This is a genomic window from Streptomyces sp. NPDC002742, from assembly GCF_042888885.1.
Classification (GTDB): domain Bacteria; phylum Actinomycetota; class Actinomycetes; order Streptomycetales; family Streptomycetaceae; genus Streptomyces.
In genome coordinates, this window is the sequence record NZ_JBIAQF010000042.1 from 1 (window position 1) to 54451 (window position 54451).

A 54451-nucleotide genomic window follows, 5' to 3' on the forward strand; every position below is an offset into this window, starting at 1 on the left:
CCGGACCTCAGCCATCTCCCCAGGTGTCACGCCACGTCAACGACGCTCACACACCAACAGACACTCCACTCACGGGTGAAGATGACCAAGCCCTACTAGGCGCCGGTGGTGCAGTCATAGCCGGACGCAGTCAGGCTAGTGCGGCCCGCTACCAAGCCGATGCCCCATGGATTAGAGAACTCCTGCCCTCCCTCTGCGCGGAGTTCCTCCTCCAGGCCGAGCAGGTCTACCAGGACTATCAGGCCATGTACGAGGACGCGTTCCACGAACGCTGGGACGAGATGGAGCGCCGGGCCCGGGAGTTGGATCCGCAACGGTTGAAGCGGGCCTTCGCTGCACTCGAACTTCGCGCTCCAATGGACGTAGTCGATAAGGCCACTGCGCTTCAGCAATCTCTCCTCTATGACCATGCCCCAGAACCAGTCTGGCTTGGCACGGTACGAAGAGACCGGGGCCAACAGATGACGGCTCGGACCAGGCTGTCCAGTGCCTACCACGGCCAGCACAACCTGTTCTTGAAGGTGGCCAGAACCGCTCTCAAGGCTGGCGCCTACGAGGCGCCGGCCCGGGGAGCGTGGCTGCCCTTGCGGCGCCGCCAGCTGTAAACGGGTTTGGTGCTCGGCGAGGGAACGCTGACCAGAACATGCCGCTCTTGCCTTGCTCAACGAACCCGGTGCATGCGCCTCCCTGAATCCAGTCCAGCACGGTCTGCGGCGCGAGGAAGACTAACTTCGATGAGACACGACAGCAGTTCGCCGGGGGCAGACAGGAAAGATCGCGGAAAGGCTGGCCAACGTGCGTGAGGGCATGTCAACGTAGACGACCTTGCAAGAAACCCCAGGTCAGAGAGGTGATTGCCTGTGGCCGTAGCGCCTGTTGGCCCCGGTTTCTCTACCACCGTCGAAGCCCTGCGGCTGCGCGAGTGGCAGCTCGGTCCCGGCCAGCCCACGCTGGTCATGGACCAGTTCTCCGCGGAGGACTTCCACCTGATCGTGGATGATCGTGCGGACGTGCACGTCAGCTCCAAGGACGGCCGGTTCTACCTCGGCTGGTTCCCGCTCGGCCGCCCCGGAACGGACGGCGAGGGATGGAAAATCGCCGTCACCGGCACGGCCAAGGTGCGCGGCTACCACCTGTCGTTCGACGTCGAGACGCCAGCGGACATCGTCGCCGCCGCAGTGGCGCGCGTGCTGGAGACCTCACGTCGCCTATGACAGTGCGGGTACCGACAGGTAGTCCTCGCCCCGTGGGCGGTCGGCTGTCTGCCGGGCCACCGGCCTGTTCCACTGCTCCCCGTTTCCCCGCACCCCAGGAGGCTGTTCGTGACGTCCACGGAGATGACCGTCGGCGATCTCATCGACCTGCTGTCCGGCTGCGACCGGAGTGCTCCAGTCCGCCAGGCCATGAATCCCTTCTTTCCGATGGCACACCGCTTGGCGCAGGTCGTGCAGTCCGTGGACGAGACCGGCCGGACCGTCGTTTACCTCGCCGAAGGGCGCGACGAGGACACGCAGCTCGGCCATCTGCCGCCCGAGGTCGCTGTCGCCCTGACGTGGCAGGGCCCCGTTCAGGCACCCCCGCGCCGCCCCCGCCGCCGTGCCGGCGGCAACTAGACCCGCACCGAGCCCTTGGAGGCGCCCCTGTACCCCGACTTCTCGCTCGATCCGTCCACTCCGCGCGGCGGCCAGCCCGCGTTCTGGGTCGGTCCCCGGTATCTGGCCGGTGATGATGGGCGCCTCTACGATGCCGTCGCCGATACGCTCGCCGGCCTGGGCTGGACGAGCCTGACGATCGTCCGCGGACGGCACGAGCCGGACGAGGCGCCGGAGGACCGCCAGGTACTGCGCAGCACCGTCTTGCACATCAGTCCCGACGCCCTGCGCTGGGCCCAGTGGAGCCTGGCGGACGAGCCGTTCCACCTGGGAGAGCTGCCGATCGCTTGGCAGATCTCCGTCCGCGCCGAGACGAGCAGCCCGCTCGCTCAGTGGTCGGCCTACTTCACCCCCGATGTCCCCGGGGAGGCCGTGTCCGACTTCCTCGTCGCGCTCGACGCCCGCGACCAGCCCGCCGCACCACTCGCCGGCCCTGAGCTGGTCCTCGACGCCGTTGCCGCCCACGGATGGTTCCGCGACATCGACCAGCCCCAGGCGGCAGCGACGGACCCGACGTTCACCTCGCACATCAGCCTTGGCGAAGTGCCGCCCCTCATCCAGGACGCCGACCCGCGCGCCCTGACCACCGAGGCCGACGAGACGGGACCGGCCGGATGGCAGGCATGGGCCGAGCCCGCGCTCGGGGCACCGTGCCTGTGGGCGGCCTCCTTCTCCGCCAGCGTCCCGCACGACCTCGTTGCCGGCTTCGCTGCCTCCCTCAGTTCGACCGCACCGGTCCTGCGCCGGGTGCTGCCGGAGGCCACCCGGGAGCGGCTCCTGCGTGCGCCGGCCATCTAGCACCTCGCGCTGTCACCCGACGCGCTCAGCCCGGCTCCTCCTTCATGGAGGGCCGGGCTTTCCGCTTCTCGGGCCCGCACCGTACGTGTGCCGGACGCACGCTGCCCCGACCATCCCGGTCATGGGCAGCGTGGGTCGGGGGCCGGAGACGATCAGCAGCAGACTGCCGTCGCGGATCGCGGTCTGCTTGGCCACGGTGCTCCGCCCTCCGGCGGAGAACGTCAGGAGCTGGCTCCACTGCTTGTCACCGAGCTCGCGGGGCATGGGCAGCTCTGCGAGGCCATGTCGATCGGGGTGCCGCCCGCGACGACCTGATAGGTCGGGCAGCCGGTCATCGCGTCGAAGATGCGGTCGGACAGCTTGTTCGCGCTGTCGCTGTACAGCTCCTCGGAGACCTCCGAGGAGCTGCCACCGTACGTGAAGGCCGTCTTCGCCTTGCGGGGGAAGGTGAGCGTGCCACCGGTGGCCGCGTCGCTGCCCAGCTCGCTCAGGGCCGGGCAGCCGACGACGGTGACGTCGTCGTGCTGGGCGGGGCGTTCCGGCTTTCGCAGGTAGCCGCTGCCGAGGTCGCTTTCGTCGAGCAGGCGCGTTTCCAGCGCGGCCGACGAGAGCGGAGCGGCGTTCAGGGCGTCGTCGGCTGGCTTCCCGGTACGGGCGGAGGGAGCGGTGTTGGGCTTGGTGCTGGTGGTGTTGGCGGTGCAGGCGGGCACGGCGAGGAGGGCGGCGGTGATGCCGAGGGCGGTGGTGGCGATGCGAACGCGCATGACGGAACTGACCCCTTGGTGCTAGGCGACGGGTGGTCAGTGCGGGCCTGCGGGCCCGGTGGGGTCGTAGGAGTGGGGTCAGTGCCCGAGGTGGCGCAGGCAGTCCTCGAACGTGGCGTGCGTCGCGTCCGCCGGCCCGGAGTTCCGGTTGAACCAGGCGGTGTCGAGGCGGGTCTCCTGCTGCTGGTGGCCGACCCGGCAGCGCAGCCAGATCTGATTGCGGGTGGAGAGGATGAGCCAGTCCCGGTACGCACCGCACTCGGAGCAGGCGACCATCTCGCCGTCGAGGATGAGGGGCTGCTTCCACGGCATCATCTTGCCGTCGAGCTGGTCGTGGCTGGGCACGCGCAGCTCCGGCGGAAGGAAGTCGTCCACCACGGCGGCTGGCTCGCTGCGTTCACGGTCCCGTTCGGCCCACGCCCGCTCAACCGCTGGCGGCACTTGCCCCTGCATTTTCGCCGCCATCTTGACGAATCGGCGCTGCTCCTCGCTGGGCTCCTTGGCCCGGCGCCGTATCCGGTGAAACACCCCGACGTCCTCCCTTGCCTCGTCCTGCTCGCTTCATGATCGTGTCCTACGCCCCCGGAGGCTTCAATTCACAAAGTCAACAGTGGCGTTCGGGGAGGTCAGAGAGCGTTTCCTCACATCCCCATGCCGGAGATGACGAGTTGGCCACGGCACGTGTCTCCGGGCTGCAGGGGACCTCGGTATGACCGAACTCGCCTCTTCCTCCTCGACCACCCAACTTCGCGACGCCTATTGACTCGACTTGCCACACCTGCGTCATTCCCTCCCGTCATGTGTGCGCTGGTGCCCGCGAACCACAGAGGAAGTTCCATCGTGATTCATGCAGGTCAACGGTCCTGGTGTGATGAGTCGTTGGGGTGCTCGCGCAGCTCATCACGGTGATCATCGGGGGGAGATCATCGGTCACCGAGCCACCTGATGGTGCGTCAGCACCAGAAGGGCCCGCACCAACGCGGTCGCGTGCCGCGGATGCATGCGCACCTTGGTCAGGATCCGGAAGGGCTTCAGGCTCGCGAAGCCGAGCTCGGCCGGCGCCCGCAGGCTGCTGATCAGCCGGTTCACAACCTTCTTCGGTGAAGACAGGTGCTTGCCGCCGCTCGCCTTGAACCCCGTGATGACCGCCGGCTGCTCTTCGGCCCCCTCGTCCAGACCGACGAACCCCAGGTCGGCTACCGCTGCAAGCTCCAGCTCGCGCAGTCGCGCGCACAGCTTCTCGTAGCGGGCCGCCGTGATTTCGCTGCAGGCGCCGCGGCGGGCCGAGGAGATCCACAAAAGCCGCCCCTTCGCATCGGTCAGGGCGAGAAACAGCAGGCCATGCGCCTTGTGCTTCCCCGAGCAGTTCTTTCGGTTCGCCCGCCCACTGCGCCGCCGGGTGCGGATCAGCGTCCCGTCCAACAAGTCCATGCAGCCGCTGTCCTTGGCCACCTTGGCCAGCGCGCGGTCCAGGCGGGGGGAACGTGCGGCCGGCAGGCCGAGCACCTCCAGTACCCAGCGCCGCACTGTGGAGGCCGAGACCGCGTCCCGCCAGCCAGGTCGGCCAGGCGCTCGTCGTTGCGCAGGTGGGCCAGCACGATCAGCGCTATCTGCCCGGCGTCTAGCTTGTGCCGCCGGGAGCGGATCTGTCTGCGGTGGGCGCGGATCAGGCCGGCCACGCGGTTGACGGTCGCGCTGGACAGAGGCAGGCGGACGGAGTAGACAGGGCCGGTGTCGCCCTCGGTGGGGCTGGTGTTCTTGTTCACGCATGGGCCAACACCCTCCGGGGGGCGTTTGCGTTGCGGCAGGAATCGGCCGTTGTGGCAGGTCGGCCGCAGGCTACCGGGGCAGGTAGCGTCCGGCGGGGGTGCGGGTGATCCAGCCGCGTTCGGTCGGCTTGCGCAGCTTCCCGCGCACCGGCTCCACCTTCGTCGGCGCCGCATCCAATCCCAGCTCGCGGGGCACGTCCTTGGCCTGCAGCGGGCTGTCGCCGCCCGCGACAATCTCCATGATCTTCTGGTAGTCGGCGGGCAGGTCGTCCGTGCCGGTGCCGGGGCCGTGGTGGGGAATCAGCAGCTGGCCGGCGGCTCCGGGCGTGCCGAAGGGACGCGGGGGCGCCGCGGGCGTGCCGCCGGTGGCTTCTTCCAGGGCCTGCTGCCAGGCCGCGGCGTCAGGGTGCCCGGCCTCGGCATCCTCCTCCTGGTACTGCTGGTAGACGACCTCGGCGGCCCCGAGCCGGGCCACTTCGGCCTCGGTGTCGGCCAACTGGTTGCGCAGCTGCGCGGCGCGTTCTTCCAGCACCACCCGGCGCTCTATCAGCCACACCATCAGGTTCTGGGCCATGTCCCCTCCCTCCGCGGGCTCGCCGTCGCGACCCTGCCCGCACGGTAGGGGCACCAGTGCGCAGCGTGCAGGAGATCCGAGGAAGACGACCCGAAGCGGGCCGACAGATAATCTCCCCGATGCGATCACGCTCGTGACATGCGCGAGCAGCCCAACCGCCCGTCACGCGAGGGCCGTTGACCTGTCGATCCACGATGAAACTTCCTCAGTGCCTTCCCCATGGCGCCGACCTGTCCGTCCACACCCGAGCGCACCGCATGCGGGTCGGGTCAGGGAGGCGACTCCAGTCAGGTGGGAAGCCTGTGCCGGTCGAGGCGCCTCAACTCCACAGGCCAGGCGATGTGCGCCGGGGCAGTGTCGCGAGCACCTCGGCTGCTTCGGGGGGCGTCGAGATGGACCCGCCGTCGAGAATTCCCGACCTCGCTCTCTTCTCTCATGCGCTCTCTTTGCTGAGGCGGTCGACTGCCCACGGCAGGAGCTCCTTGGCCACCGCAAGGCTGAACGGCCTCACCAGCGAACGAAGTTCGGCGCAGGCGGCAGGACCGAGCGTGATGTAAGGGAGGGCAGCCAGCCTGTCGGTGGTGTGCTCGATCTCCGCCCTGCGCCGCGTACCGTCCTCGGTCAAGGTCAGGTGGGGTCCGTCGTCGAGCCATCCACGCTCATGCAGGTTCTGCACGGCCTGTCCCCACTGCTCCGGCGTCCATGCCCGCGAGTCGCGCAGCACCCCTGCGTCGATGTCGCCTGTGGCGGCGTGCGTGACGAGAGCCTCGAGCCCGCTCAGTCCGGCAGTCAGTAGTGCCGCCACGTGACCGTCGCCACGGAACTCCCGCAGCAGAGTCTGCGCGTGCCAGAGCACGAGGTGGGGTGCGCTCGGCCACGGCAGTGCGGCGTGCGCGGCGAAGAGGGGGCGGCCTTGTGGATGGCGCACGGTCACTTCAGCCGCGGTACGGGCCAATTCCGCTGCGCGGGCCAGCGCCGGTGAGGAGACGTCCGCGCCGAGGATCCGGCGGAGCGTGGTATCGATCCCGGTGAGCCGGGCGGCGGCGAACCGCTGCGGCGTGGCGGCTTCCCATGCCGCGGGTATGGCTCGGCGCACCAGTTGGGGATTGAAGTTGTAGAACGTGGCGATGACCAGATCCGCCGGAGCGGCGCCGAGCGCGGCGGAGCGGGACGCGAAGTACCCCGTCCTGGCGTCCACGCCCAACTCGGCGTACTGGCCTGCGGCTTCGGGCGAGAAGTAGACAGCCCCATGGTAGGGCTCGAGAGTTCTCCAGGTCTGGCGCGCGAGGGTCAGACTGTCGCGGTCCGTGTTCTGCGTCATGAGGGGCTCTCCGTCCTGTGGCGGATGAAACGTTGCTGTTCATCGAGCACACGACGGCGCGTGGGGCACACTTAGCCGTACCGTCTGGTCGGTACGTTATAGGAGAGCGGCTCCGGCGACTACTGCCCTGCAACCAGTTCTCTCCTGACCAAGGTGCGCATGCATCCGCGGCACGCGACCGCGTTGGTGCGGGCCCTTCTGGTGCTGACGCACCATCAGGTGGCTCGGTGACCGATGATCCCCCCCAATGATCACCGTGATGAGCTGCGCGAGCACCCCAACGACTCATCACACCAGGACCGTTGACCTGGATGAATCACGATGGAACTTCCTCACAGAGCGGACCTGAACGCTGCCGGGGGAGCGTGTGGCGAACGGCCATGCTGTGGGTCGTGGGCGGGGCGGTCGTTGTGTCCCGGCTTTCGGCCGTGCGCTGAGACCGCGGCCCTGTACGCCGGAGGGCTCACCGGGTCTTGCCCGATGCCTCCTCACCGCCCCGGCGCCGACCAGGTGCAGAAGGCCCGGACGCCGCCCTGCGCTTTGTGGACGGGTTCCCCGTCGTGTAGTTATCGGGTAGCCCCGAGCCATCGGCAGGAAGGTCGGCCATCCGCCGCATCCGCCACACCAGCACATCGCTCACCGAGCCCGCGGTGTCGACTTCGCGACGCTCCACCGCGTCGGACAGGAGAGCGGCCGGGGCGTGGCCGGCGGCTTCGGCTTCCACGATTGTCGCGGCCAGGGCGTACCAGCCGGGCTCGGCGAGGATCTGCTCGGCCAACGTCGGCAGCGCCTCGCGCAGCACTACCGTCTGCCGCCTAAGCATCGGCCGGTTCAGGCGCCGGCCGCGCTGGTAGAGCATGCCGAGGGGTTGGGCGGCGGCCTCTTGGTAGGCGGCGCGCAGGTGCTCGGCGGCCTGGCGGGCGGCTGCGGCCTGCTGCGCGTGTCCCTTCTTCGCGTGCCAGTTCATGGCCGCGGTGATGAGGAAGAACAGCATGTCGATCGCCAGCGCGGTGCTCGCGCCGTCCTCGCCCCGGCCGAGCGCGGGACCGCCGTGGACGAGGTCGCGGGCGGCCTGCCGCAGGGCGCGGTCGTGCCCGCGCTCGGCACGTACGTGGGAGCGGGAGGCCCGCTCGAACGCGAAGGCGGCGTCACGTAGTTCGCGGCGGGTGTGCGCGGCGGACGTCTTCGCGAGGGCGTCCAGGACCTCGCCGGTCGCAGCGATGTGGGCGGCGGCGACTTCGTCGTCACCGTTCTCGACGACCGTGATCGCGGTCCAGGCGGCCGACGCTGTCCTCCGACGTGCGGCAGACGGGTTGGTCGTCATCGCACGGCCGGGAGAGTCTGTCGATGAGGTCTGGTCGGCGGACCAGCGCTCACGGATCCGTGGCAGGGACAGGTCCGGGGCGAGGCGCACCCCGGGATAGAACACGGGCTCGCCGTCCTTGTTGCGGTCGTCCGGCAGAGCCACTTTGTAGCCGAGCAGGTCACCGGAGGGGGCCTCGCGCGTGCGGATCAGGAGGCCGGCGGCGGCGAGGCGGTCGAAGAACTCCGCCTCGCCTCGAGCACCGGTCACCGCTCGGCGTACGGTCTCGCGCAGTTCTTCCCGCGCGGTGCGCTCGCGGCCCTGGCGCTGGGCCTTGTGGCGCTCGGCGCTGGTGGGGCGTTTCGCGGCGGTGCCGTCACCCTTGTTGAGGCGGCGCAGGCCCAGCTCTGCTTCCAGGGCGCGGGCCTGGGCCTGGACGCGATGGGCGTCGTTGTCGAGGTCGGGTTTGTACCCGTCTTCGCGGACGAGGGTGGCGACGATGTGGATGTGGTCGTCGGCGTGCCGCACGGCCGCCCACCGACAACCCGCTCCCGCCTCGGGGTCGTCGATCCCGGCGGCGGCGACCATACGGCGGGCCACGTCGCCCCATTCCTCGTCCGTCAGGATCCGGTCCTCGCCACCGTTGCGTACGGACAGATGCCACACGTGCTTCTTCGGCCGGTGGGCCTGGTCGATGTTCTCGACGGGCTGGTCCAGGAGCTGCTGGAGCTGCTTGAGGGTCGCGGTGGCGTCTCGTCCGGGGTCGGGAGCATTGTGGTCCCAGGAGGCGACGAGGTGCGGGTCGGTGTGCTCCTCGAACTTGCCCGGCCCGTACAGGTAATACAGGAGGCCGATGGTGCGCTGACCGCGCTTTTGGATCCGGGGAATCATGCTGCTGTCCTCGACCGGTTGATCAACGGGAATGGGCAGTGGGAAGCGGGCGTTCCACGCGCGCGGTGCGGGAAGTGCTCACGGATGAGCTGGATATCGCCGCTTTCCGCGCTGCTTGGAGTTCTGCTGGGGGTCGGCGCGACGGCGCTGGCGGACCGCCGGCGTTGGCGTCGGGAGGCGGTCACACGCCTGCTGGAGCTGCGTACGGAGCTGTACGCCGAGTACCTGGTCGCGATGGAGGACACGGGCAGGGACCTGCTGCGCGTGCTGCGGACCACGGCAGTAGAGGAACGCGAGACGGAGGCTGCTGATGCGTTCGCCGGCTTCAATCTCGGTGGCACGCGGCAGCGGATCCATGTCCTGGCTCCGCTCGACGTCGTTCGGGCAGCAGACGAGATCTTTCGAGGTCTGCGACGCGCGAGCGACTACGTGACCACTGCGGACGCACAGGACACCCCGGCGCTCCTCGCGCTGAAGGATGAGGTCGGAACGCTGCGCGACCGGTTCCAGGAAGCTGTCCGGCGCGACATCCGAAGCCTGCTGGCCGGCTGCGCCTCGTGGTCTGCCTGATCAGCTCGGTCAATCCTGTTCCAGCAGCCGGTCGGTGACTGCCTGCACGCGAGCGACCGCTCGCTGAACCGCCGAAACGACGGCGTCGAGTTGCGCGGGTTGTCCGCCGCTGTTGAGGACACGGGCGACCTGGTTCAAGTTGTTGCCGACCTGCCCGAGATGACGGCGTGCGGCGAACAGCTCGGCTATCAGGTCCCGGTGGCCCGCGATGACCGCAGCGGTGTTCTCGGCGTCCTCGGCGGCGGCGAGACCGGCGCGCACGAGGTAGGCGGGCAGGCTCTTGCGCGAGGTACGTGCTGCGGTGGTCAGACGACTCCACTCGTCGTCGTTGAGACGGATGTTGCAGACGCGTGCGCGCTTGTTCTTCTGGGGGGAGCGCTTACGTGCGGTGGATGCTGGAGCGGCGCTCGCGCCGCTTCGCGGCTGCTCCTCCACCCCTGGCTGTGATCCGCCCTCGGTCGCTGCCTGACGGTCCAGCGCCCCCTGGTGCTGGACCGCTCCCGCCACCCCTGGGGCGGGAGATGGCCAAGCTGCCTTCCCCGACGGGGAAGAGTAGCTTGGCCGATAACTTGCTCGCCCCGAGACCGAGTTGGAGTCGGGAACAGGTTGCGGGGTGGTGCCGTTCTGGGCGGGGTTCGTCATCAGGATCCGGGCCTCGTGGAGCGGGTGTGGTGTGTGATGGCCGCAGCTAGCGCGAGGATGTCGGCCGGGCCCAGAAGGAGGCGGACGGGTCCGTCGGGGTGGTCCTGGACGAGCCACTGGCCGGTCGGCATGCGGACGGTGGCGTGCAGGAGCCGCTGGCGGACCAGAACGTCAGCCCAGGCGCTGGCCTCGGCGGCTGTTGACTCGGATGAGCGAGGGGGACGCGGAATCACGGCGTGTCTCCTGAAGCGGGACGGTGGCCCGGCACAGAGCTGGGCCACCGGTTGCGATGATGGGTCTGAACTGGAGCTTTGCCGGTTCAGCCGCACTCTGGGCAGCGGCCGACGTGGCTGTTGAGCGCGCGGGCCATCCGTTGCTTCGTCGAGGCAGCCTGCTTCGCGCTGGACTTCGCCGCCGGCTTGCCCTCGTGCCGCTTGGAGTGGGCGATCATGAAGCCGATTTCCCGCTCGTACTCCGCGCGGACGGTGTCGAACTGGTGGCAGGTCTTCATCGGGCGGTGCTCCGTGTCGGCGTGGTGCCGTCGCTCCGCAGTTGCTGGAGGACGAGGCTCAGTCGGTCGTTTCGGCCGCCCTTCAGGCCCTCGCGGCGGAGGATTTCCCGCAGTTGGACCCGGGTGACGGATTCGTTGCCGTCCCGTTTGAGCAGGGCGGGGACGTGGGGACGGACCTCTTGGATGAGCTGGTCCACCGACTGCTCTGGCTCGCGTGGTGGGCGCTGTGTCTGCGGGGTGCGGGGCCGGGCGCGCGTCCCCTTGTCCCTTGTACGGGGCTTCGTGGTCGTCTTCCGGCGAAGGGGGACCTTGTCTCCCCGGTCCCCATTGGGTTCGGTCCCGGTATCGGTATCGGTTGGTCCCCGGTCCCCGGTGGTTTCGGTCCCCGTGCCGACGGCGGTCAGTACCCGGTCCCCGGTCGGCTCGGTCCCCAACTCGGGGGCGGTCGGTCCCCGATGCGAGTCAGGGCCCTGAGCAGGTACTTCTCGCGTAGGACGGTCGGTCCCCACGTCTCCGGCCTCCCACTCTTCGGCTTCCGGATTGGCGGGACCGGTCCCCGGGACCGCTCCTACTTCTTTGGCCTCGGTCCCCACACTGGTCCCCGCGTCGTCGCCTTCGGTCCCCGCGCCTGCCGACGCCTTGGAGTCCGCGATTTCGGGGACCGGTCCCCTCGGGTCGCCCGGTCCCCGGTCCCCGTCCAACTCGTCGGGACCGTGGGGACCAGCCACGGGGACCGGCGCTTCCGAGGTCTCCTGCGGGGGGACCGTGGTAGATGGGAAGGTGCTGCACTCCGGGGACCAGGGTGAGGGGAGCGGGACCGTGGCGAGCGCGAGTGCGTGCCGACGGGCGGCGAGCTGGTCGAGGAGCTGTGCCCGTTGGAGGGGATCGGTGCCGACCGCGGCCCTGCCAACCGCTTTCGACAGGCGCCGGGTGAGCCGCTGGCCGCGCCAGTTCCGCCGCTGCTCGGGCGTGCGCTCGGCGAGGCGGGCGGCGAGGGCGACCGCGCGGGTGGTGGCCCGGTCCCGGGTGATCTGCGCGGCGTCGCGGTCTCGCGCGGCGATGCCAAGGCGGGACAGGAGCCGTTCGCGTGCCTCCCGCCCCAGGACGGCGATCAGTCCGTGGGAGGCGGCGCCCGGGGTGTGCAGCCGCAGTTCGATTCCCATGGCGAGGTGCCACAGCATCGCCGCCATGACCGGCCCGACGAAGGCCCGGACCGTGCCGCCGATGGGACCGCTCTCGGCATAGGCGGGGATCACCTGTACCCCGGTGATCGCCCAGACCAGGGTCCCCGGCAGACCGGGGGCACCCTGAGCGGCCAGGTTCTGCCGCGCCATGAGCGCGGTCGCGAAGAGCGCCAGTTCGGCCGCGGCGAACATCCCGGCCCGTTCGGCGGTGCCGGCCATGTCGAGGTAGTCGGCCGCGAAGCGCCACGAGGTGTCGGCGCTGTATGCGGTGCAGCCGAGGGCGGCCAGAGCTGCGATCTTGACCGCCGGGCCACCGAGATGTCTCTGCGGGCGCGTGCCCCGGCGTCGGATCGTCCAGGCGGTCAGTGCGAGCGCGAGGGTGGCGGGCACGCTGGCGGCGAGGAGGAGAGGGAGGTCCGGAGCGATGCTGAGGGCCAGGACGGGGTGGGTCATGCGGCCTTTCCGAGAGGGGCGTGCACCGGGGTCGACGCTGCCGGGCGGGCTGTCGGCCGCTGGGTTCTGGGTGCGGTGGGCGCGGGGCTGCCCGTTGCCGGAGTGGTCTTCTTCAGCTTCCTCTTGGGACCTGGCACGCCGTAGGCGCGGTCGCGGTCGAACACCTTGTTGGCTGCCTGTCGGAGTAGATCGCGGGCGTGCTTGTGGCTGATCTGCAGGGCGGCGGCGAGCCGGTCGGGCCGCCAGCCGCGCACGTAGGCGTGGTCGATGACGACCTGCCGTTCGGCCTCGGTCAGGTGTACGTCGCGTCCCTGGAAGTAGGCGATCACGCGCCGGTAGTCGAGGCGCTGGGGCAGTCCGTTGTGCAAGGGACGTCGCTCGGCTTCGGTCAGGCCGCCCCAGATGCCTTCCTTGAGGACGTTCTCCAGGGCGAAGTCGAGGCAGTCGCGGCGTACCGGGCACCAGCCGCACAGCTCCTTCGCCTCGGCGATGGCTTCGTGGTCCCGGGGGAGTGGGAAGAACACGGCGTCGGCGTCCTCGACATCCATGCCGTGGCACGCACCGCGGGTGTGCCAGCTGGTGTCTCCGATGCCGCGCAGGCCGGTGGCCGGCGCGTCGTGGGTGGTGATGTGGCGCAAAGGGGTCTCCGATGTGCTGCCGCGTCCGCCGGCTGGGGTGGTGCTGGGCGGATGCGGCGTCGGGTGTCGGCTGCGGCGCGAGGGACTGCGCCGCAGCCGGGGCGGGACGGTGGTGTTGGGCGGCGGTGCACCCGGATGGAACGCACGGGCCGGATGCGTCGGTCAGGCCATGGCGGGCTGCTGGGCCTGCTCGTTCTGTCGGGCTTGCCGGGCCGCGGCGAGGTCGAGGCGGCCGGGATGGAGGGTGGCGCGCGGGGTGGTTCCGCGCGCTCTGCCGTCGGGGCCGATCCGGCGGCGACGACACGGCTCGCCGGGTTGGGCCAGGCACCACTCGCACCGGACGCTCAGAGCGTCGGGCAGCCCCTGTGCGATGGTGGCCTCGCGAGCTGCTCGCGCGGGCCGGTAGGGCGCGAGAGCGGCACGGGCGGCGGGCGGTATGCAGGAGCCGATCTCCCGCAGCCGCGCCTCCAGCCTCGGGTCGATCCCGTCGCGACCGCTGGTGATCGCCCTGGCCTGCGCAGGCTGCGTGGTGCCGGCGGCGACGGCGCGGCGGGTGCCGACCAGCTCGGCGGTCCAGGCTGCCTGGTCGTCCGGGTCGACGGACGGCGTGGGATCGGAGTGCCTCGCCAAGCGGTCGCGCCGGTAGCTCTCCCAAGGCCGGGCCACGTCCGCGGGCAGGATCTGGTACGGCGAGGTACGGATGTGCCGGCGGACGGTGACGCGGGCGTCCCAGCCGTGCGGGGTCGCCATCGGCACGTCGCCGAGCAGTTCGTGCCACTGGGCGAGCTGGTCTCGGGCCTCGCCCTGGTCGGTGCGGATGGTGCGGGGGTCGAGTCGGCCGATGTAGGCCAGCAGGGCGGCGATTTCGCGGCGGTCCACGGCTACTGCTCCGTTCCGGTCGGCTCGTCGAGGGCGGCGAGGAGGGCGGCAGTGTGGGCCTCGGCCCGGGTCATGCCGCCCGGAGCAGCCGGGCCCTTGCCGGGTACGGCGTAGAGGGTCGGGCGCCCAGGAGCGTGCTCTCGGGCGACCCAGGAGCGCCAGTCGGCAGCCCAGGCATCTGCTGGCCGCGGCTTGAAGTCGGCGCGGTGGGCACGCCACTTCGCGTCGGCGGCCTGCAGGCCCTGCTCGCCGAGGCGGTCGAGGTGTCCCTGCTGGCGGGCCCAGGCGTGGGTGGCGGGGTCGATCTGCCACTCGGCAGCCGAGGTGACGGCAGCACCACCACTGCTGTACCTACGGTTCAAATCCGGTTCACTACGGTTCTGTGTGCCGGTTTCCGGTACATCGCTATGCCGGTTTCCGGTACGTCGAGGTGCCGGTTTCCGTCGGGACCTGCCGGTTTCCGATACTGCCGGTTTCCGGGCCCTCGTGGGAGATTCCGGCACCTCACGCGGGCGGATTCCGTACCGCCGCAGTGCCGAGAATCGCAGGGGCAGCGGCCCGTAGGGCAGTTCCTCGCCGCTGTCGGCGTGGTCGCCCTCCTGCTGTTCTCGCAGGTCCTGTGCGATGGCTTCGGCGGCTAGGGGCAGACGGTAGACGGTGCTGCGCTGCGGGCCGGTGAGGTCGTCGAGCTGCTCCAACTCACCAGCGTGGACCAGGCGGTCGATGGCTTCGCGCACCGTGGAGACGGAGGCGCGCGTGCGCTTGGCCAGGCTGGAGAGTGACGCCCAGGAGACGCATTGCTCGTCGGCCACCCGGTCGGCGATCGACAACAGGACCAGGCGGGCGGTTCCTCTGCTGGAGCTGTGCTCCCATACCCACTCGCGGGCATCGCTGCTCACCGGCCGCTCCCGACCGGAAGGGCCGCAGCAGCCGTGCAGGCCGCCTCCTCGACGCTTTCGCGCATGGCAGAGCGCATGCAAGAATCCCTTCGGTGTTGCCACGCTGAGACGCCCCGTGCGAAGGGATCAGCGTGGTGATGGTGGCGAAGCCCGTCCTTCCCGGGACGGTTTGCCCATTCAGCGGTGGGCGTCCGGGAGTTCCCGCTCCCGGGCGCCGCCGCGTGTAGATCTTGCAGCGTGACTGCGGTGATGCTCTCCTACGGTCCGGTGTCCGGGGCGGTCTGCCCGCGGAGGGACGACGAACATATGCACCATCAGCTGTCAAGGTCCAGAGTTGGCTCTAGAACTCTCCAGCATTCGTCGCCGCAGGTCGGGGCTCTTTCGCCTGTCCTCGGCCGTGACGGGGTGCGACGGCGGGCTCGCTCTCGCGGGCGGCGGGCACAAGCGTGGCGGGCTCCTGAGTGAGGGAAGCGCGACAGGATTTCTGAGTGGTGGGTGCACACACTTGCGCACCCAGGTAGCCTGTACGCACCTGAATCGACGGAACGAAACTATCCTCGTTTCGGCATTCGATCAAGTGCTTCAATGAGACGGAGAGGTGCGGACGGAAGATGCCGACACGTCGGTTCGCCCCTGAGCGCCTGCTGCTTACCCGCCGCGAGGCACACCTCAAGCAGGTGGACGTGGCCGACGGCGTGGGAGTCACTGCTGCACGGGTCAGCGCGTGGGAGACGGGGCGCTCGGTCCCGGACCCGGAGAAGCTCCCCGGCTTGGCCCGCGTCCTGGACTGCGACCTCGATGAACTCTTCCCGCGCGAGGGGTATCCGGATCTCGCCGATCTGCGTGCCGACGCCGGATATTCGCAGACTGCCACGAAGGAACTGACGGGCACCCGTTCGGCAGGCCCCGTGGCAGCCGCGGAGACCGGGCAGCGGCGTCTCGCCGAGGAGTACCGTGCCCCGCTCGCGGCGGCCTACGGCGTGAGCGTGGAGCAGCTGCTGCGGGCCCAGGAGCGTTCCTTCGGCATCGACGTGCCAGAGCCAGGTGATGGCGAAAGGGCGGGCCTTGACGGTCCGTTGCCCGAGACGCTGGCGGAGAAGATTACCTATCTTCTGGGGCGACTGTCTGAGGACCTGTCCGACCAGCAGGTTGCGGCCCGGGGGAACGCCCGGGTGGGCGTGGAGGTACTCAATGCCGACGTGGTGCACGAGCTGAGGACGGGGCGTGTCACGCACGCGTCCCAGGACGTTCTGAGTGCTCTGGCCGAGGCGCTCGACACCACCCCGGTGATCTGGTCACAGGACGCCGACGTGCAGCGAATCCTGAGCGAGACGATGCTGCTCAGGGGGCAGATCGCCGCCATTGCCGCCCGCGGTGGCGAACAGAAGGGACTCTCGGCGGACCTGCTGGACTTCATCCTTCACGAGGTCGACAAGGCTCGCGTCGAAACGCAGGACGGCGAGGGGGCGACGGGCCGACGCTGATAAGCGTGGCCGGTGCGAAGCCTGGCCCGAGGAAGCTGCCCCGAGCCAGGCCCTTGCGCGCTTACAGGCGAACGATGAGCACTTGCGGGTGCTGCTCAGAGCGTGCGGCCAGGGCTGCCTGCCAGACTTCGGTCAGGTGCGGGGGGATCAGACCGTCTTCCATGTTGTCCGGCGGACAGAAGCGGTGTTCGCTCAATTCCGACCTCTGCAAGGTGATCGCCGCCTGCTCATCCGGGCTGAGGACACCGCCGTCGAAGATGTAGAGGACCTGTGCGCCTCGGCCCGGAACGGCGATCCAGGCGTGGACCAGCAGGCGGCCGATGGGCGGGTTGATGCCGAGTTCCTCGCGGACCTCGCGTGCGGCAGCGTCTTCGGGGGTTTCGCCTTGGTCGACGGCGCCGCCGGGGAGGTTCCAGAAGGGCTTGTAGGTCGGGTTGACGATGAGGATCTCGCCGGCGGCGTTGGACAGCAGGGCGGCTGCCGAGGCTGTCACGGTGATCGGGGAAGGCTTCATGGTCAGGTCCTGGTGGTGTGGGGGACAAGCGGGGTGTCGGAGGAATGGATGAGACGGGAGATGCTTGCAGGATCGGCCTCTCGGTACGCCGTGGCCACACGCAGCAGCCAGGCCACCTCGGTGGTGAAGTCGTCGCCGGCGGTCCGGAACACGACCGGTGCTCCGGCAGGCTGTCCGGCAGCCGTGAGGGCGGCCTTGATCCAGTACGCCTCCGCCATTGCGTCGGCGTCGGTGCCGCGGTGTCCGTTCGCTTCTGCGAGCTGGACGGCGCGGTCGTAGAGGTCTGCTGGGGCACGCCGGCGGAGCTCGTGCGTCGCGTCGCGGATCTCGGTTACGTAGCGGCCGAGGCGGATCTGGGGCGTGGCGTCGTGTGACAGCACGTCCCGGAATCTGTTGAGCGCGCTGACGGCCCGGTGTCCGTGGAACAGACTGCTCGGCTGGTAAAGAGCGACCCCGTCAACAGCGAGGACCAGATCCCGCCACAGGAGGTGGAGCCCGATGACCGCCCACGTGCTCTGGCCGCGTGTCCGCAGGGCGTGGACGGCGGGGGTGACCGAGCCGAACAGCCAGAGCAGGAAGCCCGCATACAGCACGGTGTCGGTGATGTGTTCCTGGTCGGCGACCGCTCGCTCGGACAGCGGATGCAGGGTCGTGGGGACGAGGAACGCGGTGCGTAGGACTGCGTAAACGACGATGAGTGCCATACCTGCAGCCATCATCCACAGCCCGACGCGCAGGCTCCACCGGCGGGCCTTCCGCGAGGCTCGACCCCACTGGTATCCGCACACGAGTGCGGCTGCCGCGGTGTACAGGTAAAGCAGGCCCATGTAGAGCGCGAGGCCCGGCTCACCGGCGTGCCGGGCCACGAAGTACGGGCTGTCGGCGCCGGTCTTGGTCCGGTTCAGGGAGAAGAAGAACACCGCGGCCAGGCACAGCACGGTGGCGAACGATGCGCGGGCGGCCGCACGATGGACCCCGGACGTGATCTTGATATGGCGCGTTGCGGCGTCCTCGTCGGCATAGACGTCCGTGACGTATGTCAGCAGCAGACAGGTGCCGGCTATGGCCAGCGCGTGCTTGAGGAGGGTGGGCAGGTCGTTGACGCCCAATGGGTCGATGGCGGCGCGGCCGAGGTCAGTGCGAAGCCACCAGGACAGCGCGAAGGCGGTGAAGGTGCCCCAGAGCCAGAGGGGGCGTCCTCCGTGACGGCTGCGTACGGCGCTGGGCAGACGGATGGCGGTTTGGAGCAGTAGCAGCATCACGATGGCAGTGACGATTACATCAGAGGCGGACATGGTTCTTCCGGAGAGTGCGGGAGCTGGGGGTGGACCGAGGGTGGGAAAGGTCTTCGTCGAGGTGGCGCAGGGTGGAGTCTTCGATGTAGTCGACGGCGTACGCCTCGTGGTGCAGCAGGTCGGCCAGCGTCTCGGCGCGCCGCTCGACGTGGGAGTCGTAGCGGTGGCGGGCCATGACACGGCCTCTGGTGGTAAGCCGCTGTAGGACGTCGGCTGGGAAGTCGGGCAAGAGCTGGGCGAGCCGCTCGTAGCTCTCCTCGCTCGTGTCGTCACACCACATATGGGCCAACTCGTGGAGAATGATGCGCGTCCGGTGGAAGGACGTGGTGCCCTCCACGTACAGGATCAAGTCGACAGGGATGTCGTGGAGCTGTAGCCACAGCCCGCACACGTCAGTGTTGGCGAGCAGGTGATCCGGAATAGGCACCAGTTTGATGCGCCGGCCCCGCACGGTTTCGATGCCCGCGATCAAACCATCCAGAGTGAATGGCCTTGGGATCGGCATGTCAACCAGCAAAGCCTCGCATTCCTCGCGGAGTTCACGTCGTGTGACTGGCTTCGTGGAGCGTTCCACCATGGAACGGAGAGTCTTCTGCCATGGCTGGAGACCGAGTCGGGTAATCCATCGAGCAGCAGGTTCTGGGCTGCTCGCGTCAAAGATCACAATCAGCTCCTCGGTGAGCCGCAAGCCGGCGCCAGTTGGCGTCAGAACGGTCGTCGTACTTCGCCGCAACGGCATGGTGGTCGTTTCTGTGGCGAATGTGAGCAGCTGTGGGTGGCATTCCGCCGTTGTCCCTGATGTGTAGAACGGAGCGCGACATGAAGATCCTCTACGAGCGCAAGCCGGGCCGGATTGTGCCAGGGAAAGGCTCCCAGGTTTCCGTGACCCTACGGCCGGTTCGGAAGAGCTACGAGAGTCAAGGGGACTGCTTACCCTGCTCGTTGAGAACTGACAGTTCCCATAACTCGATTGTCGGCGCTTCAACTATTGCCCGTGCTGCTGGGCTACCTGCTTCAACTCGCCGGAATTTACGTCGTGATGGAGGGAGGTGGTGATGGCAGGGCGCACTCCTGCCGATATGGGAACTGTGACGTGAGCCCCACGGGAGGGCGTTACTCGAACGTTACGGGAGGTGATTCGGAGGGGCAGCTTCTTCTCACGCACATTCTGCGGCAAGCCCGCGCACGTCGGAATACATCGGACGTACCAGGGTTTACAGCTGCGTTCGGCCCCAAGTCCACCCTGGGCATCACCCAAGCGCAGACCGCATACCTGGCGGGCGTCTCCCGCCGGTGGTACAACGCGCTCGAAGCTGGGCGCTCGGCGAACTACAGCGACACCTTTATGCAGTCGGTCCGCCGAATCCTTGCTCTGGACGCCGAGGAGTGGGACATCGTGCACCGCATCGTCCGCGGACGGGCCCCAGACGCGAACCCTGTGCCCCTTCATGAGAAGCGGTTGCCGTCGGCCCTCGTCACTCTCGTAGAACAGAGCCCGACTTGGTGCATCTACCTCAGGGACCGTAGATGGGATTTACTGGCCTACAACTCGACGATGAAGGAATACTTTCCGCAGGTCGCCAAGGGCCGCAATGTCGTGGAGTGGGTGCTGACTTGGCCAGAAGCCCGAGAGCAGCTCATCAACTGGCGAGACGACTGGGCGCTTCCCGCGATCACGGCCCTCCGTGTAGATGCAGAGCAATGGCCACAAGACGAGCGTCTTGCGGAAGTCATCGAGGCTGTACGTCTTGACCCGGTGGCCCGCAAACTCTGGAATTCTCCGGACCTGCCAGCGGTGAGCTATCCAGCCTCCAGCACGCCTCGCCGTCTCTACCTCCCCCGGCAGGGCGGTAAGGAGTTCGCCGTACGCATTGTCGCGCTGGCGCCCATGGAAGTGCCGTCCTGCCGCCTGGTAGCGATCACGCCTGCGGAACCGCTGTTGTAGACCTGATGGCCGAGCCTGAACCGGCTTCAGCAGAGCTGCGGGGGTCGTTGACCTGGAGGGTGAGGGAGTAGAAGCCGGTGAGACCTTCCACTGTGCGGTCGAGCGCAGCGGGTGCGTTTGGCGCGCCGTAGTTCCTGGCCGACTTCGGCTGTGGTGCGGCGCAGGAAAGAGACCTTTTCCTACGGGCGGTCGTTCTGCCCCGTGGTGGCGATCACGACCATCACGCGGACCGGTGCGGTGGTGGTGGTGAGAGCGGCGGAGAAGTTCAGTGTGTCGCCGTCGCGGAGTTCGGTGCGCTCCAGGGTGAGGGGGGTGAGCGCGATCGGCGCGTCGTGGGCGTAGCCGAGGACGGCGCAGGCGAGCGGCCAGCCCTCCTTCAGCCGATTGCGCAGGGCGCCCCGGGCGATGAAGGCGAAGTGTTCGTCCGTGAGTCGGCCCGACTGCTTCCACCGCTGAAGGGTGGTCAGCATGAGGTCGGGCCGGCTGGCGGCCTGAGTGTCGAGGCTGCGCACATTGAGTGCCTGGCCTGGTTCATCAAGGAGAGTGAATTTTTCCACGTCGAGCTGCCCCAGGCGCTGGACGGCTTCTTGCCGATCGCCGAGGGGATGACACACTGGTGGGCTCAACTCGCCCACCGTGCATGGGATATGAACCGATGAACGCTATCTTCGACATTGTTGCTGCCGTCCAGGAGCGCTCTGGCGGATGCTTGTGCGGGCGGATCCGCTTCACCGCCAAGGGCAAGGCCGTCTACCCGCACACGTGCAGCTGTTCGCACTGCAAGAAGCTCGGCGGCGGCCCGATGATGTGGTGGGCTGGCTTCGCCCTGGACGATGTCACCTGGACCAACGGGATCGAGCCGACCTGGTTCGAGACGTTCGAGGGCGAGGCCCAGCGCGGCTTTTGCCCTCACTGTGGCAGCCGCCTCGCGGCGATCGACAGAGACGTCCCCGAGCTCGGTATCGTCGTCACGGCCCTGGACGACACCAGCGGAGCCGACCTCGTCCCCGTCAACCAGTCCTTCCGCGACGACGCCGTGCACTGGCTGTCGCAGGTCCCGAACACCCAGACCAGCCCCGTCGGTTGACACCCGCGAGACCTCCAGGGGCCAGCAGCCCTGACCCGACAGCCCCGGGGGCCGTCCTGCCTGGGGCTGTCTGTGCCGCGCCGGCTCGTCGTCCGACTCGTCCAGCAGCAGTTTCTGGAGGATGCGTGGTGCTCACTCCGCACGCCGCCAGCAAGTACGGCGCTCTGCGCCACGGTGCCATCCGTTATGCCAGCAACATCACCCACGGCCTCGACGGCCCCGAAGTCCACCCTGTTCTGACTCGCCAGAAGGTCACCAGCTCTTGGAGGCCGTACGCCCCAGACACCGTCCGTGCCCAACAGGACACCCTGATGGACCTGCTGCGCAGCCGCGGCATGGAGGTGCCCCTTCTCACCCTTGCCCAAGAGAGTCCGACTTGGGACACCTATCTCAGCGACTCGCTGGGGGCAGCGGAAAGCCCCGCCCATCCGCCTCGAGTGGAGCGGACGAGCGGGGCCGTATCGGGTCAGTGCTGGTGTTGCCGGTGCATGTTCCAGACCCGGGCCGCGGCCTGCATCGGCTGCGCCCACTCGTCAGGGCTCTGTTCGGCGATGGAGTCCCACAGGCGCTGTTGGGCGCGGGCGAGGGCGTCGAGCCCGGCGGGCGGGGCGAGCTTCCACGCCGGGTGTGCGGCGGCCACGCTCTCGGCCTGTTCCACGGTGTGGCCGTGGGCGATCAGCCACAGCAGCCAGAGCGCGGGGTCGATCCATGCTGCGCCGGTCGATGCCCACCCCCAGTCGACGAACAGGGCGCCGGCCTTCGTGATGAGGACGTTGTGTGGGTTCCACTCCGTGTGAAGAAGGCTGTTCCCCTCGAACCACTTCAGGTCGGCGCGGTCGTCGACGTAGCCGCGGAGTCGGTGAGTGATCTCCTTCAGTTCGATGTCGGGGACCGGGAGCTCGGCAAGCTGCGCCATGGCTGCGGAGACGGCGGGCAGGTCGGAGGAGCCGGGTGTGAAGTCGGCGTGACTTCCCTCGACGTACTGGAAGCCGAGGAGGCTCCATCCGTCGGCTTCCACGAGCCAGTGCAGTTCGGGGGCGATGCCGCGGACGTACGGGGCGATGTCCGCCTCGCGTTGTTGCGTCCAGACACGGGGGTGATCGAGCGGCAGGCCCTTGACGAACAGGGTGCGTGTGCTGGTTCGCACGATGACGGCGATGGAGCTGTTGAGGCCCGCGTGGACGGTCCCGATATCGGTGATCCGACCGCTGGCTTTCTCGATCAGCGAGCGCACTTCGTCCGGCAGCTCGGTGATACGCGGAGTGGGCATGAATTCTCCAGAGGTACGGGCGTTGGGGCCGCGCGTGATGCGCGGCCCCGACGGTTGAGCTACTTGTACGGGTTGTCGTCGTTGCAGCCGGACTCAACGCTTGCGGTCAGCTCGGCGATGTCGCCGACCAGGACGATCTCGGCCGGGTCAGCGGGCGCGGGTGCGGGCGTGATCTCGACCATGACAGCAGTCATGACGACCTCTTCTCTCCGTGTTGGCAGTAGTTCCTGAGTGGCGCCTTCGCTTCCTGGAAGACCCGTGCCATCGGTCGGCACACGCGGCAGGTGGCTGAGAGTTTGCAGCCGCTGCATCCTCCGGTGCGAAGCATGAGGGACTCGGCGATCTGGCCGAGTCGGGCAAGGCCTGGCACGCCCTCGGCGGTCAGGTCGATGTTGGGCTCCCGGCCCACCTTGCAGATCGAGGCGCGGCCGAACGGGTCGGCGTGGAAGAACGTCACGCCCGCCGGGCAGCCGGTGAACGGTTTCCGGTCGGTGAGGTACTCGGGTGACTGGGACGGCAGGGTTTCCGCGGTGCCGTGGATCGTGGGCGAGATGTTGGCGTACTCGCGGAACGGCACCCCGAGCTCGGCGGCCCAGGCACGCATGGCGTTGACCTCGTGCGCGTTGGTCCGCACGATGATCAGACTCAGATCGACCCTCAGCCCGGCTTCGAGGGCCTTGTACACCCCTTCGCGGAACCGGGCGAAGCCGCCGCGTCGGCGGGTCACCGCGTCGTACGTGTCGGCCGTCGCGCCGTACAAGCTCAGCGTCAGCTTCGTCGGCGGGTAGGCGCGGAGCACGTCCAGGATGCGTTCCCGGCGCAGTTGTGAGCCGTTGGAGAGGATTTCGAGCTGCATGCCCAGCTCGTTGGCGAGTTCGTACGATTCGGCGAAGTTGGGATCGATCAGCGGCTCCCCGCCGGTGATCTGGAGCCAGATCACCCCGGCATCGCGCATCACCGTCAGCAGCGTGCGCTTGCCCGCCATGTCGAGGCCTTCGAACCGCTTCTCTCCGAGGTAGCACATCTCGCAGTCGTAGTCACAGCCGAGATTGATCTCCCACGTCGCCCGGCTGAACTCGTACGGTCCCGCCTCCCGCAGCAGGAGGACGTCGGCGAGAGCCTGGCCGGAGACGTCCATCTGCCACTGAGCGGCCACAGCGTCGACCAGCCATCCGGGCACGCTGCTCGGGAGGGCGCTCAGGGCGCGCAGCTCCTCGAACTTGGGGTGGGGGAGTTGTACGGCTTTCGGACTGCCTCGCCGTAAGACGAGGCGGCGGTCTCCGAACGGTGTGGCAACAAGCTGACGCATGGTGTTCCCTCGCGGTTGATTCCCTGCCGCCGGGTGTCAGGGCAGTTGTCCGGCAGCGGGAAGTGGAACCGCGTGCGGCGGCGGGGATCAGGGCGTACACCACCGCCGCACGCGGAGATCAGGAGATGGTGCTGAGAACAGCTCCGAGGACTTCCTCGTGCGGGATCGGGCCGGGCTTGAACCGGCCGAGGAAGTCGGCCAGGGGCCAGTGCGGCACGAGTCGGTCGCCGCGGCACGGGCGCAGCCAGTACGGGCCTGGCGGTTCCGTCTGGAGCAGCGGCGGCAGGGCGAGTTCGTAGGGGGCGCCCAGGCATGTGCCGTAGCGGTTGGGCTCCCAGACCGCGTGCGTGCCCGGGGGGACGAGCCAGATGAGCCAGCCCCGCTGCGGGTCCTCGATGACGGGGCCGCAGGCGTCGAGGCGGTGGCCGGGTGCGTGTTGGGCGATGTCCATGAGGTCCACGACGGCGTAGGCGTCGGGGCCGGAGGCGGTGACGACGATGTCGAAGAACCGGCCGCCTAACGGTAAGCGGAATGGTCTCCCCTGCTGGAGTTTCATCAGGTTCCGCACGCGTGTGGCGAGGCTGCCCATGTCCGTGGCGACGTCCTCGGGTGTGATGTCCAGGTCACGTGTCGCGAAGTCGACGCTGTCCGGCATTCCGCGGAGCGGTTTCGCCGCCCGCTGGGGAAGGGGTGTGGGCGTCATGCGGAACCGTCCCAGGTTGCAGGGAGAAGAGCTTGTACGGTCTTGCCAATGACCATCCCGTCGCCATCCCTCTTCAGGTCCCACGAGATCGTGCCGCGGTAGTGGGCAGGCCACCACAGTCCAGAGGGTGAGAGGCGGGGCTCGGGGCTCTGGTTCGCGACCTGGTCGAAGCCCGGGAAGTCGGGGAACGCGTCGTCGACCTCGACGAGCAGTTCGTCCGTTTCGCCGTGGGCGAGCAGCCGAAGGACGATCTTGTCGTCGGGGAATGGCTTCCCGTGCCGGACGGCGTTGTCGGCCAGGTGGGAGGCGACCCGGGCGGCGGCGTCGATGTTGCCGGGCCACTTGGACATGGTGAGGCGGGGGCGGGCCCGCAGCCGTGTGTTCGCTGCCGCCCCGTCGTTGGCGGTCAGGCGGGCAGTCCACCGGAACGGGGACCGCTCTGCGGGCAGCGGCAGAAGCGTGGTCGCAGTGTCGGCCGGGCGCAGCACGGTGACGGTCACACCCCCGGGCGGGGGGTCCGCTGGGGCTGCGGGTTCGATTGCGCGCGAATTCACGGGGGACTCCCAGGTTCACGATTGTGCTCGGTTGCGTACTCTCGGCTAGTAGGCGATCAGCGTTCACCCGTGGCCCGTGGCCTCACCATGGCTTGCAACGTGGCCTCTTCGCCTCTTTCGGGCGGTGCAGGTGGCCTCCGGGTAGCTTTGAAGTGCGTTCTGCACGGGCTGGGTTGTGGCGGTGTGCGGTTGCGGTATCCCCTTCCCGGAGAAGGGATCGGCGTGTAGGCCGGCTGATCGTGGTGCCGCAGACTGGGGGCGGGATGAGAAGTACTGAGCCGAGGACACTGCTCGCGTGGCTGTGTGACCGGGACAGGCTTCCCTACCGGCGGTTCGAGGAGCGGTTCACCGAGGCTGGTGTGCGGCTCTTTGGGAACAGTCCCCACAACCCGACGTGCGGTGAAACGCAGTTCCGGCGGTGGACGGGCGGCAAGTTAGCGACATCCCCCGGCCCGGCGACCTGCCAGGTTCTGGAAGCGATGTGGCCCCAGTACAAGGCCGAGGAGCTGTTCGGGCCGCCGCCGCAGACCGATCCCCAGGCACCCGCGAATGACCTGGAAGAGCGAGTTCGAATGACCGCAGATGACGCCCTCCAAGGCGCCGATGCAACCGCATCGGCGTCCATCTCCGACAACACCATTGATGAGCTGCGAGACCAGGTGACAGGTATCGCCCAGCGATACCACCTGGTGTCGCCGGCGCAGGCTTATGAAGAGGCTGATCGGTTGCGCCTGCTGATCGAGCGGCAGCGGGACCGGACGCAGGTCCCCGTCCAACTGCAGCAGCTCATGATCCTGAACGGGCAGTCGGCTGCTCTGCTGTCGGTCGCAGCGTTCGACCTCGGGTATTTCCCGAGCGCCCGCAGCCTTGCGCGTACGGCTGCCATGTTCGGCGAGACCACCAGGTTCACCCCCCTTCAGGCCTACGCCGACGGCACGTTGGCCTACATCGCCTACCACACGGGCAGCGCCACCGAGGCGGCGGCGAAGGCCACGCGCGCGCTGACGTACGGCGGTCTCGGAGACACGGCCCACCGGCGTCTGCACGCCATCAAGGCCCGAGCGCATGCGCATCTCGGCGATGTGAGCAGTGCCCGGCGGGCCATACTGCTGTCCGCGGAAGACGGCATGGGCCGTCGCGACGAGCTCCACGATGAGGTCGGTGGGGAATTCGCGTTCTCGCTGGAACGGCTGGCCATGTCCACCAGCACGACAGCATTGCTCATGGGTGATGCAGCGCAAGCCGAAGCTGACGCGCGGCGAGCTCTGGAGCTCATTGGGCAACGGCCGAGCGAGCAGCAGTCGGAACATGTGCGTGCCGGTGCGGCGGCAGACCTTGCTTATGCCCGGATTCTGGCCGACGACGTGGACGGCGCGGCCGACGCCCTCCAACCGGTGTGGGCAGTGCCGGCGGAACACCGGCAGACAGGGATCGTCGTCCGTACGGCACGCATCGCGCGGTATCTGGCCAGGCCCGAGTACCACGGCGCACAGACGCCGGCGGCGCTGGTAGAGCGTATCGAGGACTACAACCGCGTCTCTCCGCCCCACCGGATCGGCCCGCACATAGGGCTCCACGCGATCGAGGGCTGACTCACAACGAAGCGAGGATCTTCGCCTCCGTCTCCGGGGCGATCCCGTGCTCCGCCCACCGCGGGTGGTCCACGGGACGCCCATCGGCCGCCCACCACTGCCATGTGTCACGGATCGTCTCAGCGATGCTGCGGCATTCCAGCCCTGCCGCCGCTGCGCGGCTGGAGTCGACCGCCCACACCCCGGCGTGGGTACGCCACAGAGGCAGCTCTGTCCACTGCTTGACGCCCTGCTCGATCAGTTCCGAGGGATCGACCCAGACCGGTGCTCCGGCACCGCCCGTCTCCGTCAGGCACGCTTCCAGGAAGTCGCGGAACGAGATGCCGTCGGGGTGGGTGACGTTGAAGCCGCCGCACGCCGAGCCTGCTGCCTGCGTGAGAGCGAAGCGGGCGACGTCGCGCACGTCGACCGGCTGAATGCGCTGCTCGGCAGGAGCCGGGGCGAGGATGCGACCGCCCCGCTTGGCCCGCTCCAACCACCAAGGCAGGCGGCCCACGTACTCGCCGGGGCCGAGGATGACTCCGGGGCGGAGAAACACCGCAGCGTCGCCGAAGACTTCGGTCACGGCCCGCTCGCCGCCGGCCTTCTGGAACCCGTATTGGGTGGGCGAGCCGTCAGCGCCGGTGTAGCCGTACGACTCGTCGGCGTCCGGCGGACATTCGAGGAGCGGTGAGTCGTCGGTGAGCGGCAGGTGCGGCCAGCCCTGATAGACGGACACGGTGGAGATGTGCACCCATCGGTGCACGACCGGGCGCAACGCGGCCGCGGCCGCCAGGACGTCTCGGGGTGCGAGATCGGAGCTGGACGTGTCGATCACCGCGTCCCACGGCCCCTGTGTCGCAAGGCGGTTCAGGCCGGTGATGTTCGTACGGTCGCCGCGGAACGTCTCCACGCCTGGCACGTCGCTGCCCGAGAGCCCACGGTTGAACGTGGTGACCTCCCAGCCTCGCGCCAGTGCGTCCTCTGCGATGCGCTTGCCCAGGAACCACGTACCGCCCATGACGAGAATCCTCATGGAGTGGATCCTGCCGTGCTGCCGAATGCGATGGAAGCGCCCCGCACTGTCGGTGCCGTCGGTAGCGAGGCCCACGCCCGGCGCCCGCCAGGCTGTCCAGATCAAGCGCCGGCGCACCGACCGCAAGACCGGCAGGACCACCGTCAAGACGGTCTACGCCGTCACCAGCCTGACCGCCGAGCAGGCCACCGCGGCCCAGCTCGCCGAACTCGTCCGCGACCACTGGAAGATCGAGGCCCTGCACCATGTCCGCGACACCACCTTCGCCGAGGACGCCTCCCAGCTGCGGACCGGCAACGCGCCCCGCGCGATGGCCACCTGGCGCAACCTCGCCATCGGAGCCCTCCGCACGGTCGGAGTGAAGAACATCGCGGCCGGCCTCCGCCGCAACGCCCGCGACCCTCGCCGCCCCCTCGCTCTCCTCGGCCTCGGATGATCACGAACCGGACGTCATGCGACTACGCCGAAGCCCGGCGGCGGGAGGCTGCACTGGGATCGCAACATAGACCGTGATCGCCGGTTAGCCAAACCGGCGATTGTGGCGACCATTGAGAGTGCTCGTATTCGGCTGTGCTTGGCGACGGGGAGTGGCGGGAGTAGTGGAAAGGGCTGTAAACCGCAGGGAAGGAGAGCGGCGCCGTGTACTGCCTTGATGATGCGAATTCTTCGATTGTGGCGCTTGATAGGGGGTGTTATTTTGGGTCAGAGGGAGAAATTCCGAGAGAGGGGGGTGGTCGTGCAGTTCATGGGAGTCAGGGAGGCGGCCGAGTATCTGGATGTTTCGGTTGCGTGGTTGTATAGGAATGCTACCCGGTCAGGATTGATTGCCTACAAGTTTGGGGTAGGTCGAAATGCGAAGATTCGGTTCAAGATTTCGGAAGTTGAGACGTGGGTTAAGCAGCAGAAGGTGGGGGATTTTTGACCAGAATTGACGGCTTGCGAGAGTGGTCGATTTGCGTGACGGGGATATCTCATTGGTCAACTATTTAGCTGTTTGGATATTTACTTCGTATGGTGTCTCGGTCGTTGGTTCGTGGGATGGGGTCGTTTTTCAAGGATTGTGAGCATCCCTCGTCGCGGTGGTCGAAGTGCCCGCACCTGTACAAGATCCGGTACAGGTCCCCGGCCGGGAAGCAGGTGGAGGAGTCCGGGTTCGCTACCCAGGACTTGGCCGTCCGGCGGTTGACGGAGGTCTACCACGCGAAGCGGGCGGCTCCGCGGGGTCAGGCGAAGGCGGAGCGGGTTGCGAAGTATGGGGTGATGCGGTTTTCGCAGTATGCAGCTGAGTGGAAGGCGGGCCAGCGGGATCTGGGGCCCGCGTCGGTGCGGCATCTCGACTCGCTGCTGGAGAATCATCTGTATCCGCTTCTGGGTAGCCGGCGGATGGACAGCTTCGACCACAAGGTCGTGGACGGGTTCGTTCGGACGATGGAGTGTGAGGGTGTCGGGCCAGCCACGCAGTCCAACGCCTTCGACAAGCTGAAGTCGATTCTGCTGGATGCGCACCGGTTGGGGCTGTTCGACGAGAATCCGCTGGAGGGTGTGAAGCCTCCGCAGTACGACCCGAAGCGGGCGGTGATTCCTTCGGTAGCCCAGTTGAGTGGGATACGTGCGGCCGGCGACGACAGCTTTTTTCTGGTCGCGGATCTGATGAGCGGCTGCGGAATGCGCAACGGCGAGGCGGCTGCCGTGAACGTCCGCAACATTGTGGCGGACGACGTCTACCGGATCACTGAGCAGGTCAACCAGACAACCCGGGAATACGGTCGGCTCAAGCATCGCAAGGAAGGCCAGTACAGGGACGTGCCGCTGCCCGCGAGGGTGAAAGAGACCATCGAGTGGTACGCGGACAAGTACGGCACGGTGGACGGTTACCTGTTGCGGCACCCAGGCGACCAGGGCAGACCATTTCCCTACTACCACATCCACAATCAGTGGAGGAGGATCAAGGAGACGGGAACTGCGGATATTCCCGAGGGGATGGTCATCTACGGCTTCCGTCACTTCTTTGCCTCGAACTGCCTCACCCACAACATTCCCATCACCGACCTCGCCGAGTGGATGGGGCACAAGAGCCTGGACATCACCTTCAAGATCTACCGGCACCTCATGCCCGGCTCGATCGGCAAGGCCGCCAAGATCCTCGACACCGACCTACCTGAAGGTCAGGGAGCTGTCGATTACCGGTAGTTCGTTAAATCTGACGGTATAGAGCTCGTAACGCGATCATGAGCAGGCTTTCTTGAGGCGTCGCCAGCAGATCAGACTGCAGGCGAGGGAGACGAAGGCGTCGTGGAGTTCGGTGCGGCGTTCCCGGCGGACGACGAGTCGTTTGAAGTGGTGGAGCAGGGCGAAGGTCTGCTCGACGACGTAACGGAGCTTGCCCATGCCCTTGATGTTCGGTGCGCCCTTGCGGGAGATGACGGGCAGGATCCGCCGCTTGCGGAGCTCTTCGCGGTTCGGATCGGAGTCGTAGCCCTTGTCTCTGAGCAGGGCTTCTGGACGCCTTCGGGGATGGCCGGGGCGGCCGGCGACGGGTGGGATGCCGTCGGCCGGGGCGAGGATCTGGGTGACGTCGTTGACGTTCGCCGCGGTCGTGATGACCTTGAGCGGAGTTCCGTGTCCGTCGCAGATCAGGTGGTGTTTGCTGCCCGTCTTTCGCCGGTCGACCGGCGACGGACCGGTGTCGGCACCCCCTTTTTCGCGCGGACATGGGAGCCGTCCACGCAGGCCCGCGACCAGTCGAGTTGGCCGGCCGCGTTCAGCTCGGCGAGCAGGATGCGGTGCAGCTGGTCGAAGACTCCTGCCTGCTGCCACTGCTCCAGGCGGCGCCAGCAGGTCTGTCCGGAGCCGAACACTAGCTCCGGCGGCAGGAGTTGCCAGGCTATGTCGTTGCAGAGGACGTAGAGAATGCCCTGTAGACAGAGCCGGTCCGCCACCGGCCGCGGACCTGGTGACCGCTCGGACCAGGGCGGCAACAGCGGTTCGATCAGCGCCCACAAGTCGCCGTCCACGATCCACCGCCGAGCACTCACAGCATCGCAAACGGCTGAATCGTCAGACCGGTCACGCCCAACCAGCGCACCTCAACAAGATCGTGTTACGAGCTCTACGGAGCGCGTCGACCGGGTTCGACGTGCAAGCGCCCGTTTTGCTGCTATTCGCGCACGGGATGGTCCTGCCGGTGTTGGACGGGCTGGACGAGATGGATCCCTCCTTCGGCGGCACCCCGAGCGCGCAGGTACCCTTCGCCTGCGGGGTGTTGGGGCAGCTGAGCGGCTACCGGGATTTCGACCGGCCGGCGCCGCTGGGCGTGTTCTCCTGCACCAGGCACTGCAACGCCCGGCCCGTCGTCGGCACCTTGGTCGAAGCGGCCCGGATTACCCTCGTGCCCGTTGGAACGTTCGCGGCCACCGCCTACCTGAGCGCCCGGACCAGGGACCTGCCGCGTCGGCCGCCCTCATGGCCTGTTGCCCTGTGTGCAGGTGTGCTGTCAGTGCTGGTCGATAGATTGGCCGTCTTGACATGAGTGGGGGCGCCGTGACTTCGCAACCGCGTCGTAGTTACACCAACGCGACGATCGCCGGGCTGATGACGTTGGCCCGCGGCGCGTGCTATTGGCCTGGTTGTGGTGAGCCAGTCATCCGGATGGTCGGTGCTGAGCCGATGCTCAACCTGGAGATTGCTCACATCCGCGCCTTCGAGAGCGGTGGTCCGCGGTTCGATCCGTTCTGGACGGTCAAGCAGCGCAACAGCTTCGGCAACCTGATGCTGCTGTGTACTCCTCACCACAAGACGGTCGACGGCCCCAACAGCGCCACCTACCCGGTCGAGTTGCTGGAGGGATGGAAAGACGATCGTGAGGCTGAAGGCCAGGGCGCCTTGGCGGGCCTGCGGGATCTCAGCGAGGAAGACCTGCTGGGCATGTGCACCGCCCTGCGCGACGAACTCGTAGCGGTGCTTGACCAGATTGCCGGCAGCAGCCGCGAAATCCTCCACCGTCTCGATACACGGACGGACTTCCAGACGGGGCTGCGGACCTTGAGCCTGCGGGCACAGGAAGAGGCACAGGCCCTGACGGGAGCGTGGCCGGCCGTGGAGCAGGCAGTCGGGCTCTTGCAGAGCTGCCCGACGGAGCGCGAGGCGCTTTTGACGCAGTGGGCCCACCGGTTTCCGAGTTGGATGGAGAACGCACCCCCGCAGGCGTTCGCCTGGCTGGCCCAACTTGCCTCGGACTACGAGGCCCACCAGGCTTCGGTCACGTTCTTCCAGCGTTGCATCGATGATGGCGGCTTCCCGCGGGACCTGTGGGTCGCGCGGGAAGCACAGCAGATCAGCGCGGCCGGAACGGACCAGGATGCGCGCGATTTTCTCGTCACGAACAACAATCCCAGCTCACCTCTCCTGCTCGGAATGCTGGCACTGTTCGACAGCGACTGGAAGAAGGCTCTGGGCCATCTCGCATCCTGGGAGCCGGCAACCCGGACTGCCCGGGCATTCAAAGCCGGCCTGGAAGCCCACGCGCTGACCAGCACAGGTCAGGACGCCGCCGCCCTGGCCCGGCTGCGTGCCGCAGACCCGGACGGCATCATGGCCGGCATCCAGCATCTGTCCGCTCTCATCCTCCTTGACTGTGCTGTCCGCGGCCGGAGCGAGCACCGGCTCGCGGATGCGCGCGAAGCCCTCGCGCTGGCGATCAAAGCCCGCGACGGCCGCCGGACATGGTTCGGCGACAGCGTGGCACCCACAGTGGTGGCGGTGCAGGCAGCCCAGGTCTGCGGAGATGCCGCCACAGCCTGGGGCCTGACACAGGAACAGCCCGAGGGCCAGGCACTCGCCCGCGAGGCGCGCGATGCCCGACTGATTGAGTACCGGGCCGTGCTCGCCGCGCTCACCGGCCGGGTGGATGAGGCTCGACGCCTCCAGAGCCAGGTCGAGAGTGTCTACGCCCGTGCGCAGATCACCGCCGTGATCTTGGAGCGGGAAAGCGACGGCGAGATCGACCCTCCGCAGGTCCAAGCCGCCTGGCAGGCCGTGTGGGACGCGGCCACCACCGAGCAGGAACAACTCCAGGCCGCAATGGGAATGGCGGAGTGCGGGACGCAACCGGCCGACCTGGACCGCCTCGAAGGCTCCCATCCTGAGATGGTCGCCGAGATCAGACTCATCGCCCGGGCATTGACCGCAAGCTCCGCCGGCGACCTCTCCGTGCTGCGCGCCAACGTCACCAAGAGCCGGATCATTGTGCTGGCACTGGCACAGCGGTACCAGGTCAGCGGTGAACGAGAGCTTCGGGCACGTACGCTGCGCTCGGGTGCGGAGCATTGGCGTGACGCCTTCCTGATGGCCATGGCGGCAGACGCCTACCGGCATGCCGACATGCCCGCGCAGACGAAAGTGTGCGCGCGGGAGGCCCTGACGCTGGCCGGTCCGGACTGGGCTGCACAGGGTGAGATGTATGCGCTGCTGGTCGAGGCGGAGCTGGCGGAAGGCAACACCGACCGGGCCACCGACGCGGCGCGCAACATGCTGGCCCTCGATCCGCACGACCACAACGCCCGGTGGGCGCTGGTCCGCTGCCATGTAGCCCGCAGCCTGTTCGAGGATGCTTGGAATGTCCTGGCCTACCAAGGCACGCCCATCGAACCCCGCACCGGACACGAGGCCCTGCTGTGGGTGAAGCTGGGGGCGAGGCACTCCAGCGAAGCCAACTTCGCCGGCCAGGCTCTGGCCCTGATGCAGCGCTGGCCCGATGACGAGGAACTCCTCGGCGCGTTCATCGCTACCCTGCACCTGAGCGCCGCCGGCACCCCCGAGCGGTGGTCCGAAAGCGACGCCGGCCAGCTCAACGAAGCCACCGCCGAGTACCTGGAACGGTTTCCCGACAGCTCCCAGTTCCGCGCCGTGACACTAGGCCCAGACGATGATCCGCTCGTCAACGTTGCCGACGAATTGCGTCAGGCGCACGAGAACATCAAGGGAGTCCAGAGCAAAGTCGCTGTCGGCGAGCTCCCCTTGGGCACCCTGACGTGGGTAACCGGTCGGGGTTACACGGAGCTGAGCCTGCGCCGGGGGGCCGGTTTCGTCTATGCGGGCGATGCCCTGGCCGCCAGCGTGGGAGCCGAAGCGGTGGCCACAGCCCGCTCCGTGCGCACGGTCATCGATCCAACCGCTGCCCACACCTTGGCACTGCTGGATCCGGGCCATGCCGAGCGGCTGATCGGCAGCCTGGAGGAAGTGGTCACCACCGACCAGCTGTTCCAAGACGCCCTTTACGCGAAGGAGTCCCTCGCGCTGCAGACGGAGCTGACGCTGGGCTGGGACGAGGCGGGACAGCGGCCAGAGGTCCGCAGCGACGAAGTGGCGAACCTGGAGCGGCTGCGTTCCACGTCAGTGCGTGTCGTGGACGTCCTCAGATCGGTCGCCCGCGTTCCACGTCCGGAACTGCGCCGCTTTCCGCTCCCTGGCACGCGCGGTAAGGAGTGGCTCACCGCGCCCGACCATGCCAAGGAGCACGGGCTGGTCCTGTGGAGCGACGACCGGGTCCTGCGCGCGATCGCGCGTGCTGAGCACATCCCCGCCTTCGGGACCCTCGACCTCCTGGACGCCACGGCCGCTGCCGGCCAGTTCAGTGCCCATGAGGCTCTGCTCATCAAGGCTGACCTCTTGCGCAATCACTACGTGGACATCGACTACTCCACCGACCTGTATGAGGCCGCGGCCCTTGCCGACGGCTGGCAGGCCAAAGCCGTCGCGAACGCTATGTCCCGCCCGCTGGCATGGACGCACCCGCAGTCCGCGGCATCGTTCGTGCTGGATTGCATCTCCCACATCAGTGAGCAGCGCCCGCACGACATCAACCTGTGGCTGGCTGCCGCCTCCACCGGCCTGGCCCGAGCCTCGGTGCCCGGGGCGGCGAACCAGAACCTCAGGGCTCTGGTCTGGCAGGTCCTGACCCAACCGTGGGTCAACACTTCCTCGCTCCCGTTCATCCTGACCGGGCTCCGCTGCGGCATCGCGGTCCGCGACGACGCCGGGCTCCCGCTGGAGGAGGCGCTCGCCCAGTTCTACGCCGCCCTGGTCGCCCGGTTCGGTCACGTGGTGGCCGCAAGTCAACTCATGAAGCTCTACAAGATCGCTCCTGACGCGGAGAAGGCGGCCGCCGCCCGGATCGTACTCACACACCCAGGAAGCTGAAGGCTCCCTGCCCAGGACCGCAGATGAACCGGTAACCCGGTGCGATCCGAGGGATATAGCCTGTTCCCGCCGGTCCGACCGTGCCCTGCGGCATGCCAGCCGCCGCACACGGCCACCCGTGTGAAGGAGCGCGATGTGGCTACGTCCCCACCAGCAAGAGGCCCTGGCCGCGATCCGGGCGGCCGCGGGGGAGGGCCGGCGGCGGATGACGGTGGTCTCCGCCAGCGGCAAGACCCTCATTGCCCAACGCGTATCCGTCGAACTCGTCCCCCGGGGAGGGACGCTGGTGCTGGTGCCGACCGCTCGCAAGTGGCGCGAAGCAGGCTACCGTAGCCTGCTGATCGGCGCGTGCTCCCTATCCCAGGAAGACAGCGGCCTGTCGCCCTCGGAACTCACCATGACCAGCGATCCGGCCGCCATTGCGGCCCAGGTGGCCGGCGCATGCGGGCCGGCGGTGGTGGCGACCTACGCCTCCCTGCACCGCCTGAAGGTCGCCCACTCCAGCGGCCTGGACACCTGGGATCTGCTGATCGCCGACGAGGCCCACTGCACCTGCGCCGCGTTCGGCGACGGCTGGGGCCCCGTCCACGACGGTACCCTGATCCCCGCCGCCACCCGCCTGTACATGACCGCCACGCCGAGGATCTGGGCCGCCCGCGCCGGCCTGCTCGACAGCGAGGGCTGATGGGAATCTCTGAAATCGGTTCTGTAAGCGATCTCGTGAACGCCGAGGGCAGGGCCGCATCAAGGGTGCGGGTGCGCCGCCCACCCCGAATTGGTTCTTCAAGTCCAGATGGGGGTTTTTACGGTCAACGGCCCTGTCTCACATTCGGCGGTAACACCGAGTGAAGTCGGATGTGCAGAGTAATAACTGCTGGCCAACTCGCAAATCGCGCCGCGAGAGCCTCTCGGAGGCCGCTTTCGGAGAGGTGGCACCGAAGGCTGGACGCGTCCCTTCCAAGCTGCAACGGAAGCGTCCGAGGACGGCCTTCGGCAACGTAACGTTCCGGCACCACCGAATGTGAGACAGGGCCTGATTCATGACACTCTCCCCGGTCCTTCTTTGGCCGGGGACCTTTGGAGCATCAGGTAGCCAGCCCCATGTCCAGGATTTTGGCGGCCTTACCGATCGAGCCTGGCATGAGGTGCCAGTAGATCTTGAACGTGATGTCGAGGCTCCTGTGTCCCATCCACTCAGCGACATCGGTGATCGGGATACCGCTGGTGAGGCAGTTCGAGGCGAAGAAGTGGCGGAAACTGTAGACCACCATCCCCTCGGGGACGTCGACACGGCCAGCCGTCTTGATCCTCCGCCACCGGTTGGCGAGGCCGTAGTACGGGAAGGCCTTGCTGGGATCCTTCGGGTGGCGGAGAAGGTACCCGTCTACGGTGCCGTGTTTCTCCGCGTACCACTCGATGGTGTCCTTGATCCGTGCAGGAAGGGGCACGTCACGGTACTCGCCGGCTTTGCGGTGCTTGAGCCGCGCGTAGTCCCTGGTGGTCTGGTTCACCTGCTCGCTGATCCGGTAGACGTCGTCTGCCACGATGTTGTTGATGTTGACTGCCGCTGCCTCACCGTTGCGCATCCCGCAGCCGCTCATGAGATCGGCGATCAGAAGGAACGTGTCGTCATCGGCCGTGCGTATCTCTCGAAGCTGTGGGACCGAGGGAATGACCGCACGTGTCGGGTCGTACTGGGGAGGCTTGATACCTCCCAGGGGGTTCTGATCGAAGATGCCCAGCCGGTGAGCATCGAGGAGGATCGCTTTGAGCTTGTCGTAGGCGTTGGACTGCGTGGCCAGACCTACACCGTTGCGCTCCATCGTCTGAATGAAGCCGTCCACGACCTTGTGGTCGAACGTGTTCATCCGGCGGCTTTGGAAAGCCGGGAAGAGGTGGTGTTCGAGGAGCGAGTCGAGGTGCCTGACGGACGCCGCGCCGAGATCCCGCTGGCCGGCCTTCCACTCGGCGGCGTACTCCTTGAACTGCATCCCCCCGTACTTGTGGATGCGATCCGCCCTGCTCTGATTCCTCGGAGCGGCCTTCTTCGCGTTGTAGACATCGGTCAGTCGCGTGATGGCCTTGTCCTGGGTGGCGAACCCGGACTCCTCGGTCTGCTTCCCGGCCGCGCTCCGGTATCGGATCTTGTACTCGTGGGGGCACTTGGACCACCGGGACTGGGGATGCTCGCAGTCCTTGAAGAAGGTGCCCATGCCGCGGGCCAAGCTCTTGCTCGCCATGCTGTGTCGACTCCTCTGGAACCCATGCTGACGGTTTGCTGACCGCCGATGGTCCGAGACGTCTCTGACCTGCACGAAGCCGTGAAACGCGTGATATGTGGTGGAACTTCACCAGCGTTGTCGCGCCGTTGGTGTCGACGAAGCGGAAGGTGTGGACGCCGAAGCCCTCCATCATCCGGTAGGAGCGCGGGATGCCGCGGTCGGACATGTTCCACAGCGTGTGGTGGGTGGCCTCGGTGTGCAGCGTGACGAAGTCCCAGAACGTGTCGTGGGCGCTCTGCGCCTGCGGGATCTCCCGGTCCGGATGCGGCTTGCCGGCGTGGATGACGTCGGGGAACTTGATCGCGTCCTGGATGAAGAACACCGGAATGTTGTTGCCGACCAGGTCGAAGACGCCCTCGGTGGTGTAGAACTTCGTCGCGAAGCCCCGGGTGTCGCGTACTGTGTCGGCCGAACCGCGCGAGCCCAGCACGGTGGAGAATCGCACGAACACCGGTGTCTCGACGTCCTTGCCCAGGAACGCCGCCCTGCTGATCCGGCCCGCAGTCCCGTAACCCTGGAAGACGCCGTGGGCGGCAGCTCCACGGGCGTGCACCACCCGCTCCGGGATCCGCTCGTGGTCGAAGTGGGTGATCTTCTCGCGCAGGTGGTGGTCCTGCAGCAGCACGGGTCCGCGCGTACCCGCCTTCAGCGAATGGTCGGTGTCGTACAGCCGCGCACCCTGTGCCGTGGTCAAGAATTCCCCGCCCTGCGCGACCTCCGCCTGCGGGGCCCCGGTGACCTGCCCGGTGGGGCTGTACGTCTCCGGACCGCGCTGGTCGGGCTTGGGCGGCAGCTGACCGGTCGGCTCGGTCGGCTCGTCGACAGTCGGCGGCACCGGACTCGGCGCGCCCGGGATCTCGTTACCGGGGTGGCGGCCCTCTTGGACCTTCTGGGCGACCTTGGCGGTGACGGCCGTCACGGGACTCTTCTTCTTGGTACTCACAGCGTTTCCGATCATTGAGGAGAGGCGGGAGGACTCTTTCCGTCCCGAGGACGGGTCGCGTGAGATCCGCTGGAGGTGAGTACCCCGGTCGGTGACCGCGACGCAGCCGCACACCCGACCGCGCGGGAGGTTCACCCGCTGGGTTGTCCGCGACGGCCCCATTTCGTCTCGCGGCTCCGCTTGTGAACGTCAGGGAGGCTGGGCCTCGACGCGCTCGTGGCGCCCGCAGGGCAAGGCGCTACCCATCGGCCCTGCGATCACGGCCAGCGAGGCGCTGAGGAGCACGGTGAGGATGGTCTGCCGGAGGAATCTCACCAGGGTGTCGTAGAGGGCTGCTGCGGCGTCCTGCGACTGGGCTGCCGGAGGTGCCGATCCAGGTGGATCTGGCGCATGACGGCGAGTCCGATGAGCGGCCCGCACATCATGGCGCCGATGCCGATGCCGATGCCTGCGGCGATCAGTGCAACCAGGCGCGAGGGTGCCGCCCAGACGCCCAGCCCGGCGAGCACAGCCACCGCCACGGGCAACCACGGGGCGACGACGCCGAGCCAGCGGGCCGCATCACGGGCCTCACTCCGGGCATGGGCGCGAGCGTGACACCGAGCGCACGAGCAGGTACAGCCGAGCCACCAGAAGTCGAGATCCGCGGCTCCCCGCCAAGACCCTCTGCCGGCCGGCCGTTCACCCGGCGCAACCGCACCGCGGCCACACCGGACGACGTGCCGCCACGGGGCTTGTGCGGCCGCCCCTGCTTTGGCCGGGCCGTCACCACACATCGCCCGATAGGACAGGCGCGAGCGGGACATGCGGGTGCGGCGGGGCTGGTGCGGTCGCGGCCGGGGCGTCCCCGAGAAGAGGTGGCTGGGGCTCGAACGGGAGGCCCAGGAGGAGGAACCCGGAGCCGGTGAGGTCGAGTATCAGAGCCAGTGTCGGTGGTGGGTGGTGCAGTCGCAGGGTTCCACCGGCCTCTGTGGTCTGCTGCGCGGCGCGCAGGAAGGCGTTGAGGCCGCTGCAGTCGCAAAAGGTGACGCGGGCGAGGTCGACGTCGATGGTGCGGATGCCGTCGTCCAGGCACCGTTTCAGTGCAGCGCGTACCAGCGGCGCCGATTGCAGGTCGATCTCACCGGCCAGGGTGATCAGGGGCCGGCTTCCTCGGTCGTGGCGTTAGACGGTGGGCTGCGGGAGGGGCATGACGCCTCGGTTCTGATGACCGTCCGGCAGCCGACGCCGTAGCGCCGGATTCCCGGACCCTCGTGGCGCGCTGCCGGCAGGGACGTACCTTCGGGGGAGGGGAAGCGAGGCCGGTCCGACAGCCTGTGCGTCACGCCAGGGACCCACCCGATTCCCTCCAGGGATGGACCAGGTGACGGACGAAAGGTCCACTCCCAGCGCCATCTGAGTCGAGCATCGACAAAGCCGCCAGGGTCTGGGACGTCCGTACGCAGCATAGTCGTTGCTCGGTGCGCGGGGCGGCCCGAGCCGCCCCGCTCAGGATGTGGACGGTGCGATAGCGCGGTGACGAGCGTATATCCGGTGCCCTGTACGGTACTTGGGCCTGCGGCCAGAACGCCGCGGACAACAGCCGCTCAGAGACAGAGCAGTCCGTCGAGCCCAGGAAGGGCTTCGCGTGACGGAGCCGAACACTTCAACCGTGCACAAGCCCGAGCGCGATGAACCGGCACCGGCGGGGGCGACGCTGCAGGCGCGGTCCGGCCCTGAGAAAGCAGAGCTCTCGTCCCTGATCCGGAGGGTCACGAGTGGAGGGTCGGCTACGTCGCGGCGTGCCCTGCCCGGCACCGAGTCAGCCGTCAGTGCTCGCTTCGACGGGCCTGCTGCGGCGCCGTCCCGGTGGCTTCCAGTGGACCCTGCACAAGCATGCCCGATAAGGGCAATTAGTTCGTATGGATAGGTTTTCATGCATTTCTATGGGTTACGCGGAAGAGGGGGAGACAGGAGGCCAAGATGATCACTCAAGGGCAGATTGCCACCGTGCTGGACCACCCGGTGCACGATGTCGACGGAAACAAGATCGGCGACACCAAGCATGTCTTCCTCGACGATGCGACCGGCGAACCCGAGTGGGTCAGCGTCAAGACCGGGCTCTTCGGCACCAGCGAGTCCTTCGTCCCCACTCGCGAGGCGACCATGGTGGAGGACCACCTCGAGGTTCCCTACGCCAAGGCCACCGTCAAAGACGCCCCCAACGTCGACGTCGATGCCGGAGGCTTCCTCTCGGCGGACGAGGAACACCGCCTCTACGAGCACTACGGCATCGCGCTGGACGAAGGCCGAGGCTGGCAGCAGGTCATCGACCAGCCTGACCAGGGCGGACGGGACCACCGTCGCGCACGGACGGTCACCGACGGCAGCGACAGCGCCTCGCTGCCCTACGACAACACCACTGCTTCGGGTATCGCCCGCGGAGGCCAGGAGACCGAGTCTGCCCGCTCCGACAGTTCCGAAGACGGCGTTGCGAGGACGGGCTCTGAGCCGGGACGCGCCGGCGCGGATGGCTCCGCGGCAGGGCAGGCACGGCTGCGTTTGTACGTGGCTCCCGAAGAGCGGCGATAGGAACGCCCCGGGGCTCCAGACGCCGAGTCCAGTCCGCACCTGGACGTCGTCACCGAGCACGGACTCGCGTTCTGTACGGCTCCTGTGCGGCGAACCGTCGGGGGCACGACATTCACCAGCTTTCGATGGGCGCCACGCAGGTGTCCCACACCGATCGAGGCGACCACCATGACAGACAACATCACCAGCGTCGGCGGAGGCAGCCGGCCTGACACAGGCGTCAGCCCGCTCAAGGGCCGCACCGGGGCCGGAGCTCCGGCCGAGACGCGGGGGAAGACCACCATCGCGGACAGCGTGGTGGCCAAGATCGCGGGCACGGCCGCCCGTGAGGTACCGGGCATCCACGGCCTGGGCGCGGGGATGGCCCGCGCCTTCGGCGCCGTGCGGGAACGCGTCCCAGGGGGAGGCGGAGGCGGAGCCACGCGAGGGGTGAAGGTCGAGGTCGGTGAGCGCCAGGCCGCCGTCGACCTGGACGTCGTCGTCGAGTACGGCGCCTCCATCGTCGACGTCGCCGGCGAGGTGCGCACCAACGTGATCAGCGCCGTGGAACGGATGACGGGACTGGAGGTCGTCGAGGTGAACATTGCCGTGGACGACGTCCACCTCCCCGACGACGAGGAGGAAGAGGCCGCATCGGACGGGGGCCGCGTGAGGTGATCGACCGCCGTGACCCATGGCCATGCCTCGTGCATGGGCGGGTGATCATACGGACGATCGCGCTCGCGAGACGGGTGAGTGCATGATGAACGCAGCAACGACGGGCCTCGCGGCCGGCATGGCCCTGGGCTTCGCCGGCTACTTCGGCGGCTTCTGGGCATTCCTGCTGGTTCTGGTCCTGGGCACGGCGGGGCTGATCGGCGGCCTCGCCTTGCAGGGTGACCTCGACCTCCGTACGCGGAGGCAGCGGTGACTACTGCCCGAGCCGGATCCCTATCCCTCGGCGATGCGTCTGGTCCACCGGCACAGGTCGCCGGCCTGCCGCCCCCGGCAGAGCGGGGCGCCACCGTCATCCCGGACAGGGTGGTCGCCCGTATCGCCGCCCAGGCCGCACGCACGGCCCAGTCCCGGCGTGCCGCCATACCGCCCGACCGGAGCCGACCGGCGCCGCCCAAGGCCTCCGCCGCCATCCGTGCCGGATCGGTGCGCCTGCACCTGTCCATGGACCTGCCCTACCCCACCGACCTCCCCTATGTCTGCGAGCGCATCCAGGTCGACGTCGCCGAACGGGTGGCTCAGCTGACCGGCCTGGAGGTGGGAGAGGTCATCCTCACCGTCCGGCGTCTGGTGACCGCCGTCGATGTGAACCGGGGACGGGTCCGGTGAGCCGCCATGGTCCGGGCCGCCGGGCACGCCACGCCAGAAGGAGGCCGGAATGACACCCGACCCGAGCCCTGCCGCCCATAACTCCGGGCCATCCGCGCGCCGTGCCCCAGTGCCGCTGACGAAGGAGCCCGAGGAACCGGGGGAGCCGGCAGGGACCGGTCTGCCCGAACACGACGCACCCCCACCGAACCGGACGGCCGGTGAGGACGGCGGCGGGCACCGGACACACCGCCCGTGGTCCGCGCGCCGCCTTCCGGCCGCACTGGTCGCCTCGTTCGTTCTCGTGGCGGCGGGCGCGGCGCTGGTGGATGTGGTCGCTGTACGGGCGGGACGCCCTGCGGCTGCCTGGCGACGGGGTCTGGCCGATGAACTGGCCACCCGCCCCGTGGACGACGTGTGGATGCTCACGGGAGCCGCCGTGGCCGCCGCTGTCGGTCTCTGGTTGATCGTCCTGGCCTTCACCCCCGGCCTGCGTCACTGGCTGCCCCTGCGCTCTCCCGCGCCCGGACTGCGAGCCTCTCTGGACCGCGAGGGCGCCGCCGCCCTGCTGCGCGACGCCGCCATGCAGGTACCCGGAGTCGGCAACGCCCGCATCCGGGTGCGCCGCCATCACGTCAAAGCGCGCGCGGACGTTCGCTTCCGTGACCTCCAGCAGGTGAAAGACGATCTCACCGCCGTCCTCGACGAGGAGCGCGACCGGCTCGCTCTCGCCCGCCCTCCCCGCATCGTCGTGCGGGTGCGGCGACGTACCGACTGACAGAGAAACCCAGCACCGGAGCCCACACCATGACGCCGCGCCCCGCACTCAACCGCAGTCTGCTGGCCCTCGCCGGACTGGTTCTGCTCGGCGGCGGTCTGCTGATCCTCTTCGCCGGGCTCGACATCTACCGGCGACATGATCTCGCCCCGTTTGCAGGCTGGCCCCTGACCACCCCGAACGACGTCCTGCTCGGCTCAGCCGACCGGGCCCGCTGGAGCAGCCAGGGATGGTGGTGGTGGCCCGCGGTGATCGCCGTCCTCGTTCTCGTCGCCCTGCTCGCCCTTTGGTGGCTGCTCACCCAACTCCGCCGACGCCACCCAGGGGCGCTGCCCGTCGGCGGCACATCCCCGCGGGAAGGCGTCGAGCTGGCCGACCGGGCGCTGAGCGACGCGATCACCGCCGAAGCAGGCGCCTTGCCGGGGGTCGAGGAGGCGGCCGTACGTATCACTGGCGGCCCTGCCCAGCCCCGCGCCCGCGTCATGCTCGCTCTCACACCCCAGGGGGAACCCGGCGTCGTCCTCGATGCCCTCTGCTCAGGCCCGCTCCGCACCGCCAGCCGGTCCACCGGCTCCCCTCTTCTGCCCACCGAGGTACGCCTACAGGTCGCCCACCACAAACCGCACCGCGCCCAGTAAGAAGGCAGCCGACCACCCATGTCCGCTCCCTTCCGCTCGGGGCCGGTCACTGTGCCCGAAGACCAGGCTGGCAACGGCAGCCGATCGCGGCACAAGTGGGTGCACTGGGTCCGGCCGTCCGCCGACTCAGAGTCCGCTGATCCTGGCCACGAAGTAGCCCGCGACGATCACAGAGCCGAGGACGATAAGCGTGAGCCACCAATACGGGTGTTCCCAGATACCGCCGTCCGGCCGCTCCTGATGCGCCTCGGCGATGGAACCCTCGACAGGCGGAGTCTCACCTGGCGGTACGAGTGGATGTGTCATCTATCCACGGTCCTCCCGAATTCGTGACGGCGCATCTTCGCACCGGTCGGCATCTGTCCCTCGTCGACGGACTGCCGCAGTGCTGTGGTGGCACGCTCCGATGCTCGTCGATCGTGGCGAACGGTTCCGCGTCGTCTTTGATGCGGCCAGCACTTGGTGGACCGTGAACGACTTCGCTTTCCGGCGCCGGTCGGCCGGTCGGCGCGATGCCGCCCAACGGCCTGCTGACTGTTGTCACCGGCAGGCCGAGTCCTTGGCCAGCCGGGTCAGGGACTGCTCCACCGGCCACGCGGTGTTCGCGACTGGCCCGCTGCGGGGACCCATCGGCTCGATCTCCAGGGCCCGGTCTCCGATCGTGAACTGGGGCTGTCAGCTGTTCGGGCGCACTGCGCAACTCGGCAACGATGTGTTCGTAGCGTGGCTGACCGACGGTCCCGACCTTGTCGAACTCCTCGGACATGGTCACTACCCAAGCGCGGTCTGGGACAAGGAACTTCTGCCGTGAAGCAGACTTTGCATCCGTCACCGAGAGTCAGCATCGTCTTCGCTCGCGGAGGGCCGGGCGGGTTTGGTCCAGTTGCCTTCCACCGCGGTGATGGTGCAGTCGACTCCGGATCGGCGATCAGCCGCGTCGCCAGGCCGTCAGGTAGGCGACCTTGCGGCCCGCGCCTTGGGCAACGGGAGCTGGGTTCCCCGGCACGTCCAGCTCTGGCGGGGCACGCGCGGCACGATTCCGGCATCGGCTCGGCACTCGGCATCGCGCTGGCGGTCTGGTCGGCCTCCGGGTATGTGACGGCGTTCATCCGTGCCGCGAACGCCGTTTGCGACGTGACCGAGTGCCGAGTGCCGAGTGCCGAGTGTGAGCCTTGCCCAGCGCGGTCCTGGCCCGCCGAGCCGGACCCCGGCGCAGACGACCATGATGCCGGGAACGAAAGCCCGATTGGCCACTCAAGATGCGCCGAACCGGATACGCACCAGACTTGAATTCATGGCAGAAGAGCGTCGGCCGCGCGCCAGGAAATCCTCGACGACCAGTGCTCGCCGCGCACCGTCCGTGCGTGGAGCGGGAGATGCCGCGCGTGCTGCCTGCCGGAGTCTGGAAGGTCTGATCGGCCATCCCACGGAGGGCGTGTCAGCGGTGGGGCGTGAGGACGACGGTTGGTGTGTCGTCGTGGACGTCCTTGAGCTGCCGCGGATCCCGGACACGACGAGCCTTCTCGCGTCGTACGAGGTGCGGCTCGACCAGGACGGCGAACTCCTGGAGTACCGCAGGGTCCGCCGCTATCGGCGGGGTTCCGCCGATGAGTGATCAGTGACTCAGGTTTGCCCGACTACCGGAAGGACGCCCCATGCCTGCGACCACCTACTCCGACGAGGTAGTGGCGTGCCCGCCGCGCGCCGGCACGTTGTACGACGTGCTCGAACTCATCCTCGACCGGGGCATGGTGATCGACGTGTTCGTCCGGGTGTCCCTGGTCGGCATCGAGATCCTCAAGATAGACGCGCGCATCGTGGTGGCGAGTGTCGACACGTACCTGCGGTTCGCGGAGGCGTGCAACCGGCTCGACCTGGAACGTGACTCCGGTACCACTACCGTTCCCGAGCTGCTCAGCGGCGGTGACGACGACTCCGACGAGCCTGATGAGGACGAGGAAGAGCAGCAGGAACGGCCGAGGAAGCGGCGTGCTCCGGCCCGGGGCAGTAGCAGGCGACGACGACCCGTGGAGGCGTGAGCCGTGACCGGCGATGGTGTGTACGTCTACGCGATTATCCACGCGGGAGTGCCGCTGCCGGTGCCCGGCTACGAAGCCACTTTGCGACTGGGCGAGGCCGTCTCGGCCGCTCTGGAGAGCAGGGCCGCCGAGGCCGGCCGGCGAGTTCTGCGTGAGCTCACGCCCAGGGCCCGTGCGGTGGCCGCGGGTCCCGAAGTCCAGGGATGCGTGCTCAATGCGTCGTTCCTCGTCGATCGCGGTGACAGCGATGGCTTCCGAAGCGCTGCAGAGCGATTCGGCCGTACGCATCGCGACCGTGTGGAGCTGAGGCTTACGGGTCCGCTGCCTTGCTACAGCTTCGTCTCCGCCGAAGGAACTCCCGGCCGAGCCATCGGAGTCTGAGATGGGACTGATCACCGGCCTGCTCACCCTGCCCATCGCGCCGGTCCGCGGCGTCATCTGGGTGGCGGAGAAACTCCATGACGCCGCCGAGCGTGAGTTGCACGACCCGTGCGTGCTCCGTGCGCAGCTGGCCGTGCTGAACCGGGAATTCGAAGACGGAGGCATCAGCCTGGAGGAGTTCGAACGGGAAGAGGAACGGCTGCTCGACCGGCTGCATGTCGCGCAGGCCTGTTCCACGCCGAGCGATCGAAGGTGACGAGACATGGATGACAAGGAAAAGGTGGCTCTCGCGGCTGCGGTAGTGGGCGGCTATGTGCTGGGCCGTACGAAGAAGGGCCGGATGGCCTTGTCCATTGCGACCTACCTGGCGGGCCGGCGATTCGGCCTTGAACCTCGCCAGCTCGCCGCCGAAGGGATGCGCAGACTGGGGGAGATTCCGCAGGTCGCCGAGTTGCAGGAGCAATTGCGCGGGGAAGTGCTGGAGGCGGGCCGCAAGGCGATGACCGCCGCCGCCGACCGAGGCATGGCCACGCTTGCCGGCACCCTCAGCGAGCGTACGGCCCGACTTCTGGAGAAGGCGGACGAAGGGGAGGAGGGCGAGGAGGAGAACGCCCCGGAAGAGGAGGACGCGGAGTACGAGGAGGGGGAGGAAGAAGAGGAGGAAGAAGAGCCGGAGGCCGAGTACGACGAGGACCAGGCCGAGGCGGAAGAGGAAGAGGAACAGCCGGAAGCCGAACACGAACACGAGGACGAGGACGAGGAGGAACCAGAAGAGGAAGCAGAGGAAGAAGAACCAGAAGAGGAAGAAGAACCTGAGGCGAAGCCGCGGAGGCCCCGCGGTTCGCGACCCGACCGGTCCCGCAAGGCACCCGCGCCCGCGGCACGCAAGAAGGCTGCTCCCTCCGGCGGAGAGAAGCCTGGGGCGGCGAAGAAGACTGCGCCCAGCAAGAAGACCGCGGCCGGCAGGACGGCGAAGAAGGCCGCGGCGAAGAAGACAGCTCCTGCCAAGAAGTCCGCTGCTTCGAAGACGACGTCATCGAAGCGAGCAGCGTCCAAGGGCGCCGGTCGTGGGAGGTAGGTAGCCATGGCCGAGAAGGAAACGGACGAGTCGGCTGAGGGTACGTCGGGCATGGACAAGCTTCGTGGTGAGCTGTCCAAGTTCGTGTCCGCGCAGGTGGAGAATCTTGCCGAGAAGGCCGGCGACAAACTGACCGATGTCGCCGGGCAGCTCAGCGATTCGGCCGAGAGTGGCTCGCTTCCCGCCATCGGGTCCCGAATCCTCCAGGGCGACTCACCGCTGAAGGCCTTCGTCTCTGAGAAGGCCAAGGGTGTCAAGGACAACGTCGTGGACAAGGTCAAGGGCGCCTTCGGTGGTGGGAAAGGGAAGCGGAAGGCCAGCGGCGGCAAGGTCATGAACATCATCGAGGTTCTCGATGTGGGAGTGCCGCTCCGGGACACCTACGACTACTGGACGCAGTACGACAAATTCAGCAGCTTCGCCAAGGGCGTTCGCGACGTCTCCAAGGACGATGAGGGCGGGAGCGACTGGAAGGTCAAAGTCGGCCCTTCGTCGCGCAGCTTCAAAGCGACCGTCCAGGAACAGATTCCCGACGACCGCATCGTGTGGACCTCCGAAGGAGCCAAGGGCACCACCCGAGGCGCGGTCAGCTTCCATGAGCTGGCGCCCACCCTGACGCGCATCGTCCTTGTCGTGGAGTACTACCCGTCGGGCTTCTTCGAGAAGACGGGCAACCTCTGGCGGGCGCAAGGGCGCCGCATGCGACTGGACTTCAAGAACTTCCAGCGGTACGTGACCCTCACCAACGAGGAACCAGAGGGCTGGCGCGGCGAAATCCGTGACGGAGAGGTCGTCGTGTCCCACGATGACGCCGTCGAACAGGAAGAGGCCGAGCAGGAGGAGCCGGAGGGCGAAGAGCCCGAGGGTGAGGAGCCGGAGGGCGACGCCGAGGAGGGCACCGACTCCGCAGGCGATGGCGATGGCGAGGGTGAAGAGGGGACGGAGGACGCATACGAGGACGAAGACGAGGGGGACGCATACGAGGATGAGGACGAGGCCGACGAGGGGGCGGAGGACGCATACGAGGACGAAGAGGGGGCTGAGGAGGAAGACGAGCCGGAGGGCGAGGAAGAAGCTCCCAAGAAGAGGAGAGGGCAGAGGCGACGCCCGTGAGTGACGTCGACTTCCGGCAGGGCTCGTACCCAGTCTCCGGTCCTCAGACCACCAACCTCGCCGACATTCTCGAACGCGTTCTGGACAAGGGCATCGTGATCGCCGGGGACATCAAGATCGATCTCCTCGACATCGAACTGCTCACCATTCGGCTCCGCTTGTTCGTGGCATCCGTGGATACCGCGAGGAAGGCCGGAATCGACTGGTGGGAGAACGATCCGGCACTCAGCTCGCGGGCTTCACGTGACGCCTTGCAGGACGAGAACCGTGAATTGCGTGAACGGCTGAAAGAGTTCGAGTCCGAGGCGCCGGAGAAATCGCTCGAATCCGAGACGGCGGAGAAATAGCCAGAGCGGCGGCCCCACAGCAACGCCCCGAGTCGGCGAGGAACAAGGAGAACCGAGGCGCCTGACCGAGCGCGGTCCTGAGCTGTCGGGCGTCAATGCCATCTAGGTGTTCGCTCTCTGTCGGAACCCGGACCTTTCGGCCGCCGTCGGGCTGCCAGGGGTCACCGACGAGGTGCCTGTGGGCTCACTGTCTCCCGTAGATTGCGACCGCACGCCCAGCCCTCCGTGGAACGACGGGTCCAGATCCTCAATGCGGTATCCGGTGGCCGAACACCGCGCTGAGGCTCCCTGGGCGGACGGCGGCCCGCTGTGAGCGGATCCCGACTCGACCTGGACTCCGACCGGATGGGGCGCGACCTGGTCGCCCTGGTACTCACCGTGGTCGAACTCCGCAGACAGCTGATGGAGCGCCAGGCGATTCGCCGTGTCGAGCAAGGTGACCTCAGCGATGAGCAGGTCGACGAGATCGGGACCACGCTCATGCTGCTCGACCAGCGGATGGCGGAACTCTGCGAGCAGCACGGAGCGCGTCCGGAAGATCTCCATCTCGGCTTCGGCCCGCTCGGAATCCTTCTGCCCATGAGCTGAAGACGTTGATCCGGCTCTGCTGGATCAACGGCAACCCTGGGCCGCGCCGAAAAACTGCGAGGCATTCCGTCCGCCGGGGTAGCGGCGAATCATTGTCGCTGATGGTCAGGAGAATGCCCGGACAAGGTCGGCCACTACCAGTAGTGCCGTCGTCCGCCGACCTCGCGTCCCATTGCTCCCAGAATCCACAGCACAATTCCGATCGCGAGCAGAATGACCCCGATGGTCCAAAGGATTCCAATGCCCGCAACGAGACCGACAACGAGCAGGATGACTCCGAGGATGATCATGGTTTCCTCCGATGAGCGGGACGTCGTCTGCGGGCGTCCCCATCCTTTGTCACGGGTCCCCGCCTCCCCGGGGGACAAACGCGGATTCTGGCCCTACCCGAGGGAACGAGTCGTCGACGCCGTGTCCAGGGCGCAGGGATTCCTGGTTTCCGTGGAGGTGTCGAAGGCGTGTGTGTTCATGTGCAACGGCTTCGCGTGCGCCGCCGCTGTCTCCCGTGGCCTCGACCGCACCCGAACGGTCTGCCTCCCCGCAGTGGAGTCATGGCCGGATGCGTTCACGATCCTCCAGGTAATGCTGAGCATGATGCCGGTGGGGAGGGGTATTCGTCGATATCGACCTATTCATCGCTATTTCAGGGGTTTGTCGTGGCGATTCGACACCAAGTGATCGAGCGGTCCCCTGGCGCCGTCTGGGCGGTTCTGGAGGATCCCGAGCTCTACGCAGACTGGGTCGTGGGGACCTCCGCGTCGTGGCCACTGGACACTCGGTGGCCGCAGGTCGACGCGGAGCTGGCGTATCGCGTGGACCTGGGGCGGAGGGAGAGAGCGTCATGAGCAGTCGCATAGCCGTGGACGACAGGTGTATCGGCGCACTTCGGGAGCTGAAGGGAAAGCGAGAAGTCAACACGGTGATCTGCCGGCTGAGTGACGCCCTGGACACCCGCGTCCTCGAACGCCGAGGCAATCTGACACACGACGAGCTCCTGTCGGGCCTGCCCGCACACGAGCCCAGGCTCGTCGTCTACGACCTGGCCTTCGCAACGGTGGACGGAGCGCGTCGGAACAAGATTCTGCTGATCTCCTGGCTGCCGCGAGGAGTCGCTCCCCAGCACGAGGCGCCCTACGGTCACGCCCATGCTGCGCTGTTGGAGGGGCTGGACGGAAGTCCGTTGTCCGTGCGGGCCACGGAGTTGGCAGACCTGGACTACCGGCGCCTTGTTTGCCAGGCCCGGGCGAGAGCGCGGTTCCGGGGCACCTCGGGGAGCATCGCCGGATCCACCGTCTCCATGGGGCGCAGCGGCGCCCTGGCCGATGGCGCGCAGTCCGCGTCAACGAGGCGATCCGTGTGAGATACCGCCGGCGGGAACGAGTCGCCGCCCGCTTCGCCCACTCTCAGGTGCTTCCTCCGGTCGGCATGCCGGACGGGCGTGCCGACCCGCGCCGCATACTCTCTGGAGGTCTGGCATGACTCTTTCCACCGCGTCCGATCCGCTCGCCGAACTGTCCGCGGCCGGAGTGTCTGTCTGGCTGGACGACCTGTCCCGCGAGCTGCTGGCCCGGGGTGAGCTGAAGGAGGTGATCGCGGACAAGCATGTCGTAGGGGTCACGACGAATCCCACGATCTTCGCCTCCGCGCTGTCCAGAGGGGACCGCTACAGCGAGCAACTGCGCCGGCTGGCACGTGAGGGTGTGAGCGTGGATGATGCCGTCCTCGCCCTGACCTCCGACGACGTACGGGCAGCCTGCCAGGCGCTCGGCCCGGTCCACCTGCAGACCGGCGGGAGCGACGGTCGGGTCTCCATCGAGGTCGATCCCCGGCTGGCGCGGGACACCGACGCCACGATCGGCCAGGCGCGGAAGTTGTGGGAGACCGTCGACCGGCCGAACCTTCTTGTCAAGATCCCGGCCACCAGCGAGGGCTTGGCCGCGATCACCCGCGTCATTGCCGAGGGCATCAGCGTCAACGTCACCCTGGTCTTCTCCCTGGAGCGCTATCGCGCGGTGATGGATGCCTACCTGACCGGACTGGAGCGGGCCAAGGCCGCCGGACACGACCTGGCGGACATCCACTCCGTCGCCTCGTTCTTCGTCTCCCGCGTCGACACCGAGGTCGACCGTCGCCTCGACGCCCTCGGCACCCCCGAGGCCCAGGCGCTCAAGGGCAAGGCCGCGATCGCCAACGCCCGGCTCGCGCACCAGGCGTACCAGGAGTTGACCGCCGGGTCCCGCTGGCAGGCCCTCGTCGCGGCAGGCGCCCGCCGGCAGCGGCCTCTGTGGGCATCCACCGGGGTCAAGAACCCTGCCTACCCCGACACGATGTACGTCAGCGAACTCGTCATCGCGGGCACCGTGAACACCATGCCCGGCGCCACTCTGGCAGCGTTCGCCGACCACGGCGCTCTGCCTGCCCGCACGCCGGCCGCCGATGTCTACGCTGGCGCGACAGCCCATTTCGAGGCGCTGGAGCGTGTCGGCGTCGACTTCACGGATGTCACCGACACGCTCGAACGTGAAGGGCTCGTCAAGTTCGAGGACAGTTGGACCGAACTCACCGCTTCGGTGGACCGGGAAATGCGCGCCGCCGCCACCGACGAGTCGGGAACCTTGCAAGCGTCCCCGAAGAAGGCCTCGGGCGGCGCCGACCTTCTGGCGATCTACCTCAACGACCACCTCTCCGGCGCGACCGCCGGCCTGGAACTCTTCCGGCGGGCCGCCCAGACTCAGCAATACCGGGAACAGGGCACCACGCTGGCCGAATTGGCCCATGAAGTGGAGCAGGACCGTGATTCGCTGACGCAGATCATGGCCGACCTCGCGGTGCCGACCGCCTACACGAAAGTCGCCCTCGGCTGGCTGACCGAAAAGGCGGGCCGCGCCAAGCCCAACGGCCACCTCTTTTCCCGCTCCCCGCTCAGCGACGTCCTGGAACTGGAATCCATGCTGCTGAGTGTCCAGGGCAAGGCGGCCTGCTGGCGCAGCTTGCGAGCCCTGGCGGAGACTGACGGGCGCCTCTTCGTCGAACACCTGGACATACTTGTGGAGCGCGCCGACCGCCAGTCCGCCGTACTGGAGCGGCTGCGTCTCGCTGCTGTCGAGTCCGCCTTCCGCTGCACCCAGCCCTCCGTGTGACGGTTGCGGTCCCTCCCGGCTCCCATGTCTCCGGGACAGGCAGGAATGTCCACTTGTATGCCCGGTATGTATCAATTGTGCATGGTGGGTACTCGGTGGGGCGTGGCTCCCGGCCTTGGCCATCGCCACCCGGGCGGAGGCCTGCACGGGATGCGGGACCGTGATCGGTCCGAGTTGCGCAATGGCTGAGGAGGATGCATGAAGGCGTTGGCATGGCACGGCAAGAGGGACGTACGCGTGGACACGGTCCCCGATCCCGAGATCCAGGATCCGACCGACGTGATCATCAGAGTGACGACGACCGGGCTGTGCGGGTCCGACCTGCACCTGTACGAAGTCCTGGGACCGTTCCTCGACGCCGGCGACATCCTGGGCCACGAACCGATGGGGATCGTCGAAGAGGTCGGCTCCGAGGTGGTGAACGTACGCGAGGGTGACCGGGTAGTGGTCCCGTTCAACATCTCCTGCGGCACGTGCTTCATGTGCAAGCAGGGCCTGCACTCGCAGTGCGAGACCACCCAGGTCCACAGTCAGGGAAGCGGCGCGTCCCTGTTCGGGTACACCAAGCTCTACGGCCAGGTCCCCGGAGGGCAGGCCGAGTACCTGCGCGTGCCGTTCGGCAACACCCTGCCCATCGCCGTCCCTCCGGGACCTCCGGACGACCGGTTCGTCTATCTGTCCGATGTCCTGCCGACCGCGTGGCAGGCCGTCCACTACGCGGCCGTCCCTCCCGGTGGCAGCGTCGCGGTGCTGGGCCTGGGACCGATCGGGGACATGTGCACCCGCATCGCCGCCCATCGCGGAGCCGGGACGGTCATCGGGATCGACCTGGTACCCGAGCGGCTGGATCGGGTGAAGGCGCACGGGGTGCACACCCTGAACCTTGAGGAACACGGAGACGGGATCGTGGAAGCCGTCCGTGACCTCACCGCCGGACGGGGCCCCGACTCCGTCATCGACGCCGTCGGAATGGAGGCCCACGGCGCCGCCGCCGCCCAAGCCGCCCAGCAGATGACCACCCTGTTGCCCAGCAAGCTGGCTGCCACGTTGATGCGACGCGTAGGCGTGGACCGCCTGTCTGCGCTGCACCTGGCGATCGAGCTCGTCCGCCGCGGCGGCACGATCTCCCTGTCCGGTGTCTACGGAGGGATGGCCGACCCCCTGCCTCTGCTGACCATGTTCGACAAACAGATCCAGCTGCGCATGGGCCAGGCCAACGTCTGGCGGTGGGTGGACGACCTCCTGCCCCTGCTCACCGACGCCGACCCTCTCGGCGTCGAATCCTTCGCCACTCACCGCATGCCACTGGAACAGGCCCCTGACGCCTACGCCATGTTCCAGAAGAAGCAGGACGGCGCAGTGAAGATCCTCTTCAACCCTTGACCGGCTGCCCCGAGTTCACGTCCTGCAGTGGGCAGCGACCGCGCACGCAGCGGCTCACGCGTGCCGCTGTGGGCCTGCGGCCACCGCAAGTGCCGCATCGGAGAGTGTGCAGTGACCGAGCGGCAGGGTGCTCTGCGCTCTGGACGACCGGGTCGCCGTCGTGACGGGTGGCGCTCGCCGGCGCCCACGGGAGCTTCACCCATGATGGACGAGTGCCGAGCTTCCAAGGCCGGCGTCGAGTCGTTTGTGCCGGCGATGCGTGCTGAACTGCCCCCCCCGCGGTACAGGCCTGGGTGTCGCCCAACTGAACTGGATGGACACCGACATGATCCGCGACGAGGATCAGCCGCCGTGCTGCGGTCGCACATGCCTGAGCCGGTCGGATCGCGGAACTGGCTGCACTGTCGCCTGGTTGTAAGCCGCCGAGCATGATTCATCGTCCTGCCGTTTTGGTCCACTTGTCATAGAAAGCGCGATTCGTTCATGACCGCTGGGCGCCCTGTGTAGGAGGGCGACGGACCAGTGAGGGTGCGCCCCCGCCGGGATCATGCACAGGCTTGCCGGCTGCGCGAGCTGCTGAACCAGTTCCGTGCGGATGTCGCGCACAGTGTTCCGGTGCGCGCCACTCGATCCTTCTGGGGCACTCTGGCGGTGGCCTGCGGATGCTTGAGGGGTAGTGGTCGTCGCCGCGGCGGCACTGGATCGAAGGCCGGTGGATGGATCGCGGTGTTCTTCTCTACGGGGGACGGGCATCTGCGCCCGGAAATCGCTCCGGCGCCTGGCGTCGTCCAGGGTCCAGTGGGTCTTGCCGTCAGGGAGATTGTCGATCGCGGCGAAGCGCTCCGCGTCGTCGCCGATGCGGGCCAACACCTGGTGGACCGTGAACGACTCCGCTTTCCGGCGCCGGTCGGCCGGCCAGCGCGATGCCGTCCAGCGGGCCTCTTCGGCCGTCGTCACCGGCAGGCCGACGTCCTTGGCCAGCCGGGTCAGGGACTGTTCGACCGACCAGGCGGTGTCCGCGACTGGCCCGCTGCGGGGACCCATCGGCTCGATCT

Annotated in this window: 59 protein-coding genes and 4 pseudogenes (1 of these 63 cut by a window edge); 32 read left to right on the forward strand and 31 right to left on the reverse strand. The window is 67.9% G+C overall.

Annotated features, from left to right (window positions below; translation table 11 throughout):
* Positions 1 to 860: 860 nt before the first annotated feature.
* From ACFYW8_RS41290 to ACFYW8_RS41300, 3 genes are all read left to right on the forward strand, one after another.
* Positions 861 to 1214 carry a DUF317 domain-containing protein gene (locus ACFYW8_RS41290; protein WP_389091561.1) on the forward strand — a complete coding sequence of 118 codons (354 nt, stop codon included), beginning with the start codon at positions 861 to 863 and terminating at the stop codon, positions 1212 to 1214.
* Between the two features lie 108 nt (positions 1215 to 1322).
* On the forward strand, positions 1323 to 1613 hold the full coding sequence (locus ACFYW8_RS41295) for a hypothetical protein (protein ID WP_389091564.1): 291 nt from the start codon (positions 1323 to 1325) through the stop codon (positions 1611 to 1613).
* 15 nt (positions 1614 to 1628) lie between these two features.
* Entirely contained in the window at positions 1629 to 2450 is an 822-nt protein-coding gene (locus tag ACFYW8_RS41300; RefSeq protein WP_389091568.1) for a DUF317 domain-containing protein, read from the forward strand.
* A 42-nt stretch (positions 2451 to 2492) separates the two neighbouring features.
* Here ACFYW8_RS41300 and ACFYW8_RS41305 read toward each other — a convergent pair.
* From ACFYW8_RS41305 to ACFYW8_RS41330, 6 genes and pseudogenes are all read right to left on the reverse strand, one after another.
* Positions 2493 to 3214 (reverse strand): annotated as a pseudogene (locus tag ACFYW8_RS41305) (hypothetical protein).
* Positions 3215 to 3292: 78 nt separating this feature from the next.
* Positions 3293 to 3742, reverse strand: a complete 450-nt coding sequence (locus tag ACFYW8_RS41310) for a hypothetical protein (protein WP_389091571.1) — start codon at positions 3740 to 3742, stop codon at positions 3293 to 3295.
* 402 nt (positions 3743 to 4144) lie between these two features.
* Complete coding sequence (locus ACFYW8_RS41315) at positions 4145 to 4720, reverse strand: transposase family protein (RefSeq protein WP_389091575.1); 576 nt, start codon at positions 4718 to 4720, stop codon at positions 4145 to 4147.
* Positions 4721 to 5053: 333 nt separating this feature from the next.
* On the reverse strand, positions 5054 to 5557 hold the full coding sequence (locus ACFYW8_RS41320; RefSeq protein WP_389091580.1) for a hypothetical protein: 504 nt from the start codon (positions 5555 to 5557) through the stop codon (positions 5054 to 5056).
* A 433-nt stretch (positions 5558 to 5990) separates the two neighbouring features.
* On the reverse strand, positions 5991 to 6878 hold the full coding sequence (locus tag ACFYW8_RS41325) for a hypothetical protein (RefSeq protein ID WP_389091585.1): 888 nt from the start codon (positions 6876 to 6878) through the stop codon (positions 5991 to 5993).
* 463 nt (positions 6879 to 7341) lie between these two features.
* The gene (locus ACFYW8_RS41330; RefSeq protein ID WP_389091590.1) at positions 7342 to 9072 is read right to left on the reverse strand and encodes a relaxase/mobilization nuclease domain-containing protein; all 1731 of its coding nucleotides are present in this window, start codon (positions 9070 to 9072) and stop codon (positions 7342 to 7344) included.
* A gap of 84 nt (positions 9073 to 9156) precedes the next feature.
* Between ACFYW8_RS41330 and ACFYW8_RS41335 the strand changes: the two genes are divergently transcribed.
* On the forward strand, positions 9157 to 9642 hold the full coding sequence (locus ACFYW8_RS41335; protein ID WP_389091594.1) for a hypothetical protein: 486 nt from the start codon (positions 9157 to 9159) through the stop codon (positions 9640 to 9642).
* A 9-nt stretch (positions 9643 to 9651) separates the two neighbouring features.
* Here the strand turns inward: ACFYW8_RS41335 and ACFYW8_RS41340 are convergent, their stop codons facing one another.
* The 7 genes from ACFYW8_RS41340 to ACFYW8_RS41370 all read right to left on the reverse strand — a co-directional run bounded on the left by ACFYW8_RS41340 (position 9652) and on the right by ACFYW8_RS41370 (position 14848).
* Entirely contained in the window at positions 9652 to 10149 is a 498-nt protein-coding gene (locus tag ACFYW8_RS41340) for a plasmid mobilization protein (RefSeq protein WP_389091599.1), read from the reverse strand.
* 134 nt (positions 10150 to 10283) lie between these two features.
* On the reverse strand, positions 10284 to 10517 hold the full coding sequence (locus tag ACFYW8_RS41345; RefSeq protein ID WP_389091604.1) for a hypothetical protein: 234 nt from the start codon (positions 10515 to 10517) through the stop codon (positions 10284 to 10286).
* Between the two features lie 86 nt (positions 10518 to 10603).
* Positions 10604 to 10795: a hypothetical protein gene (locus ACFYW8_RS41350; RefSeq protein WP_389091609.1), complete on the reverse strand. Its 192-nt coding sequence runs from the start codon at positions 10793 to 10795 to the stop codon at positions 10604 to 10606.
* Complete coding sequence (locus ACFYW8_RS41355) at positions 10792 to 12432, reverse strand: hypothetical protein (RefSeq protein WP_389091614.1); 1641 nt, start codon at positions 12430 to 12432, stop codon at positions 10792 to 10794. Before ACFYW8_RS41355 ends, ACFYW8_RS41350 begins: the two co-directional genes overlap by 4 nt.
* Complete coding sequence (locus ACFYW8_RS41360; protein WP_389091619.1) at positions 12429 to 13070, reverse strand: WhiB family transcriptional regulator; 642 nt, start codon at positions 13068 to 13070, stop codon at positions 12429 to 12431. The genes ACFYW8_RS41355 and ACFYW8_RS41360 overlap by 4 nt, the downstream gene beginning before the upstream one ends.
* A gap of 162 nt (positions 13071 to 13232) precedes the next feature.
* Entirely contained in the window at positions 13233 to 13949 is a 717-nt protein-coding gene (locus ACFYW8_RS41365; RefSeq protein ID WP_389091624.1) for a hypothetical protein, read from the reverse strand.
* Between the two features lie 2 nt (positions 13950 to 13951).
* Positions 13952 to 14848 (reverse strand): helix-turn-helix domain-containing protein, encoded by an 897-nt coding sequence (locus ACFYW8_RS41370; RefSeq protein ID WP_389091629.1) that lies wholly within the window; start codon positions 14846 to 14848, stop codon positions 13952 to 13954.
* Positions 14849 to 15459: 611 nt separating this feature from the next.
* Here ACFYW8_RS41370 and ACFYW8_RS41375 point away from each other — a divergent pair.
* Entirely contained in the window at positions 15460 to 16332 is an 873-nt protein-coding gene (locus ACFYW8_RS41375) for a helix-turn-helix transcriptional regulator (RefSeq protein ID WP_389091634.1), read from the forward strand.
* 61 nt (positions 16333 to 16393) lie between these two features.
* Here ACFYW8_RS41375 and ACFYW8_RS41380 read toward each other — a convergent pair whose 3' ends face one another.
* Genes ACFYW8_RS41380 through ACFYW8_RS41390 form a run of 3 tightly spaced genes read right to left on the reverse strand, consistent with a single transcriptional unit; the run spans position 16394 to position 18613 of the window.
* Positions 16394 to 16846 carry an NUDIX domain-containing protein gene (locus ACFYW8_RS41380; RefSeq protein ID WP_389091639.1) on the reverse strand — a complete coding sequence of 151 codons (453 nt, stop codon included), beginning with the start codon at positions 16844 to 16846 and terminating at the stop codon, positions 16394 to 16396.
* Positions 16847 to 16848: 2 nt separating this feature from the next.
* Positions 16849 to 18141 (reverse strand): MAB_1171c family putative transporter, encoded by a 1293-nt coding sequence (locus tag ACFYW8_RS41385; protein ID WP_389091643.1) that lies wholly within the window; start codon positions 18139 to 18141, stop codon positions 16849 to 16851.
* Positions 18128 to 18613: a hypothetical protein gene (locus ACFYW8_RS41390; RefSeq protein ID WP_389091646.1), complete on the reverse strand. Its 486-nt coding sequence runs from the start codon at positions 18611 to 18613 to the stop codon at positions 18128 to 18130. Before ACFYW8_RS41390 ends, ACFYW8_RS41385 begins: the two co-directional genes overlap by 14 nt.
* 522 nt (positions 18614 to 19135) lie before the next feature.
* Here ACFYW8_RS41390 and ACFYW8_RS41395 point away from each other — a divergent pair.
* Entirely contained in the window at positions 19136 to 20086 is a 951-nt protein-coding gene (locus ACFYW8_RS41395) for an XRE family transcriptional regulator (protein WP_389091650.1), read from the forward strand.
* A gap of 179 nt (positions 20087 to 20265) precedes the next feature.
* On the opposite strand, the gene ACFYW8_RS41400 is transcribed toward ACFYW8_RS41395, so the two are convergent.
* Complete coding sequence (locus ACFYW8_RS41400) at positions 20266 to 20598, reverse strand: hypothetical protein (RefSeq protein WP_389091654.1); 333 nt, start codon at positions 20596 to 20598, stop codon at positions 20266 to 20268.
* Between the two features lie 143 nt (positions 20599 to 20741).
* Here ACFYW8_RS41400 and ACFYW8_RS41405 point away from each other — a divergent pair, with 143 nt between their 5' ends.
* Positions 20742 to 21173, forward strand: coding sequence for a GFA family protein (locus ACFYW8_RS41405; protein WP_389091658.1), 432 nt, complete (start codon positions 20742 to 20744; stop codon positions 21171 to 21173).
* 466 nt (positions 21174 to 21639) lie between these two features.
* On the opposite strand, the gene ACFYW8_RS41410 is transcribed toward ACFYW8_RS41405, so the two are convergent.
* The 5 genes from ACFYW8_RS41410 to ACFYW8_RS41430 all read right to left on the reverse strand — a co-directional run bounded on the left by ACFYW8_RS41410 (position 21640) and on the right by ACFYW8_RS41430 (position 25009).
* Complete coding sequence (locus tag ACFYW8_RS41410) at positions 21640 to 22443, reverse strand: aminoglycoside phosphotransferase (RefSeq protein ID WP_389091661.1); 804 nt, start codon at positions 22441 to 22443, stop codon at positions 21640 to 21642.
* A 59-nt stretch (positions 22444 to 22502) separates the two neighbouring features.
* On the reverse strand, positions 22503 to 22637 hold the full coding sequence (locus tag ACFYW8_RS41415; RefSeq protein WP_389091666.1) for a hypothetical protein: 135 nt from the start codon (positions 22635 to 22637) through the stop codon (positions 22503 to 22505).
* Complete coding sequence (locus ACFYW8_RS41420) at positions 22634 to 23752, reverse strand: radical SAM protein (protein ID WP_389091671.1); 1119 nt, start codon at positions 23750 to 23752, stop codon at positions 22634 to 22636. Before ACFYW8_RS41420 ends, ACFYW8_RS41415 begins: the two co-directional genes overlap by 4 nt.
* A 118-nt stretch (positions 23753 to 23870) precedes the next feature.
* Positions 23871 to 24455 carry a hypothetical protein gene (locus ACFYW8_RS41425; RefSeq protein WP_389091675.1) on the reverse strand — a complete coding sequence of 195 codons (585 nt, stop codon included), beginning with the start codon at positions 24453 to 24455 and terminating at the stop codon, positions 23871 to 23873.
* Positions 24452 to 25009 (reverse strand): hypothetical protein, encoded by a 558-nt coding sequence (locus tag ACFYW8_RS41430; RefSeq protein WP_389091679.1) that lies wholly within the window; start codon positions 25007 to 25009, stop codon positions 24452 to 24454. The genes ACFYW8_RS41425 and ACFYW8_RS41430 overlap by 4 nt, the downstream gene beginning before the upstream one ends.
* A 263-nt stretch (positions 25010 to 25272) precedes the next feature.
* Here ACFYW8_RS41430 and ACFYW8_RS41435 point away from each other — a divergent pair, with 263 nt between their 5' ends.
* Entirely contained in the window at positions 25273 to 26601 is a 1329-nt protein-coding gene (locus ACFYW8_RS41435) for a DNA-binding protein (protein WP_389091682.1), read from the forward strand.
* Position 26602: 1 nt separating this feature from the next.
* Here ACFYW8_RS41435 and ACFYW8_RS41440 read toward each other — a convergent pair whose 3' ends face one another.
* The gene (locus ACFYW8_RS41440) at positions 26603 to 27616 is read right to left on the reverse strand and encodes an NAD-dependent epimerase/dehydratase family protein (protein ID WP_389091687.1); all 1014 of its coding nucleotides are present in this window, start codon (positions 27614 to 27616) and stop codon (positions 26603 to 26605) included.
* Between the two features lie 25 nt (positions 27617 to 27641).
* Between ACFYW8_RS41440 and ACFYW8_RS41445 the strand changes: the two genes are divergently transcribed.
* From ACFYW8_RS41445 to ACFYW8_RS41455, 3 genes are all read left to right on the forward strand, one after another.
* Positions 27642 to 28052 carry a transposase gene (locus ACFYW8_RS41445; protein ID WP_389091819.1) on the forward strand — a complete coding sequence of 137 codons (411 nt, stop codon included), beginning with the start codon at positions 27642 to 27644 and terminating at the stop codon, positions 28050 to 28052.
* Positions 28053 to 28361: 309 nt separating this feature from the next.
* Positions 28362 to 28538 carry a helix-turn-helix domain-containing protein gene (locus tag ACFYW8_RS41450; protein ID WP_389091823.1) on the forward strand — a complete coding sequence of 59 codons (177 nt, stop codon included), beginning with the start codon at positions 28362 to 28364 and terminating at the stop codon, positions 28536 to 28538.
* 338 nt (positions 28539 to 28876) lie between these two features.
* Positions 28877 to 29806 (forward strand): tyrosine-type recombinase/integrase, encoded by a 930-nt coding sequence (locus ACFYW8_RS41455; RefSeq protein WP_389091692.1) that lies wholly within the window; start codon positions 28877 to 28879, stop codon positions 29804 to 29806.
* Between the two features lie 36 nt (positions 29807 to 29842).
* Here ACFYW8_RS41455 and ACFYW8_RS41460 read toward each other — a convergent pair.
* Positions 29843 to 30651, reverse strand: a protein-coding gene (locus ACFYW8_RS41460) for an IS5 family transposase (protein WP_389091696.1) whose coding sequence is annotated in 2 segments (ribosomal slippage) — positions 29843 to 30331 and positions 30334 to 30651 — 807 coding nt in all. Because the reading frame shifts where the segments join, the coding sequence is not laid out codon by codon here.
* A gap of 101 nt (positions 30652 to 30752) precedes the next feature.
* Here ACFYW8_RS41460 and ACFYW8_RS41465 point away from each other — a divergent pair.
* The 3 genes from ACFYW8_RS41465 to ACFYW8_RS41475 all read left to right on the forward strand — a co-directional run bounded on the left by ACFYW8_RS41465 (position 30753) and on the right by ACFYW8_RS41475 (position 35498).
* Positions 30753 to 31145, forward strand: a complete 393-nt coding sequence (locus tag ACFYW8_RS41465) for a hypothetical protein (RefSeq protein ID WP_389091701.1) — start codon at positions 30753 to 30755, stop codon at positions 31143 to 31145.
* An 11-nt stretch (positions 31146 to 31156) separates the two neighbouring features.
* Positions 31157 to 34813, forward strand: a complete 3657-nt coding sequence (locus ACFYW8_RS41470) for a hypothetical protein (protein WP_389091704.1) — start codon at positions 31157 to 31159, stop codon at positions 34811 to 34813.
* Between the two features lie 133 nt (positions 34814 to 34946).
* Complete coding sequence (locus ACFYW8_RS41475) at positions 34947 to 35498, forward strand: DEAD/DEAH box helicase family protein (RefSeq protein ID WP_389091706.1); 552 nt, start codon at positions 34947 to 34949, stop codon at positions 35496 to 35498.
* Positions 35499 to 35898: 400 nt separating this feature from the next.
* Here ACFYW8_RS41475 and ACFYW8_RS41480 read toward each other — a convergent pair whose 3' ends face one another.
* The 4 genes and pseudogenes from ACFYW8_RS41480 to ACFYW8_RS41495 form a co-directional block, all read right to left on the reverse strand.
* Positions 35899 to 37053, reverse strand: a complete 1155-nt coding sequence (locus tag ACFYW8_RS41480) for a tyrosine-type recombinase/integrase (protein ID WP_389091709.1) — start codon at positions 37051 to 37053, stop codon at positions 35899 to 35901.
* A 100-nt stretch (positions 37054 to 37153) separates the two neighbouring features.
* Positions 37154 to 38053: pseudogene (locus ACFYW8_RS41485) on the reverse strand (catalase); the annotation flags it as partial.
* Between the two features lie 296 nt (positions 38054 to 38349).
* A complete protein-coding gene (locus tag ACFYW8_RS41490) occupies positions 38350 to 38559 on the reverse strand; it encodes a hypothetical protein (protein ID WP_389091713.1) in 210 nt (69 codons plus the stop codon).
* A gap of 244 nt (positions 38560 to 38803) precedes the next feature.
* Positions 38804 to 39178: an STAS domain-containing protein gene (locus ACFYW8_RS41495; RefSeq protein WP_389091827.1), complete on the reverse strand. Its 375-nt coding sequence runs from the start codon at positions 39176 to 39178 to the stop codon at positions 38804 to 38806.
* Between the two features lie 822 nt (positions 39179 to 40000).
* Here ACFYW8_RS41495 and ACFYW8_RS41500 point away from each other — a divergent pair.
* The 6 genes and pseudogenes from ACFYW8_RS41500 to ACFYW8_RS41525 form a co-directional block, all read left to right on the forward strand.
* Positions 40001 to 40312: pseudogene (locus tag ACFYW8_RS41500) on the forward strand (PRC-barrel domain-containing protein); the annotation flags it as partial.
* 465 nt (positions 40313 to 40777) lie between these two features.
* Positions 40778 to 41266: an Asp23/Gls24 family envelope stress response protein gene (locus tag ACFYW8_RS41505; RefSeq protein WP_389091717.1), complete on the forward strand. Its 489-nt coding sequence runs from the start codon at positions 40778 to 40780 to the stop codon at positions 41264 to 41266.
* An 82-nt stretch (positions 41267 to 41348) separates the two neighbouring features.
* Positions 41349 to 41519 carry a hypothetical protein gene (locus ACFYW8_RS41510; RefSeq protein ID WP_261709101.1) on the forward strand — a complete coding sequence of 57 codons (171 nt, stop codon included), beginning with the start codon at positions 41349 to 41351 and terminating at the stop codon, positions 41517 to 41519.
* Positions 41516 to 41932: an Asp23/Gls24 family envelope stress response protein gene (locus ACFYW8_RS41515; RefSeq protein WP_389091722.1), complete on the forward strand. Its 417-nt coding sequence runs from the start codon at positions 41516 to 41518 to the stop codon at positions 41930 to 41932. The genes ACFYW8_RS41510 and ACFYW8_RS41515 overlap by 4 nt, the downstream gene beginning before the upstream one ends.
* A 49-nt stretch (positions 41933 to 41981) precedes the next feature.
* Entirely contained in the window at positions 41982 to 42689 is a 708-nt protein-coding gene (locus ACFYW8_RS41520) for a DUF6286 domain-containing protein (RefSeq protein ID WP_389091726.1), read from the forward strand.
* Between the two features lie 29 nt (positions 42690 to 42718).
* Entirely contained in the window at positions 42719 to 43327 is a 609-nt protein-coding gene (locus tag ACFYW8_RS41525) for an alkaline shock response membrane anchor protein AmaP (protein ID WP_389091731.1), read from the forward strand.
* A 126-nt stretch (positions 43328 to 43453) separates the two neighbouring features.
* On the opposite strand, the gene ACFYW8_RS41530 is transcribed toward ACFYW8_RS41525, so the two are convergent.
* On the reverse strand, positions 43454 to 43633 hold the full coding sequence (locus ACFYW8_RS41530; protein ID WP_389091734.1) for a DUF6480 family protein: 180 nt from the start codon (positions 43631 to 43633) through the stop codon (positions 43454 to 43456).
* A gap of 100 nt (positions 43634 to 43733) precedes the next feature.
* Between ACFYW8_RS41530 and ACFYW8_RS41535 the strand changes: the two genes are divergently transcribed.
* From ACFYW8_RS41535 to ACFYW8_RS41575, 9 genes and pseudogenes are all read left to right on the forward strand, one after another.
* The gene (locus ACFYW8_RS41535) at positions 43734 to 44138 is read left to right on the forward strand and encodes a hypothetical protein (protein ID WP_389091738.1); all 405 of its coding nucleotides are present in this window, start codon (positions 43734 to 43736) and stop codon (positions 44136 to 44138) included.
* Positions 44139 to 44621: 483 nt separating this feature from the next.
* Positions 44622 to 44942, forward strand: a complete 321-nt coding sequence (locus ACFYW8_RS41540) for a gas vesicle protein (protein ID WP_389091743.1) — start codon at positions 44622 to 44624, stop codon at positions 44940 to 44942.
* 40 nt (positions 44943 to 44982) lie between these two features.
* Positions 44983 to 45366, forward strand: a complete 384-nt coding sequence (gene gvpJ / locus ACFYW8_RS41545; RefSeq protein ID WP_389091748.1) for a gas vesicle protein GvpJ — start codon at positions 44983 to 44985, stop codon at positions 45364 to 45366.
* Between the two features lie 63 nt (positions 45367 to 45429).
* Positions 45430 to 45747 (forward strand): annotated as a pseudogene (locus tag ACFYW8_RS41550) (GvpL/GvpF family gas vesicle protein); the annotation flags it as partial.
* Between the two features lies 1 nt (position 45748).
* The gene (locus tag ACFYW8_RS41555) at positions 45749 to 46003 is read left to right on the forward strand and encodes a gas vesicle protein GvpG (protein WP_389091752.1); all 255 of its coding nucleotides are present in this window, start codon (positions 45749 to 45751) and stop codon (positions 46001 to 46003) included.
* 6 nt (positions 46004 to 46009) lie between these two features.
* Positions 46010 to 46825, forward strand: coding sequence for a histone protein (locus tag ACFYW8_RS41560; protein ID WP_389091757.1), 816 nt, complete (start codon positions 46010 to 46012; stop codon positions 46823 to 46825).
* A 6-nt stretch (positions 46826 to 46831) separates the two neighbouring features.
* On the forward strand, positions 46832 to 47938 hold the full coding sequence (locus ACFYW8_RS41565) for an SRPBCC family protein (protein WP_389091761.1): 1107 nt from the start codon (positions 46832 to 46834) through the stop codon (positions 47936 to 47938).
* Positions 47935 to 48285 (forward strand): gas vesicle protein, encoded by a 351-nt coding sequence (locus tag ACFYW8_RS41570; RefSeq protein WP_389091765.1) that lies wholly within the window; start codon positions 47935 to 47937, stop codon positions 48283 to 48285. Before ACFYW8_RS41565 ends, ACFYW8_RS41570 begins: the two co-directional genes overlap by 4 nt.
* Before the next feature lie 309 nt (positions 48286 to 48594).
* Positions 48595 to 48873, forward strand: a complete 279-nt coding sequence (locus ACFYW8_RS41575) for a gas vesicle protein K (protein ID WP_389091768.1) — start codon at positions 48595 to 48597, stop codon at positions 48871 to 48873.
* Positions 48874 to 49007: 134 nt separating this feature from the next.
* On the opposite strand, the gene ACFYW8_RS41580 is transcribed toward ACFYW8_RS41575, so the two are convergent.
* Positions 49008 to 49163: a DUF6131 family protein gene (locus tag ACFYW8_RS41580; RefSeq protein ID WP_384802628.1), complete on the reverse strand. Its 156-nt coding sequence runs from the start codon at positions 49161 to 49163 to the stop codon at positions 49008 to 49010.
* A gap of 551 nt (positions 49164 to 49714) precedes the next feature.
* Between ACFYW8_RS41580 and ACFYW8_RS41585 the strand changes: the two genes are divergently transcribed.
* From ACFYW8_RS41585 to ACFYW8_RS41595, 3 genes are all read left to right on the forward strand, one after another.
* Positions 49715 to 50233 (forward strand): hypothetical protein, encoded by a 519-nt coding sequence (locus ACFYW8_RS41585; protein WP_389091774.1) that lies wholly within the window; start codon positions 49715 to 49717, stop codon positions 50231 to 50233.
* Positions 50234 to 50348: 115 nt separating this feature from the next.
* A complete protein-coding gene (gene tal, locus ACFYW8_RS41590; RefSeq protein WP_389091779.1) occupies positions 50349 to 52013 on the forward strand; it encodes a transaldolase in 1665 nt (554 codons plus the stop codon).
* A 198-nt stretch (positions 52014 to 52211) separates the two neighbouring features.
* On the forward strand, positions 52212 to 53396 hold the full coding sequence (locus ACFYW8_RS41595; protein WP_389091784.1) for a zinc-dependent alcohol dehydrogenase: 1185 nt from the start codon (positions 52212 to 52214) through the stop codon (positions 53394 to 53396).
* Positions 53397 to 53738: 342 nt separating this feature from the next.
* On the opposite strand, the gene ACFYW8_RS41600 is transcribed toward ACFYW8_RS41595, so the two are convergent.
* On the reverse strand, positions 53739 to 54451 hold the 3' portion of the coding sequence (locus ACFYW8_RS41600) for a DUF6192 family protein (protein WP_389091788.1). Its footprint extends 127 nt past the window's final position; the window shows 713 of its 840 coding nt (coding positions 128-840); its start codon lies beyond the right edge, outside the window; it ends in the stop codon at positions 53739 to 53741.

What these genes read in the sequence shown, in the direction of transcription:
- ACFYW8_RS41525 (WP_389091731.1), top strand. Translation starts at nt 42,719, where the DNA reads ATGACGCCGCGCCCCGCACTCAACCGCAGTCTGCTGGCCCTCGCCGGA.
- ACFYW8_RS41330 (WP_389091590.1), bottom strand. Translation starts at nt 9,072, where the DNA reads ATGATTCCCCGGATCCAAAAGCGCGGTCAGCGCACCATCGGCCTCCTG.
- ACFYW8_RS41585 (WP_389091774.1), top strand. Translation starts at nt 49,715, where the DNA reads ATGAGCAGTCGCATAGCCGTGGACGACAGGTGTATCGGCGCACTTCGG.
- ACFYW8_RS41375 (WP_389091634.1), top strand. Translation starts at nt 15,460, where the DNA reads ATGCCGACACGTCGGTTCGCCCCTGAGCGCCTGCTGCTTACCCGCCGC.
- ACFYW8_RS41535 (WP_389091738.1), top strand. Translation starts at nt 43,734, where the DNA reads ATGCTCGTCGATCGTGGCGAACGGTTCCGCGTCGTCTTTGATGCGGCC.
- ACFYW8_RS41510 (WP_261709101.1), top strand. Translation starts at nt 41,349, where the DNA reads ATGATGAACGCAGCAACGACGGGCCTCGCGGCCGGCATGGCCCTGGGC.
- ACFYW8_RS41355 (WP_389091614.1), bottom strand. Translation starts at nt 12,432, where the DNA reads ATGACCCACCCCGTCCTGGCCCTCAGCATCGCTCCGGACCTCCCTCTC.
- ACFYW8_RS41530 (WP_389091734.1), bottom strand. Translation starts at nt 43,633, where the DNA reads ATGACACATCCACTCGTACCGCCAGGTGAGACTCCGCCTGTCGAGGGT.
- ACFYW8_RS41325 (WP_389091585.1), bottom strand. Translation starts at nt 6,878, where the DNA reads ATGACGCAGAACACGGACCGCGACAGTCTGACCCTCGCGCGCCAGACC.
- ACFYW8_RS41320 (WP_389091580.1), bottom strand. Translation starts at nt 5,557, where the DNA reads ATGGCCCAGAACCTGATGGTGTGGCTGATAGAGCGCCGGGTGGTGCTG.
- gvpJ (WP_389091748.1), top strand. Translation starts at nt 44,983, where the DNA reads ATGCCTGCGACCACCTACTCCGACGAGGTAGTGGCGTGCCCGCCGCGC.
- ACFYW8_RS41475 (WP_389091706.1), top strand. Translation starts at nt 34,947, where the DNA reads ATGTGGCTACGTCCCCACCAGCAAGAGGCCCTGGCCGCGATCCGGGCG.
- ACFYW8_RS41540 (WP_389091743.1), top strand. Translation starts at nt 44,622, where the DNA reads ATGGCAGAAGAGCGTCGGCCGCGCGCCAGGAAATCCTCGACGACCAGT.
- ACFYW8_RS41450 (WP_389091823.1), top strand. Translation starts at nt 28,362, where the DNA reads ATGGGAGTCAGGGAGGCGGCCGAGTATCTGGATGTTTCGGTTGCGTGG.
- ACFYW8_RS41480 (WP_389091709.1), bottom strand. Translation starts at nt 37,053, where the DNA reads ATGGCGAGCAAGAGCTTGGCCCGCGGCATGGGCACCTTCTTCAAGGAC.
- ACFYW8_RS41560 (WP_389091757.1), top strand. Translation starts at nt 46,010, where the DNA reads ATGGATGACAAGGAAAAGGTGGCTCTCGCGGCTGCGGTAGTGGGCGGC.
- ACFYW8_RS41445 (WP_389091819.1), top strand. Translation starts at nt 27,642, where the DNA reads ATGCGATGGAAGCGCCCCGCACTGTCGGTGCCGTCGGTAGCGAGGCCC.
- ACFYW8_RS41580 (WP_384802628.1), bottom strand. Translation starts at nt 49,163, where the DNA reads ATGATCATCCTCGGAGTCATCCTGCTCGTTGTCGGTCTCGTTGCGGGC.
- ACFYW8_RS41335 (WP_389091594.1), top strand. Translation starts at nt 9,157, where the DNA reads ATGAGCTGGATATCGCCGCTTTCCGCGCTGCTTGGAGTTCTGCTGGGG.
- ACFYW8_RS41440 (WP_389091687.1), bottom strand. Translation starts at nt 27,616, where the DNA reads ATGAGGATTCTCGTCATGGGCGGTACGTGGTTCCTGGGCAAGCGCATC.
- ACFYW8_RS41455 (WP_389091692.1), top strand. Translation starts at nt 28,877, where the DNA reads ATGCGGTTTTCGCAGTATGCAGCTGAGTGGAAGGCGGGCCAGCGGGAT.
- ACFYW8_RS41425 (WP_389091675.1), bottom strand. Translation starts at nt 24,455, where the DNA reads ATGACGCCCACACCCCTTCCCCAGCGGGCGGCGAAACCGCTCCGCGGA.
- ACFYW8_RS41555 (WP_389091752.1), top strand. Translation starts at nt 45,749, where the DNA reads ATGGGACTGATCACCGGCCTGCTCACCCTGCCCATCGCGCCGGTCCGC.
- tal (WP_389091779.1), top strand. Translation starts at nt 50,349, where the DNA reads ATGACTCTTTCCACCGCGTCCGATCCGCTCGCCGAACTGTCCGCGGCC.
- ACFYW8_RS41420 (WP_389091671.1), bottom strand. Translation starts at nt 23,752, where the DNA reads ATGCGTCAGCTTGTTGCCACACCGTTCGGAGACCGCCGCCTCGTCTTA.
- ACFYW8_RS41405 (WP_389091658.1), top strand. Translation starts at nt 20,742, where the DNA reads ATGAACGCTATCTTCGACATTGTTGCTGCCGTCCAGGAGCGCTCTGGC.
- ACFYW8_RS41595 (WP_389091784.1), top strand. Translation starts at nt 52,212, where the DNA reads ATGAAGGCGTTGGCATGGCACGGCAAGAGGGACGTACGCGTGGACACG.
- ACFYW8_RS41380 (WP_389091639.1), bottom strand. Translation starts at nt 16,846, where the DNA reads ATGAAGCCTTCCCCGATCACCGTGACAGCCTCGGCAGCCGCCCTGCTG.
- ACFYW8_RS41410 (WP_389091661.1), bottom strand. Translation starts at nt 22,443, where the DNA reads ATGCCCACTCCGCGTATCACCGAGCTGCCGGACGAAGTGCGCTCGCTG.
- ACFYW8_RS41415 (WP_389091666.1), bottom strand. Translation starts at nt 22,637, where the DNA reads ATGACTGCTGTCATGGTCGAGATCACGCCCGCACCCGCGCCCGCTGAC.
- ACFYW8_RS41350 (WP_389091609.1), bottom strand. Translation starts at nt 10,795, where the DNA reads ATGAAGACCTGCCACCAGTTCGACACCGTCCGCGCGGAGTACGAGCGG.
- ACFYW8_RS41505 (WP_389091717.1), top strand. Translation starts at nt 40,778, where the DNA reads ATGACAGACAACATCACCAGCGTCGGCGGAGGCAGCCGGCCTGACACA.
- ACFYW8_RS41435 (WP_389091682.1), top strand. Translation starts at nt 25,273, where the DNA reads ATGAGAAGTACTGAGCCGAGGACACTGCTCGCGTGGCTGTGTGACCGG.
- ACFYW8_RS41385 (WP_389091643.1), bottom strand. Translation starts at nt 18,141, where the DNA reads ATGTCCGCCTCTGATGTAATCGTCACTGCCATCGTGATGCTGCTACTG.
- ACFYW8_RS41565 (WP_389091761.1), top strand. Translation starts at nt 46,832, where the DNA reads ATGGCCGAGAAGGAAACGGACGAGTCGGCTGAGGGTACGTCGGGCATG.
- ACFYW8_RS41520 (WP_389091726.1), top strand. Translation starts at nt 41,982, where the DNA reads ATGACACCCGACCCGAGCCCTGCCGCCCATAACTCCGGGCCATCCGCG.